Below are 46031 nucleotides of genomic sequence, written 5' to 3'. Positions count from 1 at the left end.
GCACCCTCGGTGCTCCGAGGGTGCGGTGCCGCGCTGCACGTGGCGACGATCGTGGAGCAGCGCGACCGAGCGAGGGCCGAGCCAGTACCGCGGCGCCCAGGGGCTGCCAGGGCCGCCGACGCGGACGGGAGTCTCACCGGTTCGTTCTTTCCGCTCGCGAGCTGAACACGCCACCCCGGGCCCGTGCCACGGGTCGGGCCTCGGCCCGGTCGCGCGTGCGCCCGCACGTCCGCTGTCACACCCCGGCCGTGTGCCGCGCGCCGTGTGCCGCACGCCGTGTGCCGTACCGAGAACAATGACCGTCATATTCCCGGCAACGGCTCGCGTTCCCATGGATCTTTTCCGCACAGAATGGCTTCCTTGAGGTCGCGGTCATGAACGAAGCGACACCCGGCGTACCCGAGACCTCTGAACGTCCAGATTTCGGAAAGATCACGCTCGGCGTAGCGGCAGAGGAACTCCACCATCCCGCAGTCGAAATGCTCCCAGGAGTGGTACTGCCGCCGCGAGAGGACGACGGTCCATTTCTCGGGATCGACCGAATCGGTACGCCAGCAGAGCAGATCGGATTCGGTGGTCAGCCCCCAGGCGACCAACAGCTCGGGCTCGTCGTACTCCGACGCTTCCGCCGTCTCGAACGCATCGGCGGTTCGTCCCAGGATCGTCGCACCCACGTCCAGTGGATAGACCTCCTGCACCGGCGGCTCGACACCCAGGAAGTCGTCGAAGCAACCCTGCCCGTAAACCTCCATGAACAGGCGATAGTCGCTGGGAAACCCATGCGGGTGCGCCGCTTCGACAGATGCCCAGTCCACTTCGTTACCACCCTCGACCGGCGGGCGAACCAGGCCCGCCAGGTACTTCACCATGTCGCTGCTCGACCGCGTCACCGAGGTTCACCCTTCCTGCTTCCTGCACATTTGGACACCAGCACATCCCTCCGACGGGAATCTTCGGCCGGTCGGCCGGGAGACCAACAGATCCGCCCACGCCCCCGCCGGTCCCCTTCCATGGAGGCACAGAGCCGTCGGCAGGGGGAACAAGTCATCTGCGGGCTCCCCCTACTCCGTGAGTTCCCATGCGTACGGCCGGGCAGGCCACTCGGGCATCCAGTCGGTCTCGATCTCCCCCGCGAGCATGCGGGGGAACCACTCGCCGAACTCCATGTCGGTGTCGTACCAGTCCGCCCAGCCGGGGCCGAGAGAAGGCAGGGAGGCGTCCGTGGTGGAGGTGTTGTGGTTGCCCTCCCACACGCCACCGTGACAGCGAATGCACTCCGCCCACCCGGCCTTCCCCGACAGACCGCTCCGGAGCGGACCCGGCAGCCGATGCGAGGCGCGTCGACGTGATCGCGCAGGCTGTGACAGCAATGTGAAGCCGACCATGTGGAGCCGGCAAGATCACTTGTGTGAATCCGGGGCTGGATTTGGACAATCTTTGGGAGCAACACCTCACAGGACTCGTCCCGTTCACCTGCCGGTCGCGATGACCGGGCTGTTGCGGCTGACCGGCGGTTCCGGATGACCGGCGGTTCCGGTTGGCCGGCTGTTGCGGATGACCGGCTGTTGCGGATGACCGGCTGTTCCGGTTGACCGGCTGTTGCGGCTGACCGGCTGTTCCGGTTCTCACCCGGGATCGGGACTGACAGCCGAAGGGCTGTCGACGGTCCAGCGGGGCGTGCCCGGGAGAGGGCGCCGCGTGCCGCCCCCGGGCCGGCGGGCCGGGGGCGCCCGGAAGACCGTCCCGGGCTACGGCCGCACTTGGATCAGCGCATGGGTGCCGCTCGTACGCCAAGCGGCCCCGGACCGTTCGAGGGTGTCCAGCGATTCTGGCTCCAGGCCGACGACGACATCGGACTTCAGGGTCCGGAGCGCCGCCACGGCCCCGGGAAAGTACGCGGTGAGTGCGGCGAAGGGCACGGTCGCGTCCCACTGCCGGTCCCCCACCAGGCGCCGGTAGTTGAGGTCCCCCTTCAGGATGGTGAGCGCGGCACCCGCGAACTCCTGCCGCAGGTCCTCCGGCATCCCCTCGTACGCGAACGGGGTACAGAAGAACGGGTGGGTACGGACCTCCAAGCGGCCCGCGGCCATGGCCTTCCAGAGCCGTCCGCCGGTCCTGCCGGCTTCGCCGGGTGCCTCCACGAGACGGCGCAGGCAGTCGACCACGTCGGCGGTCATCGCGTCGGAGACGAAGTACGGGGACGGCTTGACGTGCAGCACGACCCGCTCGGCACATCCGTGTTCGAGGAGGTGGTCGACGAGGACGAGATCGGGAATCAGTTCACGTCCGGCGTTGTCGGCCACCACGGCCACGGTGGCCTTGCCCCCGACCGGCAGGAGCTGCCACAGCGTGGCGCTGTCGTCGGCCACCAGCGCCGGGGCGACGACGCCGCTCTCCGCCGGGGCGCCCGCCGAGGCCCGGAAGCCGAGGTCCGCGCGGTTTCCCCAGAGCGAGGCATGCAGGAGTGCCGCGCCCCGCTGATCGGCCGGGGCGCCCGCGAGCGTGTCCAGGGCCCGCAACTCTTCCGCCACAGCCTCGCCCCGCAGTTCGGCCCGCTTGAACGGTGCGAAGGGGTCGACTCCGCGCCACGGGCCCGTACCGAAGTACCCGACGGCGCCGAGGAGCCTGCGGTAGAAGTAGTTCTCCGCCCACAGAAAGGGGGCGCCGTACCAGGAGCCCCCGAAGTACTCCCGCCCCCAGGCGGCCCAGCGCTCCTGGTCAGGGCCATGGTCATCGTCGTGGTCCGTGGCAGGGAGTGGCCCGACGACATCGTCGGTGATCTCGGCCAGCAGCGCGTCGAGGGCCTCGTGCTGCCTGCGGCCGTACGGGAAGGCGTCCCGTACCTGCCGGATGAGGGCGGGGTGGCGCTCGGCCAGTACACCCCGGGCGAACGAGCCGGGCTCGTCGCTGCGGACGACCGGAGCGCGGACCGGGCTTGCGCCGCGAGCGGGCTCTTCGCCGCTCGCGCGGTGGATCTTCTCTGTCATGGTGCCCCAACCCTTCGGATGTCGCTCACATGACCATGATCCCCAACGCGACGGCTCCGGTCGCTCCAGCCCGCCGGTGGCTCCGGGGTGAGCGAGGGCATCGGGCCGTCGTGGCGCGGAATCCGAGCCCGACGACCGGCTCCCGACCCCGTCGGGTTCGGGTCACCGCGTTCAGGGACACCGCGTTCGATGGGCATGGTGTTCGGTGGGCGTGGAGTTCGAGGGCGTGGGGTTCGAGGGCGTGGGGTTCGAGGGCGTGGGGTTCGAGGGCATCGTCTGCGCCTTTACAGGGAACGCCCTACGGGGCGGCCTTTACCCGGGCATCCGTAGCCACCGTCGCCCGTTCCGCGATTCGCGGAGGCCGAAAGTGGCCGCGCATTCGCTCCCGCCGTCTCACCTGAGGTGCGCGGGGTGGCCCAGCCCGAGTGGGGCGTGCTACGTTTTTCGGATCCGACCAATTGACCTTCAGCGCAAGGGAGTTCGGGGCACTTCCAGCGCCTTCACTCCTATGGGTCTTCGTTGCCGTCAATTTCTTGGATCAATGGAATGCATGGGCGATTCCTTGCACCGCGTTCCTTGTCGCCCCGCTGTTCGTGGAACCCGTGACGGATACAGGAGCGCGATTCGTTGCAGGATCAGAAGGCTTTGACCCGCGTGTTGATCGGACATTCTGGGCGAGAGAGCCTTCGGGACGGATTGGCATCGATGTCGCCCGGAACCCGGCTCGACAACCGTGTGAGGACGTCGGCGGGACCGGCGACCACACCGCAGGCCGCCGCCGCGCCCACGCGAGTGGAGCGTCCGCTGCCGGCGGGGTCCGACGCCGACACCGCCGACACCGCCGACACCACACCGCCACGTACCCACGCCGACGCCCGGGCACGGCTTCTGCGGGAGCCGTGCCCGGCGATACGCCGAAAACCGGAGCCGTCATGTGCGCGCAGGACAACAGGATCGACCCTGCCGGTGAGGCGGGGTACGGGACGGAAGGTACGGGTCGGGGCCGACTGCAGCGGCGCACGGTGCGCACCCTGGCACTCACTCAGGTCGTGGCGGGCGTCGGCGTCGCGACCGGCTTCGGTGTCGCCACGTTGATGGCGGCGGACCTGGCCGGCTCCCCGGAGCTGGTCGGGCTGGAGCTGACCGCTTCGACACTGGGTTCCGCCGCCGCCGCGGCGGTCCTGGCCGCCGTCGCCCACCAGCACGGCCGACGGCGCGCACTGATGTCCGGGTACCTGGTGGGCGCGGTGGGAGCGACGGTGTGCGTGGCCGCCGCGCTGTCGGCGAACTTCTGGCTGTTCGTCCTGGGCATGGTTCTCTACGGAGCGGCCCAGGTGGCTGGATTGCAGGCCCGGTTCGCCGCCGGCGACCTGGCTACGGACAAGGACCGGGGTCGCGCGGTCTCGTTCGTGCTCTGGGCCTCGACGATCGGCACGATCACCGGCCCGAACCTGTCCGGCGCGGCAGCCGCCGTCGACCACGCCCTGGACATGCCCGATCTCTCGGGCAACTTCCTGTTCGCTCTGGTCGGATTCCTGACGGCGGTCGCCATGATCGGAATCTGGCTGCGGCCCGATCCGCTCCTGCATTCCCGGCAGGGACTCCGACCACCCGGCGAGCGGCCCAAAGCCCGCCGCATCGCCCCCGTCAGCACCTACGCGTCCCCCGACGCGAGGCTGAGCCTGGTGGCCCTGTCCACCAATCACCTCGTGATGGTGTCCCTGATGGCGATGACGATGCTGCACATCAGCCACTCGGGAATGTCGATGGGCTGGGTCGGACTCGCTTTCAGCCTGCACCTCACCGGGATGTCGGGGCTCTCTCCGGTCTTCGGTCGGCTGGCCGACCGCGTCGGACGTCCCACCACCCTGGTGGTCGGGCTGCTGCTCAGCCTCCTCTCGCTCCTGACGCTCGGTACGTCCCCGGCGACGGTGTCCTGGGCGTCCGCGCTGGGGCTGTTCCTGCTGGGTCTCGGCTGGTCGTGCGTCATGGTCACCGGCTCCGTGCTCCTGTCGGAGTCCGTGACCGCCGAACACCGGCTGCTGGCCCAGGGAGGCTCCGACACTTTGATGCTGCTGTGCGGAGCCCTGGGCAGCGCGTGCTCCGGCGTCGTCGTCGGCCACTACGGCTTCCCCGCGCTGAACGTCGCCGCCGCGATCGTCGTGCTGCCCGCACTCCTGCTCGCCCTGTCCTCGGTCAGGAACTCCCGGCGCGGCGACGGGAAGAGCGCCGCGGTGGAGGAACCCGCCGCCTGAGCGCTCGCGGGGCCGGGAACCGGCGGCCGGGGTGCCTTCCCCGTCGCCGGGTGGGGCGACTCCCGGTCGAGCGTCGTGCACGACGGGGCGCGCCGGGGTCGGATCGGTCCGGTGAGCCGCCTCCAGCCCCGACCGACGGTGATCCTCCCGCGCAACAGCGTCCAGGCTCAGCTTTGTTGTCGCAAACCCCGAGGAAGTCGCCGGGCGTCGCATCGGCCGAGCGGCGCCCCGCCAGGCGCAGCCGTGGCCGTCCACGAGGTTCGAGCCCCACGGCGGCCTGAGGGGACGCCGGTGTCCCGGGTAGGGGAACACCGTCCGTCGGCGCCGCACCCGATCGGCCAATGCCACGTCAACCAGGGGATACCGGTCGAGGAGCAGCGTCGGGTGCGGCCCCGGCGCGCGCCGGCCAGAAGCGCCCGTACCGGACGCGCCCCGGGCCTCCGGCCGGCCCGCGCGAGTGCGTGCCGGGAGGGCCCCCTTCCGGGCCCGGCGCCGTGCGACGGGTCTCGAAGAAGCCGGGTTTCGCAACGGCGAACATCGGCCATCGACGTCCGGGGAGCGGAGTCCGACATCTTCCGCACCGCCGAAAGGAACCCGCTCCAGCCGTCGCGAGCTCGGGCATCGCGCACCTCCCGGCGCGGACACGGCAGGGTGCGGCCCTCGTCGACACGGGCGCCCCGTCCCGTGTCGGCGGCCACGCACCGCAGCGCACCGCACCCGACGCGTTCGCCCCGCGCCCCGGGGAGTACCCGCCTGCCCACCGCCCGGCTCCTCGCCGCTCCGGTCGCACGGCACACCCCCTCGACGACCATCAGCCGGTCCCACAGGGACGCCCGTTCAACGTGTGGTCGCGTTAACACGCTCGTAAGGCAATTGTGATTCAGGTCTTGACAGGTGCGCATCACCACGCCACCTTGGGAGCGCTCCCACAGCCAGGAACCCGCACAGTCCACCCCATCCCTTTCTCCCCCAGCACCGGACGGAGAAAGGGCGTGCCGGGGCGCCGACGCGCCCCCGTCACGCTCCATGCTGCCCGGCAGAGGAAGGCGTTTGCCATGAGCTCGGTGAAGCGCTGCGGACACGGTCGTACCCGAGGGCTTTCGGCCCTCCCCAAGCACGTTGCGGAAGTCCCGCTTGCCCGGCGACGCCTGGCACGCATGCTCTCGACACCCGCCCTGGTGGGAGCCCTCACCCTCGCGTTCGCCCTGACGGGTGGGCCGGCCACCGCGGTCCAGCAGGGCACACTGCATGAACTCGCCACCGCCCAGGGCAAGTACTTCGGCTCCGCCACGGACAACCCCGAACTCGCCGACGCCGCGTACGCGGCAACCCTGGGCTCCGAATTCGGACAGATCACGCCCGGCAACTCGATGAAGTGGGACACCACCGAGCCGGTCCAGGGCCAGTTCAACTTCACCAAGGGCGACGTGATCACGGCTTTCGCGGCGCAGCACGACCAGACCGTGCGGGGCCACACCCTCGTCTGGCACAGCCAGTTGCCCAGTTGGGTCGGCGCTCTGCCGTCGGCGCAGGTCGAGGCGGCGATGACCCATCACATCACCGAGGAGGCAACGCACTACCGTGGCGCGGTCACCGCGTGGGACGTGGTGAACGAGCCGTTCAACGAGGACGGGACCTTCCGCACGAGTCCCTTCTACAACGCCATGGGCACCGACTACATCGCCACCGCCCTGCGCGCCGCCCATGCCGCGGACCCGGACGCCAAGCTGTACCTCAACGACTACAACATCGAAGGGCTCGGCGCGAAGAGCGACGCCATGTACGCCCTGGTGAGCGAACTGCTCGACGAGGGCGTACCGCTCGACGGAGTCGGGATGCAGGCACATCTGGCCGTCCAGTACGGCTTCCCGTACCAGATGCAGGCGAACATGAAGCGGTTCGCCGATCTCGGCCTCGACGTCGCCGTCACGGAACTCGACGTCCGCATGCAACTGCCGTCCGACGCGGCCAAGTCCGCCACTCAGTCCACGTACTACCAACAGGTGGTCGAGGCATGCCTGGCGGTCGAGCGCTGCGTCGGCATCACGGTCTGGGACTACACCGACAAGTACTCCTGGGTCCCGAGCACGTTCCCCGGCCAGGGCGCGGCCAATCTGTACGACGAGAACCTGCTGCCGAAGCCCGCCCACGCCGCCGTGCGCACGGCCCTGGGCGGGGACGACGGCGGACAGGGCGGCGAACCCGCGGCGCTCAAGGCGCAGTACCGCAACAGTGATTCATCGGTGGGCGACAACCAGATCAAACCCGGTCTCCAACTGGTGAACACCGGTGGTTCCGCTCTCGGCCTCACGGACGTGAAGGTCCGCTACTGGTTCACCGCCGGCAACGGAGCTTCCACTTACAACAGTTGGTGCGACTGGTCGCCGATCGGCTGCTCCACCGTAACCCACCGGGTGGTCGCCATGGACACCCCGGAAGCGGGCGCGGACCACTACCTCGAAGTCGGCTTCACCGGTGGCAGCCTCGCCCCGGGAGCCGCGACGGGCGAGATCCAGCTGCGGCTGAACAAGACGGACTGGTCCGTCTTCGACGAGTCGGACGACTACAGCCGGGGCACCGGCACCTCGTACGCGGACGCCCCGAAGATCGCCGTCTACGTGGGTGGCGAGCTGGTCTGGGGCATCGAGCCCTGACCGCCGGCCACACCGGCCACACGCCCCGCACCCCCGCACCCCCGCACCCCCGCACCCGCCCATCGCGGCCCCGTGCGACCCCCGAGCCCTCTCCCTTCACCCCCTTCCCCCCCAACGACACCCGCCAGCGGAGGATTTGTGTCGATTTCACGGAGAACATTCAGCGGCGCCCTGGGTGGCAGCGTCCTCGCCCTCGGTATGGCGCAGGGCATAGCCGTCGCCAAGCCCACGTCCCAGGCGGACGACGCCGGCACCAACGCCCTCGCGGCCACGACCGCAGCTGCGGCCACCGACCCGTACACCCAGGCGTTCCTGACCCAGTACGGCAAGATCAAGGCGTCCGCCAACGGCTACTTCAGCCCGGACGGCCTGCCGTACCACTCCGTCGAGACCCTGATGGTCGAGGCACCCGACCACGGTCACCAGACCACGTCGGAGGCCGTCAGTTTCTGGATGTGGCTGGAGGCCGCGTACGGCAGGGTCACCGGGGACTGGGCGCCCTTCAACGCGGCCTGGGCGGTGGCCGAGAAGACCATCATCCCGCAGCACGCGGACCAGTCGACCGCCGACTCCTACAACCCGTCGGCCCCCGCGACCTACGCTCCGGAACACCCGCTGCCGAGCGCCTACCCCTCCGCGCTCAACGGCACGGTCAAGTCCGGTGCGGACCCGCTCGCCACCGAACTCGCCGCGTCCTACGGAACGATGGACGTCTACGGCATGCACTGGCTGATGGACCTGGACAACGTCTACGGCTACGGAAACAAGCCGGGCACCGGCGGCGAGGCGGGGCCGGGCGCCGGCGCCTCCTTCATCAACACCTACCAGCGCGGTGCGCAGGAATCGGTGTGGGAGACGGTCCCGCAGCCCACCACCGACCTGTTCAAGTACGGCGGCCCCAACGGATATCTCGACCTCTTCGTGGGTGACTCCAGCTACGCGAAGCAGTGGAAGTACACCAACGCGCCGGACGCCGACGCCCGCGCGGTGCAGGCTGCCTACTGGGCGTACCGCTGGGCCACCGCCCAGGGCAAGGGGAGCGACGTCGCGGGTTCGCTCGCGAAGGCCGCCAAGATGGGCGACTACCTCCGCTACGCGATGTTCGACAAGTACTTCAAGCGGGTCGGCGACTGCACCGACCCGGCTTCCTGCCCGGCCGGCTCCGGCCGTGACTCCCAGCACTACCTGCTGTCCTGGTACTACGCCTGGGGCGGCGCCGCGGCGGGCAGCGGCGGCGGATGGGCCTGGCGCATCGGTGACAGCGCCTCCCACCAGGGCTACCAGAACCCGCTGGCGGCCTGGGCGCTGTCCAACGTACCGGCGCTGACCCCCAAGTCGGCGACGGCCAAGGGCGACTGGACCAAGAGCCTGACCCGGCAGCTGGAGTTCCTGACCTGGCTGCAGTCGAACGAGGGGGCGTTCGCGGGCGGCTGCACCAACAGCTGGGAAGGGAGCTACAGCAAGCCGCCGACCGGTACCCCGACCTTCTACGGCATGGCCTACGACTGGCAGCCGGTCTACCACGACCCGGCGAGCAACAACTGGTTCGGCTTCCAGGCGTGGGGCATGGAGCGCCTCGCGGCCTACTACCACGAGACGGGCAACGCGTCCGCGAAGGCCATACTGTCCAAGTGGGTCGCCTGGGCCTCGTCCGAGACGACGGTGGGCTCCGACGGCAGCTTCCGCTTCCCCTCCACGCTCAACTGGTCGGGCCAACCGGACACCTGGAACGCGGCTTCCCCCGGGACCAACGCGGGCCTGCACGTCACGGTGCTGGACTACGCCAACGACGTCGGTGTGGGCGCCGCGTACGTCAAGACGCTCACCTACTACGCCGCCAAGTCGGGCGACAAGAACGCGGCGGCGCTCGCCAAGGCGCTGCTGGACGCGATGGCGCTGAACGCCACCACCAAGGGCATCTCGGTGCCGGAGACCCGGCGCGACTACAACCGGTTCGACGACGAGGTGTACATCCCCGCCGGCTGGTCGGGCAAGATGCCGAACGGCGACCCGATCAAGCCGGGTTCGACCTTCATCTCCATCCGCAGCTGGTACAAGAACGACCCGGACTGGCCGAAGGTGCAGGCGTACCTGGACGGTGGCGCCGCGCCCACGTTCACCTACCACCGGTTCTGGGCGCAGGCGGCGCTCGCGCTGGCCTTCGCGATCTACGCGGAGCTGCTGGTGGCGGGTGGCACGCCGAGCGGGGACACCCAGGCGCCGACCGTCCCGGCCTCGCTCGCGGTGACCGCGACGACCGCCAACAGCGTCTCGCTCTCCTGGACCGCGTCGACCGACAACACCGCCGTGACCGGCTACGACGTGTACCGCAACGGGGTACTGGCGGGGAACGCCACCAGCACGACGTTCACCGACTCGGGTCTCGCCGCGGCCACCGCGTACAGCTACGCGGTCGCGGCCCGCGACGCCGCCGGCAACACCTCGGCACTGTCGGCCGCGGTCGCCGCCACCACGAAGTCGGGCGGCTCGACCGGCACCGGCGCGGTGAAGGTCCAGTACAAGAACACCGACTCCTCGGCCACCGACAACCAGATCAGGCTGGCCCTCCAGGTGGTCAACACCGGCAGCGCCCCGATCGACCTGTCGACGGTGAAGCTGCGGTACTGGTTCTCCTCCGACGGCGGGGCGAGCACCTTCGGCACCTACTGCGACTACGCCGCGCTCGGCTCGTCCAACATCACGCACTCGGTGGTCGCGGTCTCCAGTCCGAAGACGGGCGCCGAGCGCTATCTGGAGGTCGGCTTCACCGGCGGCGCGGGCACCCTGGCCGCCGGCGCGTCGACGGGCGAGCTCCAACTGCGCCTCAACAAGAGCGACTGGTCCAACTTCAGCGAGAGCGACGACTACAGCCGCGGCACCAACACCGCGTACGCCGACTCCGCGAAGGTCGGGGCCTACGTCGCCGGCGTCCTCGCCTGGGGCACCGCACCGTGACCCGCCGCCCCGCGAACCGCCGCACCGTGACCGGACGCTGACCGCGCCGGCCACCCCACCCACTCCCGATGGCGGGTCACCCACGCCCCGCGGAACCCGCCATCGGGCAGCACCACCCGTCCCCCACGACACCACCGTCCCCCACGACGCACGGCAGGCCCCGCCACCGGACGGCGGAGACCTGACGGGAGCGAGGAAGCCCTGACCCGGCCACCCGCTCCCGGTCCGCACCCCCGAAACCGCCCGCGGCGAACACCCGCGGGCGTACGAAAGGAACACAGAGCCGCAATGAGTACCAGAGGCACCATCATGCGCGGGCTGCGCCGGAGACTGGCCGCAGTCTCCGCCCTGGCCATGGGCGCGGCGCTGGCCGTCGCCCTCCCCAGTCCCGCCTCGGCCGCGGCCACGGCCCGGGTCGACAACCCCTACGTGGGCGCCACGGCCTACGTGAACCCCGACTGGTCCGCGAAGGCCGCGGCCGAACCGGGCGGCGCCGCCATCGCCAACACCCCCGCCTTCGTCTGGATGGACCGCATCGCGGCCATCGCGGGCTCTTCCGAGGCGAGGGGCCTGCGCGCGCACCTCGACACGGCACTGGCCCAGGGCGCGAACCTGTTCCAGGTCGTCATCTACGACCTGCCGGGACGCGACTGCGCCGCGCTGGCGTCCAACGGTGAGCTCGGTCCCACGGAGCTCGGCCGCTACGAGAGCGAGTACATCGACCCGATCGCCGCGATCCTCGCCGACCCGGCGTACGCGAACCTGCGCATCGTCACGATCATCGAGCCCGACTCGCTGCCGAACCTGGTCACCAACGCGGGCGGCACGGCCGGTTCGACCGACGCCTGCGCGACGATGAAGGCGAACGGCAACTACGAGAAGGGCGTCGGCTACGCGCTGCACACCCTGGGCGCCATTCCCAACGTCTACAACTACATCGACGCCGCGCACCACGGCTGGCTCGGCTGGGACAGCAACATGAGCCCGGCCGCCGCGGAGTTCAAGAAGGCCGCGACGTCCGAGGGCGCGACGGTCAACGACGTCACGGGCTTCATCGTCAACACGGCCAACTACTCGGCTCTCAAGGAGCCGAACTTCAAGGTCACCGACTCGGTGAACGGCACGACCGTGCGCCAGTCCAAGTGGGTCGACTGGAACTACTACGTCGACGAGCTGTCGTTCGCCCAGGCGCTGCGTACCCTGCTGGTGAGCCAGGGCTTCAACTCCAACATCGGCATGCTGATCGACACGGCCCGCAACGGCTGGGGCGGCTCCGCGCGGCCCACCTCCGCCGGTCCGCTGACGACCGTGGACACCTACGTGGACGGCGGCCGGGTCGACCGCCGCATCCACGCGGGCAACTGGTGCAACCAGAGCGGAGCCGGCATCGGCGAGCGTCCCACCGCCGCCCCGGAGACCGGTATCGACGCCTACGTCTGGGCCAAGCCCCCGGGGGAGTCGGACGGCAACAGCGCCCCCATCGCCAACGACGAGGGCAAGGGCTTCGACCGGATGTGCGACCCCACGTACACCGGTAACGGCCGCAACGGCAACAGCTTGACCGGCGCCCTGGCGAACTCCCCGCTCGCGGGCCACTGGTTCTCCGCGCAGTTCCAGGAGCTCGTGCGCAACGCCTACCCGCCGATCACCGGCGGCGGCACCACCGACACCACCGCCCCGACCGCCCCGACCGGCCTGACCTCGACGGCGAAGACCAGCAGCAGCGTCTCGCTCTCCTGGACCGCGTCGACCGACAACACCGCCGTCACCGGCTACGACATCTTCCGCGCCGGAGTGAAGGTGGGCTCCTCCACCACCACCTCCTACACGGACACCGGCCTGACCGCCTCGACCGCCTACAGCTACACCGTCAAGGCCAAGGACGCCGCCGGCAACGTCTCGTCGGCCTCCAGCGCCCTCTCCGTCACCACCTCCGCGAGCGGCGGCACCACCGACACCACGGCGCCCACCGCCCCGACCGGCCTGACGTCCACGGCGAAGACCAGCAGCAGCGTCTCGCTCTCCTGGACCGCGTCCACGGACAACGTCGCCGTCACCGGCTACGACATCTTCCGCGCCGGAGTGAAGGTGGGCTCCTCCACCACCACCTCCTACACGGACACCGGCCTGACCGCCTCGACCGCCTACAGCTACACCGTCAAGGCCAAGGACGCCGCCGGCAACGTCTCGTCGGCCTCCAGCGCCCTCTCCGTCACCACCTCCGCGAGCGGCGGCACCGGGACGGGCACGGTCAAGGTCCAGTACAAGAGCACGGACTCCTCCGCCACCGACAACCAGATCCGGATGTCCCTCCAGCTGGTCAACACCGGCAGCGCCGCGGTGAACCTGTCCACCGTGAAGCTGCGCTACTGGTTCACCCCCGACGGTGGGGCCTCCACCTTCGGCACCGCGTGCGACTACGCGGTCGTCGGCTGCGGAACCGTGACCCTCGGTGTGACGGGCGGCGGTTCGGCGACCGGCGCCAGCCACTACCTGGAGGTCGGCTTCGGCAGCGGCACCCTGGCCGCCGGCGCCTCCACCGGTGAGATCCAGCTCCGGATCAACAAGAGCGACTGGTCCAACTTCAGCGAGGCGGACGACTACAGCCGCGGCACCAACACCTCCTTCGCGGACGCGTCGAAGATCGGCGCGTACGTGGGCGGCACCCTCTCCTGGGGCACCGCTCCCTGATCCCGCGGCCCACTCCCCCACCGCTCTTCCGACGCGGTGACGGGTCCCGGGCCCGGGTCCGATCCCCTGCGCACCGCCCCCCAGCCGGACGACCGGCGGGGGGCGGTGTCATGTCGTCGAGGCTCAGCTCCTCGACGAGGAGCAGTCGAGGGAGCGCCCGGTCAGGGAATCGCCCCGTCGCGCAGGGCGGCGAGCGGAAGGTCCCGTCTGGGCAGATGCATCCACCCCTCCACCGCGCCCATGGCGTTCTCCTCGTCGGTGGCGGGCTGATGGGTCATCCCGCACGCCGCGGCCCGTGCGACGACTGCCGAGATCAGCGCGTCCAGGTCGTGGTCGCTGCGCGTGCACCGGTCCCGCACCCGCTCGCCGATGTCGAGGCCCAGGCCGTCGACGAGCCCGGCAAGGATCTGCGCCCTCGCAGCGAGAGCGGCAGGCTTGCGGCTCTTGTAACTGACCTTGCTCGCGAGCCCCCACTGCACCAGGGCGAACGCCGGATAAACCTCCGCGACGGAGCCGGAGCCGTCCCGCGGAACGGCGGGACCGCCCCCGGCCAGTCGTTCCAGGAGGTCCACCGCGCGCATGGCGACGACGCCCAGCTTGTCGGCCGCGACCGAGAGGGGGCGCCGCTCGCCCGCACCGGTGCGCTTCCATGCCACGTCGTCGGTCAGACGATGGGTGAACCGGCCCAGCCCCTGGCGCCCGTCGGCCAGCGGCAGGTAGCGGGTCCGCACGGGCAGCCTCGTTCCTGCCTGGTGGGCGTTGAGCAGGGAGGTGAACGCCACCGGCCAGCCGATGGGAGAGTCCAGGCCGGTCTTGTCGGCGGTCCGCATCGCCGCCAGCAGGTCTTCGTCGTTCCTCGTGTCCAGGATCTCGACGACCGGCTTCCGCGCCCAGGTGATACGGCAGGCGCCCGTCGTCCCGGTGTAGCCGGCCAGGTCGATGCCCACCGTCACCATGGGCGGGTCCCCCACGGTCTCTTCCTGTTCGCCCGTCACCATGTCCTGCTCCTCGCTTCCCGGGCGCCGGTTTCTCCGGTGCCACCGCCCATGCCGGATTCCTGGTCCACGCCCCCGCTGCACGGGCCGCCCGTCCGGCGACTCGACGACGCGCGGGGCGCACAGGGCGCGGGCCCCGCCGTCGGGCGACCGCCCGAACTCCCGCCCGGCCCGAGGCCGGACGGAGCTGTCAGTCCGTCGGCGGGTGGGACGTCGTGTGCAGCCGGTGCGCCTGGGCAGCCGCCTCGACCATCTGGGGAAGGACCTGTCCGAACGCTTCCATAGTGGGTACCCCTTGAACCGCCGCATCCGCGAGAAGCCGTCCCTGCCGCAGGGTGACGGGCATGGTCCGCTCGAGCAACTCGGTCAGTTCCACCTCGGCCGCCCGGCTCCGGGCATCTTCCCGGTTCCAGGGCACGACCACCGCCGTCCAGGGCCGGCTCTCCCTGTCGAAGGCGGCGAGCCTGCGCCTGCGGTCCTCGTCCTGAAGAGCCCAGCGGTCGATGAGGAGGATCTCCGGGCCGTCAGGGATTCGCCCCCTCCCCTGGGATCCGGAGTCCAGGTCGAACGAGGTGCTGACGGCTTCGTACCCGAGCGAGCGCACCAGTTCCTCGGTGACGTGTACCAGCGGACGCGCGGATGCCGGGTAATAGGGATTCCAGTCCTCGGCACTGGCTCCGTAGCAATCCGGTCCACGCCCCACGGGCAGATCACGAAGAGTGGGTGCGACCACGGTGAGCTTGACGGGCCTGCCGTCCTCCGAATCGCTCCGCGATCCGAAGGCACTGGGAAGGAGGCGGAGGTCCGGCACCACCCTGCTGGGTTCCAAGCCCCCGGTCTCGGCGACGGTCACAATGCGTTTGGCCAGCTCGTACACCGCACGTTCGTACTCCTCGGCGAAGAGCCTGAGTTTGATCAGCCCAAATAGTCCGTCAGTGACATAGCGCTCTCCGAAATCCCGATGAGCGAATTGCAACCGCTCCACCACGCGGGGGAGTTGACCGAATTCCACCGGAACCCAGAGCGCGGGAACAATGGCCTCCACGGGCTGATTCGACCGGGCGCGGTGATGGATGGTTCGCTGCTCGAAGGCATGCCACTCCTTGCCGCACATCTCACTGGCGACGTAGCGCGGCGAGATCAGCGGGACGAAAACCCGGCAGTCGGCCAGCATCTCGCCCAGCCGGTCCGGAGGCCAGATCTCGCCCGGCCGTGTCTGCCGGTCCATGAAACCGGGGGACGTACCGGCGGGCAGTCCCGTCATGGCCATCACATGGCCGCACAGATCAGCGAAGAGCCGCTCAACCCATATGTCCGGCTCCCCACCGCCATACCTCGGGGTACGCGCGTAGCTCAGGAAGAAGTAGGGCGACACCCCGCGACGGGTCCTCCCGCTGCGGAGGTCCGGGGCGGCGGGGCCGGAGCGGACGGCGGGCGCGTCCGCCTCGGGGTCAGGACCGGCGCCCGGCCCCGATGGCGGTTCGGCGGGGCTCGCGTCCGGCAGGACAGCGGCCGTCCCCGCGGGCTCCGGGGTGCCGTACCGGTCCTCTCCGGGAATCTCCTCAGGGGCGGCCGGCATCCGCTCACGGACGGTGGTGGCCTCTTCGAAGCGACCTGCCCGGCGGTAGAAGGCAACCAGGTCCGCGCGCGCGGTGACGGTGTCGGGATGATCGTCGCCGAGAACTCTCTCCCGGTCGGCCAGTACCCGTACCTCCATGGCGATGGCCTCTTCGACCCGGCCCGCCTCGTAGTAGGACGTGGCGAGGTCGGCGCGCGCGCTGAACGTATCGGGATGGTGGGGGCCGAGAGCCGCCTCGAAGTCGGCCAGCACCCGCTCCCGGATGACGGCTGCCTCTTCGACCCGGCCCGCCTCGTAGTAGGACGTGGCGAGACTGGCGCGCGCCGAGACGGTGTCGGGGTGACGCTCCCCGAGAAGTCGCACGTGGTCGGCGGCGAGTGACTCCAGGAGCCGGATCTTGACGAGCCAGTCCTGCGGCGGGGCGTCCAACACCTCCCGGAGGCGTTCCCGCAAGACCGCGGCGCTGGAGACCGGCTCGGGCGGTACGAGAGTCTCCGACGGCTCGGGCACCGCGACCCTGTCGGGAACCTGTGCGGGAGGAAGCGGAGCCGGGACCCCCGGAATGGTGACACCCAGCTGCCGGAGTACGGAGTCGGCCGCTTCCGCGAAGGGGACCAGGGCCGAGGGCAGAGGCGTACCGGTGGCGGTCTGCACGACGGCGGCGAAGCCGTCCGGGGTCCAGGGACGGCTGGCGATGTGCCGGGTGAGAGCCTGGTGGGTACGCCACGCGGTCTGTCGCGTCAGCTTCCGGCGCAGGTGGTCCAGGGCTTCGGGGCGGAAGGTGTACAGATCGTCCGCTTCCGGATCGCGCTGGACGGTGCAGAGGTCGGCGGTGATGAGCTCGGCGAAGTCGTCCAAGCGGGCTTCGGGAACGGCCTGTTCACGCAGTGCGTGGAGAATCGGGAGCGTGAAGGTGTCGAGGGCCGCGGCGTGGATGGCGAGCCGGGTGGCCGGCGTCCGGGCGGTCCGGAGAAAAGCCTCGGCTTTCGCGCCCGCGCCAGGAGCGGGGGCAGCGGCCCCGCGGGCCGAGGTCCGACGAGCTCGTTGGGGCGGGCGCCCGGTGTCCGGGACCAGGACGGCCGTGCAACCCTCCGGATCGCCGCGCATCAGAGTCCGGGCCCACCGCCGGAGATCTTCCGGGTCGGTTCCGAGAACCGGGACGGCACGCCAGGAGCGGATGCCGCTCTCCCGGCGGAAGCGACGCGGCTGCCCAGGTTCGTAGCGCCAGGTTCCGCTGGGAGCCACGGGCGCCGGCGCGGTCGTGACCGTGAGCGGCAGGTCCATGGCCGTCCGGTGCCAGAGCCGGGACGGGAGCGGGTTGAAGAGAGCGATGCTCGTCGTCCCGCTCCAGAGGTAGATCTGTTTCCATACCGCCGCGCTGCGCCAGCCCGGTGCCGCGCAGTCGCTGAGGACGAGCATCACCCGTCGTCCCGGCTGGCCTTCGCGGCGTCCGGCCTGACCTGCCGGGACCAGTGCGCCGCGTTGGTCGTGGAGCACCGGTTCGGTGCCGTTCCAGGTCAGGTGCCAGGTGTTCAGCGTGCGGAGCGCGCCGAGCGAGCGCAGGATCCGGTTCAGTCCGTCCGCTGCCGGGTCCCAGACGCCCATGCTGGTGCTGCGGTCCAGCACGACGGTGACGTCCAGCCATCGTTCCGGCATCGGCACGAGGTGGGGGACGAGCAGACCGGTGCGTGCGTAGTCCTCGGCCGTCGCGTCGACGTTCAGCTCCGTCCGGTGCCCGTGCAGCCAGCGCCGCCGTAGCGGGCGCAGCGCCCGTCCGATGGACAGCGCCTGGGGCAGTGCCGCGGCCTGCCCCAGGGTCAGGCGTACGCCCGGATGGATCTCTCCGGTGGCTGGGCCGTAGGTGGAGACACCGTGTCCGCCCGTCGTCGGCCGGACGCGCGGTGGGTCCGTCGTCGGCGGGGAGTCGTGCTGCCGGGATCCGGGAGGCGCGTTCCCGGGGTCGGTGTCGTTCGCCGGGTACTCGGACGCCCCGGTACCTCCCGTGAACCCCGCCGCGGCGAGCAGCACGGCGTCCGCCAGCTCTTCGGCCGTCATCCCGAGCCGGGCGGCGAGTGCGCCGAGCCGGCCGAACGGCTCCGGTGGTTCAGTCACGGCCCAGGCCCTGGAGCAGCAGCTCGGTCAGGTCCCTCCTCTGCTGTTCGGGTATGGGCTGCCCGATGAGGTGGACGGCGTTGAGGAGTTGATCGACGGCCAGGTGCTCGCCGCCCGCCAGCCGTCCGGCGAAACCGGCGATCAGCTCCTGGATGCCCGTCGTCAGTTGCGCCCCCTCTCCGTCGGGGCCGCTCAGATGGGCGGCGACGATCCCGGTGAGGCTCTCCTCCGTCATCACGGGCATCGAGTACCGGATGCAGCGGCGGCGGAAGGGGGGCGGGAAATCCCGTTCGCCGTTGCTGGTCATGACGATCAGGGGGAAGAGCGTGCAGGGGACGACTCCGTCCACGACGTCCACGGTCGCGGTGTCGTCGTACAACCGCACCGGGACCCGCTTGCGGTGATGGCGGGACAGTTCCGGAATCTCGAACCTTCCGCGCTCCAGGATGTCCAGGAGGTCACTGGGCAGGTCGAGGTCGCTCTTGTCGATCTCGTCGATCAAGAGGGCGCGCGGCCGGCCGACCGCGGCGAACGCGGTGCCCAGGGGGCCGAGCCTCAGGAACGGTGCGATGTCGTCGCCGCGTTGCTGTCGCCCCCGTCGCGCCGGCCGGGGGCGCGCGGGGGCCGCCGCGTTGCGCAGGTTCTGCGCGTGGATGCGGCCCAGGGCGTCGTAGCGGTACAGCGCCTCGGTCAGAGTGCTGCGCGAGGTGATGTGCCAGTGCAGTTCTCGCCCGAGTCCCACCTCGTGGGCCACGTGCTTGATCAGCGTGGACTTGCCGGAGCCGGCCGGCCCGGTGAGCAGAAGCGGGCGGTGCAGCAGGAGCGCCGCGTTGATGGCGTCGACGAGTCCGGGATCGGGCCGGTACGGAACGCCTTCGGGTGCGCCCTGCCCCGGTATGCGCCACGGGGGAGGCGGTGGGAGCGCCGGTTCGCGCGCGACGCCGTCGCCCCGGTAGTAAGGACTCCAGGTCATGACGTCTCCTCTTCGGGGCTGCTCAGGGGTGTCTCGAACAGGCGGCAGAACGTGAGCCATTGGCGGTCGTGCCACACCCTTCGCACCTGCCGCAGGCCTTCCGGCCCCCGGTCGGCGGGTTCGCTCGCACGGCTCGTGTGCCAGTCCTGTTCGTTCTGGATCTTGTGCCACATTCCGTCGACGGTGGCACGGAATCGCCCGGGTGCGATGGCTGTGCTCCCGGGCCAGATCAGGATGGGGGTGTACGCGGCGAGGGCCGTCAGTGTCGCGTCGCATCCGTCGGGGCGTTGCTCCAGCGCCCAGGGCCGGCCCGGCTCCGCGGCCAGCCGGTCCGCGAGACCGTCCAGGTCCGCCATGTCGGCGAGGCCGAGCCAGGAGAGCTCCGTGTGGCCCGCCTCGATCGCGTCGAGTACTTCCTCGGCGAGATCGTTCAGCTCGAAGGCGTCCCACTCCGCCCATTCGTCCCGCACGATCGAGCTGTTCCACCGCAGCGTGACCCGGTGCGCGATACCCAGTCTCTGCAGCCCGGTGCGGGCTTCTTCCGGGTGCCACTGTGCCAGTGCCCGGCCGCAGGCGGCGATGTCTATGTGCATGAGGCGCTCGTCCGCGGGCAGGCGACCGCGGGACCATCTGATCGCCGTCTTGATGACTGCGGTCAGTCCGGCTTCGTCGCGGGAGGGCGCGTCGAACTCGTTCGATCCCAGCGTCTCGCCTCCCTGGAGCACCCAGGCGTGCAGACGCCTCGGCCATTCCAGGCCGCCTTCACCGCTGCCGCGGTTTCTGCCGGGGATGGAGGGGATTCCCAGCACGAGGCGGGTCCGGGCGGACTGGTCCGCCTGCTGGAACTCCTTGTGGGCGTCCTTGTAGGAGACGACGTCGGCGTGGCCGGCGATCCACTCGGCCAGTTCCACCGGAGGTACGGTCTCCGCCTCGACCACGAGCGCGGCGACCAGCCGCCCGAGCGAGGAATGCCTGTGCGCGGACCGCACGTAGGGGCTGCCTTCCAGGACCGCGTGTTCGACCAGGTCACGCAGGCTGGGTTCGCTCACCAGACCTGCGGGAAACCCGGCCCGCCCGGCCGCCTTGCGCAGCACGTTCGTGTGCATGGCGTCCGGGAGGTGTTTCCTCAGGATGCGGACGGTCTTCTCGCATTCCCGCAGACCCGACTCGATCTCCTCGGCCCACGCCTTCTGGGCCGGGGGGCGCTCGGCCCCGGCGGAGGAGAGGAGGGCGGTCAGCGAGGCATGGCTCCATCGGGTGGGCCTGCTCGCCCATCCCTCGGTGGCCTCGTCGAGCAACCGGGCGGCCACCGGTCCGATCCCGGAGCCGGACCCGTACGAAGCGCGTCTGTTGTGGGACAGCCACAGCGCGCTCTCGGCGAAGTCGTACTGGTCGAACACCGAGCGGCCGATGGTCTGGCCGACGTCTCGTTTCAGCACCTCCGCGCGGACGGCGCTCATCAAGTCGTCGTCGACCAGCAGGTACGGGCCACGGTCGTCCAGCCCGCGCCGGATCACCGCGGCCAGCGCGAGGGAGAGATTCATACCGAACGCGTCCTGGTTGGCGGCCGCGGCCATGACGACGGCGAGCCGCACCTGCCCGTCCCTGACCCCGCTGGCCAGGACGTCGGGGGAAGGAGGGGCCGCACCGCCGTGGCAGGTGTCGATGAGGGCGATCACCCCCTCCGTGTCGTTGGCCGCCTCCCCGAGGAGGCCCGGCACGTCCACGGCTGATCCCGAGGAGGTCTCCGTGGAGTCCCGGACCATGAACCGCAGCCCGGGGGAAACGAACCCGTGACCGAGCAGAGCAACGATCAGGACTCCACCGTCCCGCCGCGCACGGGCGGCGGCCGCGTGGACGGCCCGCCTCACGTCCTCGGCCGACGGCGGGTCGATCAGGAGCGAGTCGTCGGTCGGTTCGGCCCCGCCCAGGTCGGGATCGGTCAGGACGCGGTGCAGTGCTCTGGCTGCCGGCTCCAGCTTCTCCAGGACGGGCATGGTCGCGCACTGGGAGGCGACCACGATCGCGTGACGGGCCATCGAGGGCCCTGTCAGAGGTTCTTCAGAGTCTCGGCGACGGGCCCCGCGACGTTCTTGTGCGTGAGGTACTTCGTCGCTGTGTGGGTCCAGAGCCCGTGCGAGTCGACGGGTGCGGTCACCGGTACCACACCCGCCGCGTTGGCTTCCATCCAGCGCTCCAGGCGTGGGCGTGCCACCACGATGTCGTCCCTGTCCCAGAAGTTGAGCCAGCGCTCCACACCGGGCGGCGTCCGAGGCGGCCGGGGCATCAGCCGTTGAAGCACCACGGCACCCATGGCCAGGGGTGAGCCCAAGGTGAGCCACAGTGCTACAGGTCCCTCGTACAGGTGCAACGCCTCGTAGGCGACGACGGTCCCGAGGGAGTGCGAGATCACGATCAGTGGCCTGGTCGGGTCGAGACCGTCGAGCACGCGCTCGCGGATGCGCACGTCGAGGCCGAGCCCTTCGCCGTCCGGCTCCTTGCGTCCGAGGTACCGGCCCACCTGGGAGAGAACCGGCAGCAGCTGGATTCCGCTGGTCCACTGCGATGCCTGACGCAGGCCGGGGAGCTGGAGCAGGGTCGTCAGTGCGTTGCCCGCCCGCCGGACCACCGCGAGCGTGCCCTGAGCCTGCACCGTCTCCGGCTCGGCGGCGGCCCGGATCTTCGCACGGGTGCTCGCGATGATCTGGACCGATCGCGAGTCGTTGACCAACTCGGCCTGGAGGGCGAGCTCTTGGGTCAGCTCGTCCAGGAATTCCAGCAGCAGGGGCAGCTCCTCGTCGGAGATTTCGCCGGCACCCCCTTGGGCGCCCGCCCGGTAGAAGAGATCGCTGTAGTTCGCGAAGCGGGTCTCCGCGGCCCAGGACCGGGTGAGCCCCGACACCAGGTCCGCGTGGCCTGCCGCCCTGGCCCCGTTCGCGAGGGCCGTGGACCACTCCCGCGCTTCCACGTCCGAGGTTCGCACCGAGCCGATGCCGTGTATGAAGAGCAACTGCGGTTTTCCGGACATGGTCCCGCCCCCCGACGATCAGCCGCATTTCCGAGGGCACACATTCTACGGAGCGGGCACCGGCCCGCAGCCGAACCGCCGATTCTGCGAACTCAGCCGCCATACGGGACAGTTGCCCGCGGCCGGACGGCGCCGCGCCACCCCCGCGGCCCGGCTGCGGCCGGGAACCCGGCCGCCGGGTCGCGGAGGTAGCCGCCGGCTCACACCAGCCCGAAGGCCGGGCGCCGGCCCTACCGGCTCACACCAGCCCGAACGACCTCAGCACCCGGTGCTGCGCCGCGGTCGGGTCGGTCGGCCAGTAGAGGTAGCAGACCCCGCCCGTACCGCCGCGCACGTTGCCACTCGCGTCGTACCGCTTGGTGCGCAGCCAGATCTGCTCCCACTCGGCGCGCGCGTACACGCGGCGCACCGCGTCGTCGTCCTTCGAGGCGGGGTCGTTGGCGATGACGTCGCCTGTTTCGGTGAAGCCGATCACCGTCATCAGGTGGCCCGAGGTGCCGTAACCGGCCCCCGTCAGCTCCTCCTTGAGGAAGGACTGCGAGGTGATGACCGGGATGCCGGCCCGGACGAGCGTCTCCACGTCGGTGAGGGAGCCGAGCCTGGTCACGGCGGCGGACATGTCCCGGTAGGTGGCGGCGTAGGCGGCGTTGAAGGGCCAGTTGCCGCAGCCCTCGTACTGGTAGTCGAAGGTGTAGCGCGCCGCGTGGCAGATCTGGGGGTCGGGGAGGCCGGGCTTGACCCAGGCGAGCTGCTCGGCCGTGGGTTTGCGGCCCCAGTACTCGATGATCATCTGCGAGGAGGTGGGGCTGCACCACGCCTCGCCGCCGTTGTCGTACTCGGGGTACTGCCCCGCGTGGAGGTTCTGCGAATAGCGCGGCACCGCGAGTTCGTGGCCCCGGCCCTCGCCGGGGGTGCTCGCGGGGGCGGTGAAGCGGTCCGGGACGTCGGAGGCCATCGCGCCGACGCGCCACACCGTCGGGGTGAGGCGCGTGCCGGGCGTGCGGTGGAGGGTGAGGCGGAGCCGGTAGTGCGTCAGGCGCAGGCCGCTCGCCGCGTCGTCGACGGAGAAGGTGTCGGTCCAGACGGAGCTTTTCCCGTCGGTCTGGTCGTCCACCGAGGTGCGGCGGATGTCCTGGTCGCCCGCCGCCCAGCGGCCCATCACGTACCAGGGGGTGTCGGTGCCGTCCGAGTAGCGGCCGAGCAGTTCGATCTGGATCCAGGTGCCGGCCGGGGTGTCGGCGTTCCAGGAGGCGATGACCTCGGTGGCCGGTACGGCGCTGCGGTGGGCCGGCGAGGTCCAGGTCGCGTACTCCCACGCGGTGGTCGTTCCGGTGTGCGGGTCGGTGTGGTCGGCGGTTCCGGCGGGGACGGCGATGACCAGGCCGGGCCTGCGGCCGGCGACCGCCCGGGTCCCGGTGGCGGAGCCGGAGCGCCAGTCGGTGTACGTCGTCCAGAAGCGGTTGTCCACAGCGGTGTCCGGGGCTTTGGAGGGGACTGCCGGACGGCGCGCGGGGGCGGGCGCGGCGGAGGCCGGCCCGATGGAGGTCACCGCGGATGCGGCAGCCACGGCCGCGATGGCCGCGAGGACGGCCCTGCGGCCGTGCGGTCCGGTGACGGGGTCGTGCGGTCCGGTCATGGGGGTGTGCGGTCCGGTCATGGGGGACTCCCGAGTCGTTGGCGGACGAGGGTGTACAAGCGGGTGCGGAGCGCGGGTGGGGACGCGTGTACGGCGTGCGTGTTCGACGTCGATCAGTGGGCCAACTATCGCGGGTCCCGGCCTCGCCGGGCCAGTGATTCGCCCCGCGCGGACGGAGCAACATTGGACTGGTCCACTGGTACGCCCTGTGACCGCTACCGCGGGGCGGTGTCCGAGGCCCGGGTCGCCGGTACGCTCCTGACCTGCGGCGGGACCGGGTGGCCGGGCCCGTACCCTGGAGCCATGAACGACCTGGCCGGACGCGCCCGCGGCCTCCTCTCCCTCTCCCCCTCCCTCGGCCCGGTGCGCCTCGTCGCGATCGACGGGCACGCGGGCTCGGGGAAGAGCACCCTGGCGACCCGGCTCGCCGCCGCCCTGGGCGGCGCCCCGCTGCTCCGGCTGGACGACCTGGCCACCCACGAGGAGCTGTTCGCCTGGACGGACCGGCTCCATCGGCAGGTGCTGCTGCCGCTGTCGCGGGGGGAACAAGCGCGCTACGCCCCGTACGACTGGACCGCCCGGCGCTTCGGGCCGGAGCGGACGCTGGATCCCGCACCGGTGGTGCTGGTCGAGGGGGTGGGGGCCGGACGCCGGTTCCTGCGGCCCCGGTTGGCGGCACTGTGGTGGATGGAGCTGGACCGCGAGGCCTCCTGGGAGCGGGGCAGGCGGCGGGACGGGCAGGCGCTCTCGGCTTTCTGGGACGGCTGGACGGCCGCGGAGGACGAACACTTCACCGAGGACCCCTCCCGGCCGTACGCGGATTCGCTGGTACGCCAGTTGTCCGACGGTTACGAGTGGCTGACGGGCCCTCGTGCGACCCCGTCGACGGGGCGCGATACTACGGAGGGTGAAGGCGGCAGGTCATCCGCTTGAGCCATCGGAAATCGCCAGGCGCATGTTCCAACTCGGCTTGACCGGCGGGGCTTACAGGTCTTACGTTCTCAATGTGCGGCTTTTCGGAGCCCATCCAGGACGCGAGGCCCCCGGTTGTTCCCCCGTGATCGGGGGCTTCGTTCTGCCCGTCCCCCCTCTCCACGCTCACCACACATCCCCTCTTCTTCACCGTCCGTCACCAGTGACACCGTTCCGGTGGTTTTTCCGGCGTGGGTACGATGCCTGGGGGCTCGGTCAATTCCCGCCCGCGAACCGGTGATTCGGGACGCTTCCGTGGGCATGCTGTGCGGGCGGGACATCCTGGGGCACAGTCGTGTGGGGGACCTGATGGACATCGGCACGCAGGGCGCGCACGCCCCTGCCGAACTGGCGTGGCTGCGGGGCTTGGACGCCTACACCATGGGCGCCTATCCGCACGCCGAGGAGGAGTTCCGGACCGCGGTGCGGCTCGATCCCGGCATGGCGGACGCCTGGCTGGGTCTCCACGCGCTGCGGATCGACACCACCACGGCCCTGTTGAGCATGTACCGGCACCGCGACCGCTTCGGCGAGCAGCGCACCCGGCACAAACGCACGCTCAACTCCTGGTACTGGCTCGGCTGGTGGGTACAGCCGGTGCTGGAGTCGCCGCGCGATCTGCTGCTGGCGCACGCCTCGCACTGGCTGGACGGCCGCCATGTGCCGGAGCTGGACCGCGCGTTGGCCGGGCTCCCGCCGGTGGACACCGACGCACAGGTTCGGTTCCTGCACGCGTGCCGGGCCTATCTCGCGAAGGACTGGGAGCAGTTGGTCCGCTACACCGAGCGGCTCGTCGACGACCCGCTGCTCGGGATCGAGGCACGGCTCTTCGGCGGGATGGCCCGCGTCCGGCTGGAGATGTACGGGCAGGCCGAACCTCTGCTCTCCGCGGCGCTGATGCGCTGTCGCAGCGAGCAGCCGCAGCGCAAGGAGCTGCGGTACTGGCTGGCGCGGGCGCACGAGGGGACGGGGCGCAGCGCCGCCGCACTGCCTCTCTACCGCGCGGTGCACCGGGTGGACCCCTCGTTCATGGACACCTCGGCCCGGCTCGCGGCCATCACCGATCACGACGGTTTCGACGATCCCGGCGGTCTCGCCCCGGCCGCCCTGAGCGGTTACGGGGCGGACGAGGCGGGGGCCGGGTCCCAGCCGGACGGCGACGCGCTGCTCGGTACGGAGCTGGTGGACGGCCGCGATCCGTGGCTGGGCGGCGAGCCGCTCGGCCCCGTCGCCCCGGTGGTCACGACCGCCTCGGAGGGCGCGCGCGTCAAGCGGGCCGGGTCCGGCCGTGCGGGGCGCCCGGTGCTGCCCACCGGGCCGAGCGATCCCGCGTTGCTGGCCGACGCGCTCGCCGAGCTGGAGCGGATGGTCGGACTCGATCCGGTCAAGCGCCAGGTCAACGCGCTCTCCGCGCAGCTGAACATGGCCCGTCTCCGAGCCGAACAGGGGCTTCCCGTCCAGCCGCCGAAGCGGCACTTCGTGTTCTCCGGCCCCTCGGGCACCGGGAAGACGACGGTCGCCCGCATCCTGGGCCGGGTCTTCTACGCCCTGGGCCTCCTCGGCGGCGATCACCTGGTGGAGGCCCAACGCTCCGACCTGGTGGGCGAGTTCCTCGGTCAGACCGCCGTCAAGGCGAATGAGCTGATCGACTCGGCGCTGGGCGGGGTGCTCTTCGTCGACGAGGCGTACAGCCTCGCCAACTCCGGTTACAGCAAGGGCGACGCGTACGGAGACGAGGCGCTCCAGGTTCTGCTGAAGCGGGCGGAGGACAACCGGGACCATCTGGTGGTCATCCTGGCCGGCTATCCGGAGGGCATGGACCGGCTGCTGGCCACCAACCCGGGGCTCTCCTCGAGGTTCACCAGCCGGGTCGACTTCCCGAGCTACCGTCCGCTCGAACTCACCGCGATCGGCGGGGTGCTGGCCGCCGCCAACGGGGACCTGTGGGACGAGGAGGCCCTGGACGAGCTGCGCAGCATCAGCGGCCATGTGGTCGACCAGGGATGGATCGACGAGCTGGGCAACGGCCGCTTCCTGCGCACCCTGTACGAAAAGAGCTGCGCCTACCGCGACCTGCGGCTCTCCGGGTACGCCACGCCGCCGGGGCGCGCCGACCTGGCGACGCTGCGGCTGCCGGACCTGATGCAGGCGTACGGCGAGGTGCTCTCGGGCCGGGGCCCGGTGGGCCGCGGCCAGACGGAGGCACCCGGCGCCTGAGGGCAGCCCGGTACGCACGAAACGGGCCCGCCCGGCAGTCGCCGGACGGGCCCGTACGTGGCGGAAGGTCCGTCCTCAGCCGATGTCGACCATGGCCTTCGGCTCGTGCGCGTGCTGCTCCGGGGGTACGTCGACCGTCCGGCGCGGCACCGAGACGCGGTGGGCGGGGTCGCGGACCTCACCGACCAGCATTTCCAGCACGTCTTCCAGGGCGACGAGTCCGAGGACCTTGCCCTGGGCGTCGGCGACCTGCGCCAGGTGGGTCGCCGCCCTGCGCATCACGGTGAGGGCGTCGTCCAGCGGGAGTTCGGCCCGCACGGTCGCCATCGGGCGCCAGACGTGCTGGGGTACGGCACGCTCGCCGTCCTCCAGGTCGAGGACGTCCTTGACGTGCAGGTAGCCCATGAACGGGCCGCCGCGCTCGGCCCGGACCGGGAAGCGTGAGAACCCGGTCCGTACGGTGAGCTCCTCTACCCGGCGCGGGGTGACGGACGGGTCGACCGTCACCAGCGAACCGTTCTCCAGGAGCACGTCGGTGACGGGCCTGCTCCCGAGTTCGAGGGCGTCCTCCAGGCGCTCCTGCGCCTCGGGCTCCAGGAGCCCGGCCTGGCCGGAGTCCTCCACCAGCCGGTTCAGCTGCTCGCTGGTGAAGACGGCTTCGACCTCGTCCTTGGGTTCGACCCGGAAGAGCTTCAGCACGAGCTTGGCGCAGGCGCCGAGCGCCGCGGTGACCGGGCGGCAGATCCGGGCGAAGCCCACCAGGGCGGGGCTGAGCCAGAGGGCCGTCTTCTCCGGGGCGGCCATCGCCAGGTTCTTGGGGACCATCTCACCGATGACGAGGTGGAGGACGACCACGAAGATGAGGGCGAGGGCGTAGCCGAGCGGGTGGACGAACCCTTCGGGCACGTGGGCCGCGTGGAAGACGGGTTCCAGGAGGTGGGCGACGGTCGGTTCGGCGACGGCGCCCAGGGTGAGCGAGCAGACGGTGATGCCGAACTGTGCGGCGGCCATCATCTGCGGGAGGTTCTCCAGGCCGTACAGCACCTGACGGGCGCGGGCCGATCCGCTCGCGGCGAGCGGTTCGACCTGACTGCGGCGGACCGAGACGAGTGCGAACTCGGCGCCGACGAAGAAGCCGTTCGCGAGGACGAGAAGTCCCGCGAAGATCAGCTGGACCAGGCTCATCGGGTGGCCTCCTGCAAGGTCCGGCCCGGGGCCGTGGGTCGGTCGCCGTGCAGGTGGCCTTCCGGACGGTCCGTGCCGCCCGGCTGTCCGGACACGTCCGCGGTGCGGACGAAACGGACCTGCTCGGCCCGGTAGTGACCGACCTGGCGGACGGAGATCCGCCAGCCGGGCAGTTCGGTGCGGTCACCGGGGGCGGGGATGCGCCCGAGGAGGTCGGCGACGAGTCCGGCGACGGTCTCGTACGGTCCGTCGGGCACGTCGAGGCCTATCCGGCGGAGGCTGAGGACGCGGCAGCTGCCGTCCGCGTCCCAGGCGGGACGGCCGTCCTCGCCGGTGACGGAGAGCAGCTCGGGCCGGTCGGCGCCTTCGGCGTCGTGCTCGTCGCGGACCTCGCCGACGAGTTCCTCGATGATGTCCTCCAGTGTGACGACACCGGCGGTGCCGCCGTACTCGTCGACGACGACGGCTATCGGCTGCTCGTTACGGAGCCGCTGGAGCAGTTGTTCGACGGGCAGGGATTCGGGGACCAGCAGCGGCGGGACGGCGATCCGGCCCGCCGGGGTGCGCAGCCGTTCGGCGGCCGGGACCGCGAGGGCGTCCTTGAGGTGGACCATGCCGACGACCTCGTCGATGCGTTCCCGGTAGACCGGGAAGCGGGAGAGGCCGGTGGCGCGGGTCAGGTTGAGGACGTCGGCCGCGGTGGCGGACGACTGGAGGGCGCTGACCCGGACCCGGGGGGTCATGACGTGCTGGGCGGTGAGACCGCCGAGCGACAGGGTCCGTACGAAGAGGTCGGCGGTGTCCTGTTCCAGGGTGCCGGCCTCCGCGGAGTGCCGGGCCAGCGAGACCAGCTCGCCCGGGGTGCGGGCGGAGGCGAGTTCGTCGGTGGGCTCGACGCCCAGCAACCGGACCAGCCGGTTGGCGAGCGTGTTCAGCGCCGTGATCACCGGGCGGAGAGCGGTGGTGAAGCGGTGCTGGGGGCCGGCGACGAACCGGGCGACCTGAAGGGGCTTGGAGACGGCCCAGTTCTTGGGCACCAGCTCGCCGATGACCATCTGCACGGCGGAGGCGAGCAGCATGCCGATCACCACGCTGATGGTGGGCACGGCCCCGGCGGGCAGGCCGGTGGCGGTAAGGGGGCCGGTGAAGAGTTCGGCGAGCGCGGGTTCGGCGAGCATGCCGACGACCAGCGAGGTGATGGTGATGCCGAGCTGGGTGCCGGACAGCTGGAAGGAGAGTTCGCGCAGCGCGTCGACGACGGTGCGCGCGCGCCGGTCGCCTTCTTCGGCCGCGCGTTCGGCCTCAGGCTTCTCGACGGTGACGAGGCCGAATTCGGCCGCCACGAAGAAGCCGTTGGCCAGGATGAGAAGGAATGCCGCGATGAGCAGCAGCAGGGGGGTGGTCATGCCGCCGCCTCCGGGGAAGGGGCGGCGCAGGTACTACCGGACGATCCGTCCATTGCTGGAAGGAGTCACTCCTCGGGTCGCAGGAAAAGCCCCGCCGGTCTGCGGACCGTCTGGGCGGGGCGGGGCGCCACTCGGCGCCGCCGAACCCCAGAGTAGTCAAGAATCGGTGTGTCCGGGCAGGGGCTCACGGCCATCGGCCGGGCGCCCCCGTGCCCGCCCGTGCGCGCGGGCCCGGATTCCGGTCGGGCCGGAAGCCGTCAGCCGGCTTCGGTGCCCTCGGCGTGTGCCGCGACGAGCCGGCGGAGCTCTCCGGCGTCCCGTACGGCCTGCTGCTTGGAGAGACCGGGCTGGATGCCGAGGGCGGGCAGGCTGGTGCCGTCGCTGAGGCCGAGGAAGAGCCAGGGATCGCCGACCCTCAGGTTGACCTGGAGGATCTGCTCCCAGGCGAGCCGCCGGGTCCGGGTGACGTTGACGACAGTCACCCCGTCCTCGTCGGCGACGATCTTCGGCCGGGCGAGCAGGACGAGAACCCCGGCGAAGAGCGCCGCGCAGAGGATGAAGGTGACCCGGTCCCCCGGACCGAGGCTCTCCAGCATCAGCGCCACGGCGGTGATGACGGCGAAGAGGGCCAGCGCGATGGTGAGCAGGACCAGCCGGGTGAGTCCCGGCCGGAACGTGACGGGGAGAGCGGGCGCTTCGGTCCGGGGTGCGGGGGCGGACATCAGGTTCTTCGGTCCTCTACTGGAGGGGGCTGGTGCGGTCCCGTCAGAGCCGGCAGGCGTGGATCGCCGTGGTGAGGATGGCGCGGGCGCCGAGCTCGTACAGGTCGTCCATGATCCGCTGCGCCTCGCGGGAGGCGACCATGGAGCGGACGGCGACCCAGCCCTCGTGGTGCAGCGGGGAGACGGTCGGCGACTCCAGGCCCGGGGTGAGGGCGACCGCGCGCTCCAGGTGCTCGACGCGGCAGTCGTAGTCCATCATCACGTACGTCCGGGCGACCAGGACGCCCTGGAGACGGCGGAGGAACTGCTGGACCTTGGGCTCGTCGGCGTCGGCGCCGGTGCGGCGGATGACGACGGCCTCGGACTTCATGATCGGCTCGCCGATCACCTCCAGCCCGGCGTTGCGCAGGCTGGTGCCGGTCTCGACCACGTCGGCGATGATCTGGGCGACCCCGAGCTCGATGGCGGTCTCGACCGCGCCGTCGAGGTGGACCACGGAGGCGCTGACGCCATTGTCGGCGAGGTGCTTGGCGACGATGCCCTCGTAGGAGGTGGCGATCGTCATGCCGTCGAAGTCCTTCGGGCCCTCGGCCGTACCGGGCTTGGTGGCGTACCGGAAGGTCGAGCGGGCGAAGCCGAGCTGGAGGATCTCCTCGGCGTCGGCACCGGAGTCGAGCAGCAGGTCGCGGCCGGTGATGCCGATGTCGAGACGGCCGGAACTCACGTAGATCGCGATGTCCCGGGGGCGCAGGTAGAAGAACTCGACCTCGTTGACGGGGTCGACGAGGACGAGTTCCTTCGACTCCTTGCGCTGCTGGTATCCGGCCTCATGGAGCATCGCCATCGCAGGCCCGGAGAGTGAACCCTTGTTGGGGATGGCGATGCGCAGCATGAGCTCGGGTTTCCTTTGTACGGAGGAGCGTGCGGACGTGCGGGGCTTCAGCGGTGGCGTGGAGGTGCTGCTCAGAGGTGGGCGTAGACGTCGTCGAGGGAGATCCCGCGGGCGACCATCATCACCTGGACGTGGTAGAGCAGCTGCGAGATCTCCTCGGCTGCGGCTTCCTTGCCCTCGTACTCGGCGGCCATCCAGACCTCGGCGGCCTCCTCGACGACCTTCTTGCCGATGGCATGGACCCCCTTGCCCACCAGTTCGGCGGTGCGCGAGGTGGAGGGGTCGCCGTCCGCTGCCTTGAGCGTCAGCTCGGCGAAGAGTTCTTCGAAGGTTTTGTTGGCCATGATGGTCCTTAGAATACGGGGTCGCCGCCCGCCCTCAGCGCCAGGGTTCGCTGATGGTGCGCAGTGTGGTGGCGGTGGCGACGGCGGCGGTGACCGCTTCGTGGCCCTTGTCCTCGGAGGATCCTTCCAGGCCGGCCCGGTCCAGCGCCTGCTCCTCGGTGTCGCAGGTGAGGACGCCGAATCCGACGGGGACGCCGGTGTCGACGGTGACCTGGGTGAGGCCGGCGGTGACGCCCTGGGAGACGTACTCGAAGTGCGGGGTGCCGCCTCGGATGATCACGCCGAGGGCGACGACCGCGTCGTAGCCGCGGCCGGCGAGGACCTTGGCGACCACCGGCAGTTCGAAGCTGCCCGGGACGCGGAGCAGGGTCGGCTCCTGGATGCCGAGTTCGCCGAGCGCGCGCAGGGCGCCGTCGACGAGTCCGTCCATGACCTTGTCGTGCCACTGGGCGGCGACGACCGCCACACGGAGGTCCTCGCAGTTGCTCACGGACAGTTCGGGTGCGCCCTTGCCGCTCATGTTTCTCTCCTACCGTTCTTTTCGGGTCTGTCGGGTCTGCCGGGTCTGACAGGTCTGACGGTTACTGGTTTCCGCAGGTCGAGGCGGGCACGCCGTCGAGCCACGGCAGGTCGTGTCCCATCCGGTCGCGCTTGGTGCGCAGGTAGCGCAGGTTGTGCTCGCCGGCCTGCACGGGCATCGGCTCGCGTCCGTTGACGACGAGTCCGTGCCGGACGACCGCGGCGGTCTTGTCGGGGTTGTTGGTCATCAGCCGGAGGCTGTGCACCCCGAGGTCGCGCAGTATCCGGGCGCCGGCGGCGTAGTCGCGGGCGTCGGCGGGCAGGCCGAGTTCCAGGTTGGCGTCGAGGGTGTCGGAGCCGCGCTCCTGGAGTTCGTACGCGCGCAGTTTCTGGAGCAGGCCGATGCCCCGGCCCTCGTGGCCGCGGAGGTAGACGACGACGCCCCGGCCCTCGCCGGTGATCCGCTCCATGGACGCCTGGAGCTGGGGGCCGCAGTCGCAGCGCTGGGACTGGAAGATGTCGCCGGTCAGGCATTCGGAGTGGATCCGGACGAGGACGTCCTCGCCGTCGCCGATGTCCCCGTGGACCAGGGCGACGTGTTCGACGCCGTCGGTGACGGAGCGGTATCCGTACGCGGTGAAGTCGCCGAAGGCGGTCGGCAGCCGTACCTCGGCCTCGCGCCGGACGGTGGGTTCGGCGCTGCGGCGGTAGGCGATCAGGTCCTCGATGGAGATGATCGTGAGGCCGTGCTTGCGGGCGAAGGGCACGAGTTCGGGCAGCCGCAGCATCACGCCGTCCTCGCCCGCGATCTCGACGATCGCACCGACCGGGCGCAGTCCGGCGAGCCGGGCCAGGTCGACGGCGGCCTCGGTGTGGCCGTTGCGGACGAGCACCCCGCCGGCGCGGGCGCGCAGCGGGAAGACGTGGCCGGGCCGGACGAAGTCGCCGGGGCCGGCCGTGCCGCCCGCGAGCATCCGCAGGGTGGTGGCGCGGTCGGCGGCGGAGATGCCGGTGGTGACGCCGTGCGCGGCGGAGGCGTCCACCGAGACGGTGAAGGCGGTCTTCATGGACTCGGTGTTGTGCTGGACCATCTGCGGGAGTTCGAGCCGCTCCAGTTCGCCGGCCTCCATGGGGGCGCAGATCAGGCCGCGGCACTCGCTCATCATGAACGCGATGATTTCGGGCGTGGCCTTCTCGGCGGCGATGACGAGATCGCCCTCGTTCTCGCGGTTCTCGTCGTCGACGACCACCACGGGGCGGCCGGCGGCGATGTCACGGATCGCCTGCTCGACGGGGTCGAGCACGAGTTCACGGTCGTGGAACGTCGGGGTGGCGGGCTGGGCGGTCATGCCGTGGCTCCTTCCAGACCGGGGGTGCGGGTACGCAGCCACCAGTCGCGCATGCCCCACAGGACCAGGGCGCCGTAGATGACGTAGACGAATCCGGAGAAGGCGAAGCCGTTGGCGAAGTTCAGCGGGACGCCGACCAGGTCGACCAGCAGCCAGGCGAACCAGAACTCGACCATGCCGCGCGCCTGGGCGTACATCGCGACGATGGTGCCGACGAAGACGTACGCGTCGGGCCACGGGTCCCAGGAGAGTTCGGGGAAGGCGGTGAACAGTCCGCCGACGGCGAGGGTGCCGACGACCGCGCCCGCGAGCAGCACGCCGCGTTCGCGCCAGGTGGCGAACCGTACGGCTATGGAACCGTCCTGCGCCTGCTGCTTGCCGCGGGTCCAGGAGTACCAGCCGAGCAGGGAGACGACGATGACCACGACCTGCTTGCCCGCGCTGCCCGACAGGTGGGCGGAGGCGAAGGCGAAGAGCAGGATCGCGCCGGACAGGAGCTGGGCGGGCCAGGTCAGCACGGACCGCTTCCAGCCGAGGGCCAGGGCTATCAGACCGATCGTGTTGCCGATCATGTCCGACCACTTGATGTGCTGGTCGAGGACGGTGAACGCCTCGGAGTTGAGCCAGTCGGCGACGTTCACTTCGCGCTCTCCTCGTCGGTGCCGCTCCGGTCGCGGAGGTAGGTCTCGCTCCGGTCGCGGAGGTAGGTGTCGCTCTGGTCGGCGGTGCGGTCGCCGAGCAGCCGCTCGACGTACTTCGCGATGACGTCCACCTCCAGGTTGACCGGGTCGCCGGGCTGCTTGAGGCCGAGCGTGGTCAGCGCGAGGGTGGTGGGGATGAGGCTGATGGTGAAGTGGTCCGCGCCCGCGTCGACGACGGTGAGGCTCACTCCGTCGACGGTGATCGAGCCCTTCTCCACCACGTACCGGGTCAGTTCGGCGGGCAGCGAGACCTTGACGATCTCCCAGTTCTCCGAGGGGGTGCGGGAGACGATGTGTCCGGTGCCGTCCACGTGCCCCTGCACGATGTGGCCGCCGAGCCGGCCGCCGAGCGCCATCGGTCGCTCCAGGTTGACGCGGGAGCCGGCGGTGAGCGCTCCGAGGCTGGAGCGCTTCAGCGTCTCGGCCATGACGTCGGCGGTGAACTCGTGCTCGCCGGTCTCCACGACCGTCAGGCAGACCCCGTTGACGGCGATCGAATCGCCGTGCTTGGCGCCCTCGGTGACGACGGGGCCGCGCAGCCGGAAGCGGGAGGCGTCGTCGAGTACCTCGACGGCGGTGACCTCACCCAGTTCTTCGACAATTCCGGTGAACACTAGTTTCCCTTCCGAGCGGTGGAGTTGGCGGCAGCGGTGGTGGGGACGGCGGTGATGCGGAGATCGGGGCCGATGTGCGCGGTCTCGGTCACATCGAGCCGCAACGCCCGGGAGATCGTGGAGATTCCGGCGTCGGCGAGCGCGGCAGGGCCGGAGCCGAGGAGGACCGGAGCGAGGTAGCCGACGACCCGGTCGACGGCCCCGGCGGCGACGAAGGCACCCGCCAGGGTGGGGCCGCCTTCGAGGAGTACGGAGCGCACCGACCGCTCGTGCAGGGCCGCGAGGAGGGCGGTGACGTCCAGGCCGGTGCCGTTGGCGGAGCGGGGCAGCCGGAGCACGTCCTCCTCGGGCAGGTGGCGGGCGTCGGCGTCCTCGGCGACCGCGACCAGGGTCGGCGCGGTGGCGTCGAGGACCCGGGCGCCGGGGCGTACGGCGGTGGCCGTGGTGTCCACGACGACGCGCAGCGGCTGGGTGGCCCCCTCGACGCCCCGGGCGCCGAGCTGCGAGTCGTCGGTGCGGGCGGTGCCGGAACCGACGATCACGGCGTCGGCCAGGGCGCGCAGCCGGTGCACGTCGGCGCGGGACTCGGGCGAGGTGATCCAGCGGCTGGTGCCGTCGGCGGCGGCGATCCGGCCGTCGAGGGTGGCGGCGTACTTCCAGAGGACGTACGGGCGGCTTCGACGTACCGAGGTGAGCCAGGCGATGTTGCCGGCCTCGGCCTCGGCGGCGAGGAGCCCGCTCTCCACCTGGATCCCGGCCGCGCGCAGGGTTTCGGCGCCACCGGTGGCCTGCGGGTTCGGGTCCGGGACGGCGTGGACGACGCGGGTGACGCCGGCCTCGATGAGTGCCTGCGCGCAGGGGCCGGTGCGTCCGGTGTGGTTGCAAGGTTCGAGGGTGACGTACGCGGTGCCGCCGCGGGCACGGCTCCCCGCTTCGCGCAGGGCGTGGATCTCGGCGTGCGGTCCACCGGCGCGCTGGTGGAAGCCTTCACCGACCGGCGCTCCGGCGGCGTCGGTGATCACGCATCCGACGACCGGGTTGGGGCTGGTGGAGCCGAGTCCGCGTGCGGCGAGCTCGATCGCTCGGCGCATGGCGGTGATGTCGGCTGCGGTTGCCACCGGGTCCTCCTGCCTCTTCGGGCACGGACTCCGGGGCCTGTCGATGACGACAGATGAAGCGGAACGCACAGGGGTGGAGGCGCCTGGACCGCGAGAAAACCGGACACGTTGCCCGGAACTCTCCGGAACACGCGTCCGCCCACGGCGGCGTACCCATGACGGCCCGCCGCGCACTGCCTCCCATCCGGACTTTCACCGTCGGTCCAGGAATCTCACCTGGTCAACCGGCCGCTGGATGCGGACGGGTCGCGGACTATAACCGCCGGTTCGGAATTACACCGACCCCGGAGTGCGCTGCTGCTGGTACCCCAACAGTCTGCCACGACTTGGCTTCGGCCAGCAGGGGAGTCGCTGTGCGCTGGCTCACAGCGCACGTTCCGTGACGAGGCGCGGCGCCACCGGCGGCACGGGGCCGCCCGGCGCTCCCCCGCGTCAGGGGGCCGCCGGGGCGAAGAGCGCGTCCTGGGCCGCCTCCCGGGCGGTGAAGAGCGCGCCGCGCAGGATCGCGGTACCGCCCAGTTCGCCCGCCCGGACCTCGGTGCGCAGGGGCGACATCAGGGTGAGCCGCTCCTCGACCAGGGCCGCGAGCCCGGCCCCCCCGGCGTGGCCCACCTCTCCGGCGAGCACCAGGCAGCCGGGGTCCAGGACCGAGACGAGGGAGGCGGCGCCGAGGGCGATCCGGTGGGCGAGGTCGCCGAGGAACGCCTCGCCGCCCGCCGCTCCGGCGAGGGCGTCCTGGACGTACGCGGCGGCGGCGTACCCCTGCTCCGCGCCGGAGACCGGGCACCGGGGTTCCCCGCCGTCCGTGCCTTCTTCGTCCGGGCGGGACGGCGGCGGCTCCATGCCGTGGGAGACGGCGAGGGCGCAGATGGCCTCCGAGCCCACGAGGGAGTGGAACCCGCCCTCGCAGGTGGCGGCCGAGAGGGTACCGACCGCACCGGGAACGGGCATGAAGCCGATCTCCCCGGCGCCGCCGGAGGCGCCCCGGCGCAGGGTGCCGTCGAGCATGAGGGCGGCGCCGATGGCGTGGCCGAGCCAGAAGAGGGCGAAGGTCGGCCGGTCGCGGGCGGCTCCGACGCGGTGTTCGGCGACGGCGGCGAGGTTGGTCTCGTTCTCCACGAGGACCCGTGCGGGCAGCCTGCGCTGGAGAGAGGTCACCAACTCCCGGTGCCAGGCGGGCAGTCCGATGGTGACGCGGAGTTCGCCGGTGGCGGGGTCGATCAGCCCCGGGGCCCCGATGCCGACGCTGTGCAGGGGGGCGTCGCCCGCCTCGCGGGCGGTGCGTTCGAGCAGGGCGACCGCCCGCTCGACGGCCGGCCCGGTGCCGGTGTCGCTTCCGATGGGCACGCTGGCCTCGGCGAGCGTGCGGCCGAGGAGGTCGGCGACGATCACCGAGACGCTGCCGGTACGGACGTCGAGCGCCGCGAGGTGGGCGCGGTCCGCGACGATTCCGTACAACCGGGCGTTCGGGCCGCGGCGTTCGGCGCCGGCTTCGCCGACGACCTCGATGAGACCGGCTTCCTGCAGCCGTTCGACCAGGTCGGCGACGGTCGGGCGGGAAAGCCCGGTCGACGTTTTGAGCTGGGTGGCCGTCAAGGGGCCGTCCTGCTGGAGGAGACGCAGGGCGAGCCGGTCGTTGATGGCCCGGGCGGTGCTCGGTGAGGCGGGCATGCGGGAATCCTTCCAGATCACCGTCGTGCACTCGGACGCGGGCTTTTTATCAGGCAAGGTTCCTGATAGTTTACGACCCGATCCTGGGGACAGGAGCACCGGCCGCTCTGCGGGCGTCAATGGGGAGGGAACCTCGCAATGTCATCGGACTCGACCGCCACCGTCTTCGGCACCGCGCAGGTGAAACGCGCCAGATACGCGGTCGCCGCGGTGTTCACCGTGCACGGCGCCGTCACCGGCAGCTTCGCCACCCGGGTCCCCTGGATCCAGGAGCACGCCGGGGTCAGCGCAGGCCAGTTGGGCCTCGCCCTGGCCTTCCCGGCGATCGGCGCCTCGCTCGCGATGCCGCTGGCCGGCCGGATCAGCCACCGGTTCGGCGCCCGGAACGCGCTGCGCGGGCTGCTCGCCCTGTGGACGCTGGCCCTGATCCTGCCCTCGCTGGCCCCCAACCTGCTGACGCTCTGCGCGGGCCTCTTCGTCTACGGTGCCTCCGCCGGCATGTCCGACGTGGCGATGAACGCGCTCGGCGTGGAGGTGGAGAACCGCCTGAACCGGTCGATCATGTCCGGCCTGCACGGCATGTGGAGCGCCGGTGCGCTGATCGGCTCGGCGGCGGGCACGGTGGCGGCCCACATCGGCGCCGACGCGCGCCTCCACCACCTCCTGGCCGCGCTGGCCCTGACCGCGCTCGGCCTCCTCGCCTGCCAAGGCGTACTCGACCTGCGCAGCGAGGCGGACGAGGAGCCGCCGCCGCGCTTCACCCTCCCGCCCAAGTCGGCGCTGGTGATCGGCGCGATCGGTTTCTGCGCCGTCTTCGCCGAGGGCGCGAGCATGGACTGGTCGGCCGTCTACCTGCGGGACGTCATCGACTCCTCCGCGGGTCTCGCGGCGGCCTCCACCACGGCCTTCGCGCTGATGATGACGGTGGCACGGCTCGCCGGGGACCGCATCGTGGACCGCTTCGGAGCGGTCAGGTCGGTCCGGGCGGGTGGAGCGCTCGCCACGGCGGGCGGGGTCCTGGTGGTCCTCTCCCCCGGCGTGGTGGGCGTCCTGTGCGGCTTCGGGCTGATCGGCCTCGGGGTGGCGGTCGTCGTCCCGCTGGCCTTCGCGGCGGCCGGGCGCAGCGGCCCGAACCCCAGCCAGGCCATCGCCGGTGTCGCCACCATCACCTACACCTCGGGGCTGATCGCCCCGTCCGCGATCGGTTCGCTCGCGGAGGCGACCTCGCTGGTCGTGTCCTTCGGCCTGGTGACGGTGCTCGCCTTCGGCCTGGTGCTCGGGGCCGGTGTACTGCGGGGCGCCGAGCGCAAGGTCACCGACTCGGTACCCGCACCGGGTGGTGTGGTGGCGAAGAGCCCCGCCGAGGGCTGACCGAGGGGCCGCAGGGGCGTCCGGAACCGTCAGACCAGGTGCAGGCGGGCCTCGTCGGCGCCCCGTGCGGCGGCCACCACCCCGGCCTCCTCCTCCAGGGCCCGGCGCACCGGGGCGGCGAGCGGGGCGAACGGCGCGACGGTGATCGCGACCGCCCGCCCCGCCGCCTTGGCCCGCCAGGTGCCCGCGGGTTCGGCGCCGACCAGCAGGACGCCCCCTTGGCCGATCGCCCGCCAGATCTCCTTGCGGCGGACCTCGTCGGGGACGAGGAGTTCCCGGTCGCGGCCCTGGAGGAACGGGTCGCCCGGCGGCAGCAGCCGTACCGTCGTGCCGGGGTCCGGCGCGGGCGGACCGGCGTCCGGGCCGGGCAGCCAGGCGGTGCGCCCCCCGCCCTCCTCGCCGGTGACCTCGACCTCCACCAGACCTTCGGGCCAGACGGCCCGGACGACCGGGGTGCGCACCCCGAGGTACTTCGCCACCTCGGCCGGGCCGGCCGGACCGTGCAGGTGCAGATAGGCGCGGACCAGGGCATCGGTACCGTGCGCGGCCTGCGGGAGCGCGAACCCCGGCTCCAACGGCGAGAGCGTCGTACCGCCCCCGGAGGTCACCCGCACCGCGCCGAAGAGCCCGGCCTGCTGGAAGAGGAGGCCGGAGATGTGCCGTGACCCGCAGGTGGCGCAGTCGAAGGTGAGCGAGGGGTCCACCAGCGCGCTCACCTCCCCGCTGACCACCCCTTTGGGCCTCGGCCCGGTCACCACCGTCCGGAGCGCCCCGGCGGTGGTCCGGAACGCGTCCAGCCCGAGTTTCGCGCCCTCCTTGATGACCGTCGTACGGATGCGGGCCTCCGCGTCGGCGTCGTCCAGCGGCCAGAGCGCTGCGGCCAGCGCGGGCAGCGCGTCCGCCCGGTGCAGATGCGGGGCGCCCCGGAAAGTCCAGACCCGTTCCAGCCCGTCGGGAGGGACCCCTCGCGCGGCCAGTGCGAGCCGCGCCGATCCTGCCGGGGTGTCCTGCACCCCGAGCACACCCAGCTCGCCGAGGTCCGGGGTGCCGACGGATCGGTCCAGCCCGTGGGCCGCGAAACGGCGGGCGAGGATCTGCGCCCGGTCCATCCCGATCGCGGGCACGGTGTGCCCGGTCGCCGATGATCCGCTCTTTCCCGCCATGATCCCGCCGTTCGCCGTCCGCCGTCCTGTCGTGGTGGGCCCCATCATCGCCCGTGGCGGTGAGCCCCGCAGGTGTTCGGGCCTCCCGCCCGGGCGCCTTCCTCAGGTGAGCCCGGCGAAGCGGTTCTCGATGTCCGCCGGCCACTTCTCGCGCTTCTCCCGGGACACCGACTTCACGCTCGGCAGGCTGATCCACTTGGTGCGCTTGATGCCGATCTTCCTGAACCCCCCGGTGCGGAACGCCTTCTTGACGGCGTTGCCGAAGTAGAAGCGGTAGATCGCCTGCGGAACCGTCATGGTGATGATGAGGATGACACTCCGGACCCCCCGGGCAGTCCGCTCACGAAGCGCGTCGGCGGACCCACCTCCTCGTACGCGAACCCCTTGAGCAGCACCTTGTCCATGAACCCCTTCGTGAGAGCGAGCATCAGCTCCCACCGGATCGGGAAGACGAAGACCAGGTGGTCGGCGGCGGTGATGCGTGCCTGGTGGTCCAGGACCTTGGGGTCGGTCGCGGTGCCGCGGGAGAAACCGGCCAGATCCTCGGTGGACATCACCGGGTCGAAGCCGTCCCGGTCCAGGTGGAGGCCGTCGGCCTCCGCCCCGGCCCTCGCGAGGCCCGCCACGACGGCCTCCCGCACTGCCGCGCAGTAACTGCCTTCGTAGGGGTGATTGAAGATCACCACGGTTCTCATGTGTCAGCTCGCCCCCGGATGCGCCCGGCGGGGCGGGCGCGGTCGACTGCCGGATGCCACTTCGGTGCATATGGATTCGGTGAATGTGAGGGCCTGGTCCGTCACCCGTTCGGCTCAGTGTCGTTGGCGATGTTGTTGTCGTCCGGGCCGTGGGGTGGGTTGTGACCTCGATCGAACGGACCGCGTATCCGCGGTTCGAGCGGCTGATCACCGCACGTGAGCTGCGTCTGTTCTTCTCGCCGACTCGCGATGAGCTGGAGTGGGCCGCCGACCGTACGGACTGCGATGAGCATCGAGCAGGAGAAGGCGATGAAATTCAACGCACTGCTCACAAACGCGATGACCGCGCTGCGACAGGGCGGCCTGACCGGTGAGGACTTCAGCCAGGCCGCCTGAACGGTACGCGTACGCCGATCTCCCGCCGGCCGGGGCACGGTCCTGCGCACCGAGACCGTCCCTTGGACGACCGAGACCGTCCCTCGGACGCAGTGGGTGGGAGGAGCCGGCCGCTAGCATCCGGGCATGGGACGAGACCAACCACCGAGGCAGGTCGCCGTCGGCGACGTTGTCGCGGTGTACTCCGAGGCGCTCGGCGCCTGGACTGCCTCGCAGGTCACCGGCATCGACGCCGCAGCCAAGTGCGCTGCGGTTCTCGAACTGGACTGGTCCGGGCCCGAGCCTGGGGCCGTGGCCGACCTCGGCGACGATGTGCAGCCGCTCCGACTGACGCACCACAGCTGGGGCGGCAAGCTCTCGTACTGCAACCACGGGTGGGTCCTTCCGAGGAGCTTCACGGTCATAGGCTCCCTGCCCTTGCTGGTGACCGCACCCTCGTACTCCTATGGCTCGGCATGGGGGCGGGGCGAACAGCTGGCCCGGCAGCGGCACTGGGACAGCGGCGACCGCGAGGACTGGAATGCCCCGTACGCCCTGACGTGCACAGCTGACGAACTGGATGCCGAACCCACCAGCGGCGTCGTACGGGCCGGCGTCACATACCTCACCGTCCGCGGGATCAGCGGGCTCGACTGCACTCGTCTCGTCGCCGCCTTTCCGGATCTGACCCGCCTGTCGCTGTCCGGGAACCTGGGCACGCTCACCTCGGCGGCAGCCCTGAACCAGTTGCCGAATCTGCAAGCGCTCACCATCACAGAGCTGTTCGGGATGGACGCGTCCGACTGTCTGCTGCCCCGCCATCTCCCCGAGCTGGAGGAAGTGTCGCTCTACGGGATTCCGGCCGACTACGCGGCCGCGATGCGCAAGACCTGGCGTCCCCACGTGCGACACGGAGTGGTGCTCGACGTCCGCGGTGCGCGTAAGCCGGAATGGGTCGCTGCCAATACCGCTAACCCGCTCCGCGACTGGGACGGCCGCGAGCACATACCGCGCGCCGGGTACCGCAAGGCTGTTGCCCAGCACAAGGCCACTCGGGACGCCTTCCTCGCCGAGGTCACCGGCGGCGAGGACCATGCTGCCATCGCGGAGATCGGGCGTGCCTTCGGCGCCGCCTTCAACGCGCTGGACAGCCGCTGGTGCTTCATCGAGACCGTGGAACGCGAGGAGTTGTTCGACGCTCTGGACTTCTTGGCGGACGAAGTCCAGACAGCTGCCGGACGCGACCTGTCCGCCGCTCGCGCGGCGCTGATCGAAGGCGTGGAGTCCAGCCGCGACTGGTGACCGCCATCCCCCGGGCCGGCGCTCTGGCCTGTCGCAGTAAATGCCGGATCTTACTGCGACACAGCCCCTACCGCGATCACCGCGACCTGCGGCGGACTCTCCGGCCGCCGCAGGTGAGGTGTACGCATCCGACCGCCCCCGCCGCCGCTCGGCCCGGACCACGAGGGAGCCCCATGACGGCCGCCCAACCCGCCGATCCCCCTGCCGCCACGGAGAGGCCGGGGACCGCCGGCTCCCGGAAGGAACGGGCCGCCCGCACCGAGGAGGCGCTCAAGGAGGTGGCCCGCAGGGTCTTCGCGGAGAAGGGCTTCCTCAACGCGAAGATCAGCGACATCTCGGCCGAGGCGGGCCGGTCGACGGGCTCCTTCTACAACCACTTCTCCGGCAAGGAAGCGGTGCTGGAGGCCCTGCTCGGCGACTGGATCAAGGAGGCGGGCCGGAGCCTGGCCGGGCATGGAGTCGACCTTGACCTGGCGAACCCGGAGCACCTGCGCCGGCACGTGGCGGCGGTCTGGCGGACGCACCGCGAGCACGGAGCGGAGATCCGCGCCCTCCAGGAGGCCGCCCTCGTCGACGAGACGTTCGCACGGCGGATCGCCGCCCTCCAGATGCGGGAGACCTCGGTGCTCCGCGATCACCTGCACGAGATGGAGCGGGCCGGGAGGGTCCTGCCGGGCAGGGTGGAGCTGGCGGCCACGGCCATGATGGGGATGCTCAACGAGTTCTCGCGGAACGCGCTTCTGGTGGAGGGCGTTCCCGGCGCCCGGGCGCCGGGGGACGACGAGGCGATCGACATGCTCACCGAGTTCGTCCTGCACGGCATCTCGGGGCCGGACCCGAACGCCGCTCCCTGATCAGCCCGATCCAGCCGGAAGGACCGGCGGCGCGGTGACGCCTCCACCGGTCGGCTGCCGTCGCGGCGGACCCGGTCCCGCTCCCCCGCACCGGCGCACGCACACCACCCGCGCCCGCCGGCGGATGCCCGCCCGGGGGCTCACCCCCGGTCGTACCCCGGGTTCTCCGGCTCCCGCAGCGGCGGTTCTCCGGTCATGTGGGCCGGGGCCAGGGCCCGTAGGGCGTGGTAGCCGAGGACCACGATGATGGTGCCCAGCGCGATGCCGCTCAGCTCGAAGTTGTCGGTGAAGGTCAGGCTGACGTTGCCGATCCCGACGATGAGTCCGGCCGCCACCGGCACGAGGTGCAGCGGGTTGGCGAGGTCCACCCCGGCCCGGACCCAGATCTGGGCGCCCAGCAGGCCGATCATGCCGTAGAGGATGACGGTGATACCGCCGAGGACCCCGCCGGGGATCGCCGCGACGAAGGCGCCGAACTTGGGGCAGAGCCCGAAGAGGATCGCGAACCCGGCCGCGCACCAGTAGGCGGCGGTGGAGTAGACGCGGGTGGCTGCCATCACCCCGATGTTCTCCGCGTAGGTGGTGGTGGCGGGACCGCCCACGGAGGTCGCGACCATGGTCGCCGCGCCGTCCGCCATGATCGCCGTACCGAGCTGGTCGTCCAGCGGGTCGCCGGTCATCTCGCCGACGGCCTTGACGTGCCCCGCGTTCTCCGCGATGAGGGCGATGACCACGGGCAGGGCGACCAGGATCGCCGATCCGGAGAAACTCGGGGCGTGGAAGTCCGGGAGGCCGATCCAGCTCGCGTGGCCGACCCCGGACAGGTCCAGGCGCCAGTGGTCCACGGACTCGGTGCCGCCCGCCGGGGAGTGGATGCGACCGAAGATCCGGTCCAGCACCCAGGAGAGGACGTAACCGAAGGCCAGCCCGAGGAAGATCGCGATGCGCGACCAGAAGCCGCGCAGCACCACGAGCGCGAACCCGGTGAAGACCATGGTGGCCAGCGCGGCCCACTGGTCCTGCGGCCAGTAGGTGCCGGCCGTCACCGGGGCGAGGTTGAAGCCGATGAGCATGACGACCGCTCCGGTGACCACCGGTGGCAGCACCATGTGGATGATCCGCGCGCCGAGCGAGCGCACCACCGCACCGCAGAGGAAGAGGACGGCTCCGACCACCAGCAGCGCGCCGGTGAGGGTCGAGGCGTCGCCGCCCTGCGTCGCGATCACGGCGGCGACGCCGACGAACGACAGGCTGCTCCCCAGGTAGCTGGGGATACGGCCGCGGGTGATGAGCAGGAACATGAGGGTGGCGACACCGGACGCCATCACGGCGAGGTTGGCGTCCAGGCCCATCAGGACCGGTGCGACGAAGCACGCGCCGATCATGGAGACCACGTGCTGGGCTCCCAGGCCGACGGTCCGGCCCCAGGTCAGCCGCTCGCCGGGCTTGACGACCTCCCCCGGTCGCAGATTCTTCCCGTCGCCGTGCAGCGTCCAGCCGAAGCCCGCCATGATCACTCCCTAGCTCGTGTCACACCTCCGCGGTGAGGGACTCGCGACCGGCGCCTTCCCGAGGCACCGCAGCACGCCCTTCGCCTGCCGGCGCCCCGGTCGGGGCGGCACGCGCGCACCCCGCGGAACGATGACCGCAAAAGGCCCTTTGTAGCCGAAACCAGCCCTGGTGGCCAAAACGTTCGTCCTCGCGTACGGGTGAGCACTGACGAGGCGTCGGCAGACGGGGCCGCGGGGTCAGCCCGTCGCGAGAGCGTACGCGTACTCCGGGCTGAACTCCCCGGCCTCCGCCGAACAGCCGTCGGACTCCCCCGGCAGCTTCACCCACAGGTACGCGTCGATCCGGGACTCGCCCGTACGCGTCGTCGGGGCGTCGCCCAGCGCCCGACCCGGCGGATCGCACCAGGCGTCGTCCGCCGGGGGGCCGTTGCCGTTGCGACTGGTGTCGATGACGGCGCCCAGACCGGGCGGACCGCCGAGGGCGTCCAGCACCCGCCGCGCGTAGGCGGTCTCGTCGGCGGTGCGCCGGAAGTTCGAGACGTTGGTGAAGATCCCGTCGCCGTACCGGGCGGCGCCCGCCTCCCGCAGCAGCGCCGCCTGCTCCACCGCGCCGTTCCAGCCGGAGTGACCGCCGTCGTAGTAGACCCTGGCCTCCGGGTTCGCGGCGTGCAGCACCCGGCCCGCCCGCGCCAGCGAGGCGAACCGCGCGGCGCGGCCGGCCGCCGTGAGGCAGCCGGAGTCCGCCACGGCGTCGGGTTCCAGGACGACGATCACCGGTCCACCGCCGAGTCCCGCCGCGAAGGAGCGCATCCAGGCGTCGTACGCGCCCAGGTCCGGCGCCCCGCCCCCGGACGCGCCGCCGCAGTCACGGTCCGCGATGGCGTACGGCACCAGGACGGGGGTGCGGCCGGCCGCCGAGGCGGCCCGGGTGACGGCCGCCACCCGGCCGGTGACCGTGGCCGGGTCGTACGAGGTGAACCAGACGGCGGTCGGCCGGTTCCCGATCCGGGACTCCAGAACCGGGCGGAGCGGGTCCTCCCGGTGGTCGGCCGTCCACTCCAGGAGCTGGGAGTCCGGGTACCGGTAGAGCGCGGGCAAGTTCTTCTCCAACCTGACGCCGCCGGCCGAGGTCCCGCAGGTGATGGGGGACATCCACAGCCTGTTCACACGCATCCTGGACGAGAA

The 46031-nt window shown here is 71.3% G+C and carries 34 protein-coding genes and 1 riboswitch; of the genes, 9 read left to right on the top strand and 25 right to left on the bottom strand.

Annotation, left to right across the window (positions count from 1 at the left end; all coding sequences use genetic code 11):
- Window positions 1-302 precede the first annotated feature (302 nt).
- From ACWD3D_RS05395 to ACWD3D_RS05385, 3 genes are all read right to left on the bottom strand, one after another.
- On the bottom strand, window positions 303-869 hold the full coding sequence (locus ACWD3D_RS05395) for a hypothetical protein (RefSeq protein WP_451459592.1): 567 nt from the start codon (window positions 867-869) through the stop codon (window positions 303-305).
- A 192-nt stretch (window positions 870-1061) separates the two neighbouring features.
- Entirely contained in the window at window positions 1062-1253 is a 192-nt protein-coding gene (locus ACWD3D_RS05390; protein WP_451459591.1) for a hypothetical protein, read from the bottom strand.
- Window positions 1254-1748: 495 nt separating this feature from the next.
- Window positions 1749-2987, bottom strand: a complete 1239-nt coding sequence (locus tag ACWD3D_RS05385) for a damage-control phosphatase ARMT1 family protein (RefSeq protein WP_451459590.1) — start codon at window positions 2985-2987, stop codon at window positions 1749-1751.
- Window positions 2988-3919: 932 nt separating this feature from the next.
- On the opposite strand from ACWD3D_RS05385, the gene ACWD3D_RS05380 reads away from it, so the two are divergent.
- The 4 genes from ACWD3D_RS05380 to ACWD3D_RS05365 all read left to right on the top strand — a co-directional run bounded on the left by ACWD3D_RS05380 (window position 3920) and on the right by ACWD3D_RS05365 (window position 13542).
- Entirely contained in the window at window positions 3920-5242 is a 1323-nt protein-coding gene (locus tag ACWD3D_RS05380) for an MFS transporter (RefSeq protein ID WP_451459589.1), read from the top strand.
- Between the two features lie 1157 nt (window positions 5243-6399).
- Window positions 6400-7896: an endo-1,4-beta-xylanase gene (locus ACWD3D_RS05375; protein WP_451459588.1), complete on the top strand. Its 1497-nt coding sequence runs from the start codon at window positions 6400-6402 to the stop codon at window positions 7894-7896.
- A 198-nt stretch (window positions 7897-8094) separates the two neighbouring features.
- Window positions 8095-10851, top strand: coding sequence for a glycoside hydrolase family 48 protein (locus ACWD3D_RS05370; RefSeq protein ID WP_451459594.1), 2757 nt, complete (start codon window positions 8095-8097; stop codon window positions 10849-10851).
- Between the two features lie 288 nt (window positions 10852-11139).
- Window positions 11140-13542, top strand: coding sequence for a glycoside hydrolase family 6 protein (locus tag ACWD3D_RS05365; RefSeq protein WP_451459587.1), 2403 nt, complete (start codon window positions 11140-11142; stop codon window positions 13540-13542).
- A gap of 161 nt (window positions 13543-13703) precedes the next feature.
- On the opposite strand, the gene ACWD3D_RS05360 is transcribed toward ACWD3D_RS05365, so the two are convergent.
- From ACWD3D_RS05360 to ACWD3D_RS05335, 6 genes are all read right to left on the bottom strand, one after another.
- The gene (locus ACWD3D_RS05360; protein ID WP_451459586.1) at window positions 13704-14540 is read right to left on the bottom strand and encodes a DUF429 domain-containing protein; all 837 of its coding nucleotides are present in this window, start codon (window positions 14538-14540) and stop codon (window positions 13704-13706) included.
- Between the two features lie 187 nt (window positions 14541-14727).
- A complete protein-coding gene (locus ACWD3D_RS05355) occupies window positions 14728-18228 on the bottom strand; it encodes a TIR-like protein FxsC (RefSeq protein ID WP_451459585.1) in 3501 nt (1166 codons plus the stop codon).
- Window positions 18221-19201, bottom strand: coding sequence for an AAA family ATPase (locus tag ACWD3D_RS05350; RefSeq protein ID WP_451459584.1), 981 nt, complete (start codon window positions 19199-19201; stop codon window positions 18221-18223). Before ACWD3D_RS05350 ends, ACWD3D_RS05355 begins: the two co-directional genes overlap by 8 nt.
- A complete protein-coding gene (locus tag ACWD3D_RS05345; RefSeq protein ID WP_451459583.1) occupies window positions 19198-21240 on the bottom strand; it encodes a vWA-MoxR associated conflict system protein in 2043 nt (680 codons plus the stop codon). The genes ACWD3D_RS05350 and ACWD3D_RS05345 overlap by 4 nt, the downstream gene beginning before the upstream one ends.
- A gap of 11 nt (window positions 21241-21251) precedes the next feature.
- Window positions 21252-22229 (bottom strand): hypothetical protein, encoded by a 978-nt coding sequence (locus ACWD3D_RS05340; protein WP_451459582.1) that lies wholly within the window; start codon window positions 22227-22229, stop codon window positions 21252-21254.
- Between the two features lie 238 nt (window positions 22230-22467).
- Window positions 22468-23886, bottom strand: coding sequence for a peptidase C39 family protein (locus ACWD3D_RS05335; RefSeq protein ID WP_451459581.1), 1419 nt, complete (start codon window positions 23884-23886; stop codon window positions 22468-22470).
- A gap of 282 nt (window positions 23887-24168) precedes the next feature.
- Here ACWD3D_RS05335 and ACWD3D_RS05330 point away from each other — a divergent pair, with 282 nt between their 5' ends.
- Window positions 24169-24798: a uridine kinase family protein gene (locus ACWD3D_RS05330; protein WP_451459580.1), complete on the top strand. Its 630-nt coding sequence runs from the start codon at window positions 24169-24171 to the stop codon at window positions 24796-24798.
- A gap of 348 nt (window positions 24799-25146) precedes the next feature.
- Window positions 25147-27054, top strand: a complete 1908-nt coding sequence (locus ACWD3D_RS05325) for an AAA family ATPase (RefSeq protein ID WP_451459593.1) — start codon at window positions 25147-25149, stop codon at window positions 27052-27054.
- Between the two features lie 75 nt (window positions 27055-27129).
- On the opposite strand, the gene ACWD3D_RS05320 is transcribed toward ACWD3D_RS05325, so the two are convergent.
- The 11 genes from ACWD3D_RS05320 to ACWD3D_RS05270 all read right to left on the bottom strand — a co-directional run bounded on the left by ACWD3D_RS05320 (window position 27130) and on the right by ACWD3D_RS05270 (window position 37575).
- Entirely contained in the window at window positions 27130-28239 is a 1110-nt protein-coding gene (locus ACWD3D_RS05320; protein WP_451459579.1) for a hemolysin family protein, read from the bottom strand.
- Window positions 28236-29645: a hemolysin family protein gene (locus ACWD3D_RS05315; protein WP_451459578.1), complete on the bottom strand. Its 1410-nt coding sequence runs from the start codon at window positions 29643-29645 to the stop codon at window positions 28236-28238. The genes ACWD3D_RS05320 and ACWD3D_RS05315 overlap by 4 nt, the downstream gene beginning before the upstream one ends.
- Before the next feature lie 257 nt (window positions 29646-29902).
- Window positions 29903-30367: a PH domain-containing protein gene (locus ACWD3D_RS05310; protein ID WP_451459577.1), complete on the bottom strand. Its 465-nt coding sequence runs from the start codon at window positions 30365-30367 to the stop codon at window positions 29903-29905.
- A gap of 43 nt (window positions 30368-30410) precedes the next feature.
- Window positions 30411-31259 (bottom strand): ATP phosphoribosyltransferase, encoded by an 849-nt coding sequence (hisG, locus tag ACWD3D_RS05305; RefSeq protein ID WP_451459576.1) that lies wholly within the window; start codon window positions 31257-31259, stop codon window positions 30411-30413.
- 71 nt (window positions 31260-31330) lie between these two features.
- Window positions 31331-31603: a phosphoribosyl-ATP diphosphatase gene (locus tag ACWD3D_RS05300; protein ID WP_266702246.1), complete on the bottom strand. Its 273-nt coding sequence runs from the start codon at window positions 31601-31603 to the stop codon at window positions 31331-31333.
- A 34-nt stretch (window positions 31604-31637) separates the two neighbouring features.
- Entirely contained in the window at window positions 31638-32123 is a 486-nt protein-coding gene (gene ribH / locus ACWD3D_RS05295; RefSeq protein ID WP_266702248.1) for a 6,7-dimethyl-8-ribityllumazine synthase, read from the bottom strand.
- A gap of 61 nt (window positions 32124-32184) precedes the next feature.
- Window positions 32185-33471 carry a bifunctional 3,4-dihydroxy-2-butanone-4-phosphate synthase/GTP cyclohydrolase II gene (locus tag ACWD3D_RS05290; RefSeq protein ID WP_451459575.1) on the bottom strand — a complete coding sequence of 429 codons (1287 nt, stop codon included), beginning with the start codon at window positions 33469-33471 and terminating at the stop codon, window positions 32185-32187.
- Window positions 33468-34112: a nicotinamide riboside transporter PnuC gene (gene pnuC / locus ACWD3D_RS05285; RefSeq protein WP_451459574.1), complete on the bottom strand. Its 645-nt coding sequence runs from the start codon at window positions 34110-34112 to the stop codon at window positions 33468-33470. The genes ACWD3D_RS05290 and pnuC overlap by 4 nt, the downstream gene beginning before the upstream one ends.
- Window positions 34109-34786 (bottom strand): riboflavin synthase, encoded by a 678-nt coding sequence (locus tag ACWD3D_RS05280; RefSeq protein ID WP_451459573.1) that lies wholly within the window; start codon window positions 34784-34786, stop codon window positions 34109-34111. The genes pnuC and ACWD3D_RS05280 overlap by 4 nt, the downstream gene beginning before the upstream one ends.
- Window positions 34786-35904 (bottom strand): bifunctional diaminohydroxyphosphoribosylaminopyrimidine deaminase/5-amino-6-(5-phosphoribosylamino)uracil reductase RibD, encoded by a 1119-nt coding sequence (ribD, locus tag ACWD3D_RS05275; RefSeq protein ID WP_451459572.1) that lies wholly within the window; start codon window positions 35902-35904, stop codon window positions 34786-34788. The genes ACWD3D_RS05280 and ribD overlap by 1 nt, the downstream gene beginning before the upstream one ends.
- Before the next feature lie 166 nt (window positions 35905-36070).
- Window positions 36071-36201: riboswitch (FMN riboswitch) on the bottom strand.
- Window positions 36202-36336: 135 nt separating this feature from the next.
- Window positions 36337-37575 (bottom strand): ROK family transcriptional regulator, encoded by a 1239-nt coding sequence (locus tag ACWD3D_RS05270; protein WP_451459571.1) that lies wholly within the window; start codon window positions 37573-37575, stop codon window positions 36337-36339.
- 138 nt (window positions 37576-37713) lie between these two features.
- Between ACWD3D_RS05270 and ACWD3D_RS05265 the strand changes: the two genes are divergently transcribed.
- Complete coding sequence (locus ACWD3D_RS05265; RefSeq protein ID WP_451459570.1) at window positions 37714-38946, top strand: MFS transporter; 1233 nt, start codon at window positions 37714-37716, stop codon at window positions 38944-38946.
- Between the two features lie 29 nt (window positions 38947-38975).
- On the opposite strand, the gene ACWD3D_RS05260 is transcribed toward ACWD3D_RS05265, so the two are convergent.
- The 3 genes from ACWD3D_RS05260 to ACWD3D_RS05250 all read right to left on the bottom strand — a co-directional run bounded on the left by ACWD3D_RS05260 (window position 38976) and on the right by ACWD3D_RS05250 (window position 40795).
- A complete protein-coding gene (locus ACWD3D_RS05260) occupies window positions 38976-40109 on the bottom strand; it encodes a DNA glycosylase AlkZ-like family protein (RefSeq protein ID WP_451459569.1) in 1134 nt (377 codons plus the stop codon).
- 102 nt (window positions 40110-40211) lie between these two features.
- Window positions 40212-40406, bottom strand: coding sequence for a hypothetical protein (locus ACWD3D_RS05255; protein ID WP_451459568.1), 195 nt, complete (start codon window positions 40404-40406; stop codon window positions 40212-40214).
- Window positions 40403-40795 carry an NAD(P)H-dependent oxidoreductase gene (locus ACWD3D_RS05250; RefSeq protein WP_451459567.1) on the bottom strand — a complete coding sequence of 131 codons (393 nt, stop codon included), beginning with the start codon at window positions 40793-40795 and terminating at the stop codon, window positions 40403-40405. The genes ACWD3D_RS05255 and ACWD3D_RS05250 overlap by 4 nt, the downstream gene beginning before the upstream one ends.
- A 531-nt stretch (window positions 40796-41326) precedes the next feature.
- Between ACWD3D_RS05250 and ACWD3D_RS05245 the strand changes: the two genes are divergently transcribed.
- Both ACWD3D_RS05245 and ACWD3D_RS05240 read left to right on the top strand, forming a co-directional pair.
- Window positions 41327-42481, top strand: a complete 1155-nt coding sequence (locus tag ACWD3D_RS05245) for a hypothetical protein (RefSeq protein ID WP_451459566.1) — start codon at window positions 41327-41329, stop codon at window positions 42479-42481.
- Window positions 42482-42654: 173 nt separating this feature from the next.
- Complete coding sequence (locus tag ACWD3D_RS05240; RefSeq protein ID WP_451459565.1) at window positions 42655-43335, top strand: TetR/AcrR family transcriptional regulator; 681 nt, start codon at window positions 42655-42657, stop codon at window positions 43333-43335.
- A 140-nt stretch (window positions 43336-43475) separates the two neighbouring features.
- On the opposite strand, the gene ACWD3D_RS05235 is transcribed toward ACWD3D_RS05240, so the two are convergent.
- On the bottom strand, window positions 43476-44846 hold the full coding sequence (locus ACWD3D_RS05235) for a uracil-xanthine permease family protein (protein WP_451459564.1): 1371 nt from the start codon (window positions 44844-44846) through the stop codon (window positions 43476-43478).
- A 237-nt stretch (window positions 44847-45083) separates the two neighbouring features.
- Window positions 45084-46031, bottom strand: a 948-nt coding sequence (locus ACWD3D_RS05230; protein WP_451459563.1) for a glycoside hydrolase family 6 protein, incomplete at its 5' end; no start/stop codon positions are given.

The organism is Streptomyces sp. NPDC002690 (assembly GCF_053592415.1).
This window is presented reverse-complemented; position numbering and strand designations above follow the sequence as displayed.

What these genes read in the sequence shown, in the direction of transcription:
- ACWD3D_RS05325 (WP_451459593.1), top strand. Translation starts at nt 25,147, where the DNA reads ATGGACATCGGCACGCAGGGCGCGCACGCCCCTGCCGAACTGGCGTGG.
- ACWD3D_RS05370 (WP_451459594.1), top strand. Translation starts at nt 8,095, where the DNA reads ATGGCGCAGGGCATAGCCGTCGCCAAGCCCACGTCCCAGGCGGACGAC.
- ACWD3D_RS05310 (WP_451459577.1), bottom strand. Translation starts at nt 30,367, where the DNA reads ATGTCCGCCCCCGCACCCCGGACCGAAGCGCCCGCTCTCCCCGTCACG.
- ACWD3D_RS05320 (WP_451459579.1), bottom strand. Translation starts at nt 28,239, where the DNA reads ATGAGCCTGGTCCAGCTGATCTTCGCGGGACTTCTCGTCCTCGCGAAC.
- ACWD3D_RS05300 (WP_266702246.1), bottom strand. Translation starts at nt 31,603, where the DNA reads ATGGCCAACAAAACCTTCGAAGAACTCTTCGCCGAGCTGACGCTCAAG.
- ribH (WP_266702248.1), bottom strand. Translation starts at nt 32,123, where the DNA reads ATGAGCGGCAAGGGCGCACCCGAACTGTCCGTGAGCAACTGCGAGGAC.
- ACWD3D_RS05290 (WP_451459575.1), bottom strand. Translation starts at nt 33,471, where the DNA reads ATGACCGCCCAGCCCGCCACCCCGACGTTCCACGACCGTGAACTCGTG.
- ACWD3D_RS05245 (WP_451459566.1), top strand. Translation starts at nt 41,327, where the DNA reads ATGGGACGAGACCAACCACCGAGGCAGGTCGCCGTCGGCGACGTTGTC.
- ACWD3D_RS05395 (WP_451459592.1), bottom strand. Translation starts at nt 869, where the DNA reads ATGGTGAAGTACCTGGCGGGCCTGGTTCGCCCGCCGGTCGAGGGTGGT.
- ACWD3D_RS05265 (WP_451459570.1), top strand. Translation starts at nt 37,714, where the DNA reads ATGTCATCGGACTCGACCGCCACCGTCTTCGGCACCGCGCAGGTGAAA.
- ACWD3D_RS05385 (WP_451459590.1), bottom strand. Translation starts at nt 2,987, where the DNA reads ATGACAGAGAAGATCCACCGCGCGAGCGGCGAAGAGCCCGCTCGCGGC.
- hisG (WP_451459576.1), bottom strand. Translation starts at nt 31,259, where the DNA reads ATGCTGCGCATCGCCATCCCCAACAAGGGTTCACTCTCCGGGCCTGCG.
- ACWD3D_RS05255 (WP_451459568.1), bottom strand. Translation starts at nt 40,406, where the DNA reads ATGACGGTTCCGCAGGCGATCTACCGCTTCTACTTCGGCAACGCCGTC.
- ACWD3D_RS05330 (WP_451459580.1), top strand. Translation starts at nt 24,169, where the DNA reads ATGAACGACCTGGCCGGACGCGCCCGCGGCCTCCTCTCCCTCTCCCCC.
- ACWD3D_RS05270 (WP_451459571.1), bottom strand. Translation starts at nt 37,575, where the DNA reads ATGCCCGCCTCACCGAGCACCGCCCGGGCCATCAACGACCGGCTCGCC.
- ACWD3D_RS05375 (WP_451459588.1), top strand. Translation starts at nt 6,400, where the DNA reads ATGCTCTCGACACCCGCCCTGGTGGGAGCCCTCACCCTCGCGTTCGCC.
- ACWD3D_RS05260 (WP_451459569.1), bottom strand. Translation starts at nt 40,109, where the DNA reads ATGGCGGGAAAGAGCGGATCATCGGCGACCGGGCACACCGTGCCCGCG.
- ACWD3D_RS05365 (WP_451459587.1), top strand. Translation starts at nt 11,140, where the DNA reads ATGAGTACCAGAGGCACCATCATGCGCGGGCTGCGCCGGAGACTGGCC.
- ACWD3D_RS05235 (WP_451459564.1), bottom strand. Translation starts at nt 44,846, where the DNA reads ATGGCGGGCTTCGGCTGGACGCTGCACGGCGACGGGAAGAATCTGCGA.
- ACWD3D_RS05340 (WP_451459582.1), bottom strand. Translation starts at nt 22,229, where the DNA reads ATGTCCGGAAAACCGCAGTTGCTCTTCATACACGGCATCGGCTCGGTG.
- ACWD3D_RS05350 (WP_451459584.1), bottom strand. Translation starts at nt 19,201, where the DNA reads ATGACCTGGAGTCCTTACTACCGGGGCGACGGCGTCGCGCGCGAACCG.
- ACWD3D_RS05380 (WP_451459589.1), top strand. Translation starts at nt 3,920, where the DNA reads ATGTGCGCGCAGGACAACAGGATCGACCCTGCCGGTGAGGCGGGGTAC.
- ACWD3D_RS05335 (WP_451459581.1), bottom strand. Translation starts at nt 23,886, where the DNA reads ATGACCGGACCGCACACCCCCATGACCGGACCGCACGACCCCGTCACC.
- ACWD3D_RS05345 (WP_451459583.1), bottom strand. Translation starts at nt 21,240, where the DNA reads ATGGCCCGTCACGCGATCGTGGTCGCCTCCCAGTGCGCGACCATGCCC.
- ACWD3D_RS05240 (WP_451459565.1), top strand. Translation starts at nt 42,655, where the DNA reads ATGACGGCCGCCCAACCCGCCGATCCCCCTGCCGCCACGGAGAGGCCG.
- ACWD3D_RS05315 (WP_451459578.1), bottom strand. Translation starts at nt 29,645, where the DNA reads ATGACCACCCCCCTGCTGCTGCTCATCGCGGCATTCCTTCTCATCCTG.
- ACWD3D_RS05360 (WP_451459586.1), bottom strand. Translation starts at nt 14,540, where the DNA reads ATGGTGACGGGCGAACAGGAAGAGACCGTGGGGGACCCGCCCATGGTG.